Genomic DNA, 54,376 nt, shown 5'->3' with positions numbered 1-54,376 from the left:
ACGCCCGGTGTCGGACGGTGACGTTCGGTGTCGCCGGACCGCGGTGTCTGAGGGCGGTTCGGAGGTCGAGCCGAACGGTTTCACCGCGGACCGCGCCGGGCGCGATGACGACGTCAGCGAGGTTGACCGTTCCGGCACGGTCCGGCGAGGCCCGCGGGTCGCTGACGGCAGCCGGCGTCGCGGCGACACCGATCGCACTCACCACGACGACCGCGGCGGCGGCCACAAGGAGCGTCCGTCGCGTATCCATACGACCACACGTTCGTCAGTGGATAGTTGTAGTCTTTGGGTCTTCTCGGCGACCTGTCCGTTATCTCTTGTTTCCAGTGGTCATAACAGTCGGTAGCGCCCACCGGACTCGGTGAGTTCTCCGCGCTGTGTGAGCGCCGTGACGAGCGTCCGGGCGGTGTCTGCCGGCACGCCGTGTGCTGTTGCGTACGCGACGATGTTCTCGTGTGTTGGGTCGTCGGTCACAGCAACCGCCTCACGGACGATCTCCTCGCGGGACTGACCCGACCCGGCACCGTTTTTCATTGAGCGAGCGGCCGCCTCGTCGATGGCATCGGCGTCCAGGCCGGCCCCTTCGAGATACGTTCGGTCGTCGATGCCGGCGTCTTCGACGGCACGCTCAAGATCTGACACGTGGTCGACCGCAGCGAACGCCTCACTGTCGCCCCGCTTTTTCGCGAGGAGCGCCGACCGGGCCTCGCGCGCCGCGTCGCGGTCGTCCGACTCGAAGAGTCGCTTGAGCTTCGCCGTTTGGTGGGTCTTTCCGCACCGCGAGCACTTCGCCGTCTCACTCGACCGGAGATTCCGAACGAGCCACAGGTTGCTACACGCGTTACACCCGACGACCGCGTACATACCCTGGCGTTCGGCGGGATCGGATTTGAACCCTCGCCTCACGTCGACCCGCCGGCATCCTTACCGGCCGCCGAGTCATCACGGTCAGTCGAAGCGCCCTCGTCGCCCCCGTCGTCGCTGTTACCGCCGTCACCGTCGATGCCACTGCCGTGAGCGGCCTCCGGCAGCGAGATGAGGTTCTCGCGACCGAGCCGCAGCTTCTCGACGCGTTCGTCATCTGCCATCGCCGACAGCAGCTGTGACACCTTCGCGTCCGACCAACCGGTCTCGTCAACGATGGCGGCCTGCCGCATCCGTCCTCCGTTGATCTCCAGGAGTCGTTCGACCCGTTCCTCATCGGAGAGCAGTGAGAGGTCTATCTCCTCGGCTGACGACTCCGCGCCCGCCTCAGACGCCCCGTCTGCAGGAGTTGATTCGTCTGGTGTCGACACGTCCGTCGTTGCGTCGGCGTCACCCGCTTCGACCCGCTCGGTGTCGTTCGGCTCGTTCTCACCCCTGCCCAACCGCCGATAGCCGAGCAACCCCCCAGCAATCACGACCGCCGAGACGACGAGCGCTCCGGCGAGTAGTGCCCACGGAGTGGTTCCGCCCGCGGTTGGCGTGTAGACCACCGCCACCTGGTCTGTGGTATCGAACGCCCGCGGGCCGTCGATGACCACGGCGTTGTCCCGCAGGGTCACGCTCGCTCCGGGCGTATCTGACACCGTGTACCCGTCCGGAGTCGATACCTCGAGCGCCTGGTTCGCCTGCAGCGTTCGAAGCCACGTCTCGCCGTCAGCCGTCGAGAGCGCGTCTCCGAGCACGAGGCTCTCACCGTCGCGCTCAAGAAACGCCGTCCACACGAACGTCAGCCTGAGTTCGCCGGCCGCGACCACCGCCTCGCGGTCCGTCGCCGGGTCGTCGAGGACGACCCACGTCCGGTCGACGTCAACGATCTGCATCTCGCGGTCGACGGTCCGGTTTGCGGCGCGCGCATACGACTCGAAGAGTCCGGGTGTTGGTCCCACCGCTCCGTCGACGAACCGCTCGCCGACCGTCTCGAACGCGCGTGTTTGGTTCGAATCCGTGAACGCGTACCTGACGGTGACCGTCCACCGGGCGTCCTGGTTCGACTGAAGTGCGATCTGGATGCGGGTCTCTCTCGCGGCCACGCCGGTGTCGCTCAGCTGTGGCGGGGCGGATCCGGCGATAGACGCATGATCGGCTGTCGACACCGATGTGCGTTGTAGAGGGGAGCTGGCTCCGACGGCGGCCGTCACACCAGTGACGAGCACGACGACGAGGATCACCGCCAGGAGTGTGCGCGAAGCGGGGGTGCGCATGTGACCCGAGTGAACTCCCGGACCGGGCAAAACCCTTTCCATACCCGGCTTTCGGTCGTTCCAGACCGTCGCCGCGGTGAGATGGGCTTTTTATCATCCGGCGGCGAAGTCTACGCCGATGAGAGCCCTCTCGGTCCTCGCTGTCGTGCTCCTCCTCTGTGTCACGCCGGTCTCTAGCGGTGTGACGCCCGCGGTCGCGGCCGACGCTCCCGCCGCGCCGAACGCGTTTGGAACGGTGATACCGGCTTCGACGCCACAGACCGGATCTGGTCCTGGTGTGACCGACGCCACTACCTTCCGTGTGCTATCACTACCCGCATCGGCGACGGTTCGGACTGACCGGCACGCACAGCGGCCGGATATCGGCGCGTCACTCGGGCTTGCCGTTACCAATGCCGACGGCGCGCTCCGCACTGAGACAGCCGTCGAACGCGTGACCTCGGCGGAGACCGCTACAGCGCGCGAGCGCCGGATTCTCGCGGCGATCGACGCCGTCTCACGCGCTGAAGCAGCACTCGACGAACGGCAGGCGGCGGCCATCGACGCCCACGCGGCCGGCACACTGTCGACCCGGGCGCTGCTCGATGAGCTGCTCACCGCTGCGACTCTCGCGCGGGAGTACGACCGGCGGCTTGAGCGTCTAGACACACTCGCGCGCGAGACCGAGGGGTTTAGCGCGCCGGCCCAGCTCGACGAGCTCCAGCTTCGACTCGAGGTGTACCGGGGCCCGGTGCGTGCGGTCGCGCTCGCGACAGCTCGTGGTGACCGGCCGACGGCGACGATACGTGTCGAGTCGACGCCAGATGGACTCGTGCTCGCAACCATCGACGACGACCAGTACCTTCGTGAGTCGCTTCGACGGGACCGTCTCGACCGCAGCGGCGAGACACTCTCGAGTGAGACGGCTATCGCCCTCGCGACCGAGCGGTACCCCGAGACGACAGCCCTTCGCCAACCCGACGCGTTTGGCGCGGGTGCCGTCCAGCGCGTCACGGTTCCGCACGACCGCGGAACGCTACGGGCGTTCGTGAGCGGTGGTACAACGGCTGTGTACGCCGAGCATCAGCGGATCGACCTCGCGGCGTTTCGGGGTGACACAACCGTTTCGACGACCGCTGACGGATTTGCCGTCGACGTCCATCGGAGCTACCCCGGTGGACCGGTTGCGATCACCGTTCGCGACGAGTCGACTGGCGAGCCGCTAGAGGGCATCACTGTCACCCGGAGCGTCGGCGACGACGACAGCCGACCGCTCGGTGAGACGAACGCTGACGGAGTCGTCCGCACGCTCTCACCGGGCGTGCCGTACCGCATCACGGTGGTCGACGAGCCGCGCGTCGCGGTGGTCGATCAGGTCCAGCCACTCCCGACGCCGCGACTCGTCGCCGACGATGACACATCCAGCAGCTCGACAGCAGCAGTCATCGGTGTGTCCCACCCGCTTGACGCCGCCCACTCAATTGGCACCCGCGTCGAACGCAGAGCCGAGATGGCGACGGTCGGCGACGACCGCTGACCGCCACGGACCACACACGGCCGACAGCATATATACTGTGACGACGCAGCCACCCCGTGTCACGACCACATGCGCCGCGACTGCGCTCACGACGGTCCCCACCCCGTGACGACCCGTGCGTGCGGTCGGCGCGGCAAGACCGCCCGGGGCAGCTCGGACACACATTGCCTTCGAGGACTCCGATGACGTCGCCGACCGAACCCGGTACCGCGTCAGCTCCAGAACCCCCGCCGCGCGCGGTGGCTCCGATTGCGGTCGTCCTCCTCGTCGCCGTGACGGTACTCCTCGGCGTGGGTGTTGGGACAGCAGCACTGGAGACCACAGCCCTCTCGTCTCCGGCGCCGACCGCGACCATCGGCCTCGACGCGACCGTCGACCGCATCGTGTTGACTCACCGCGGCGGCGATCCGATAGACGTCCGTGACCTCCGGATCGCCGTCACGGTGAACGGTGAACCCTTGATGAACCAGCCGCCGGTGCCCTTCTTTTCTGCGGCCGGCTTCCGTCCCGGACCGACCGGGCCGTTCAACGCCGCGACGCCCGACGAGTGGACGGTCGGCACGAGCGCCTCGTTTCGTATCGCGGGGACGAACGATCCAACGCCAACACTCGGTGACCGGATAACCGTGAGACTCGTCGTAGACGACCAGCCGATAGCGACTCTCGACGGACGAGTGGAGGCTGGGTGAGATGCGCCTGTCGGCCGTCGGATGCACAGAGCACACACCGGGCGCAGTCTGTCACGCTTCGGGAACACGCGCGACCGTCGTGATCGCCCGCGGACTGCGTGGGGTCGCCTGCTGGATATGATGCTCGAACGCATCGTAGCCGGCTGCCTCGAACATCCGGTCTCCCTCCGCTTCGTCGTAAAACAACATGATCGCGTCGGCGACCCGCTGGAGCACGGGGTTGTGCGGATAATCAGGCCCGACGACGAGCACCTGCCCGCCCGGCTTTGCGACCCGGCGAAGCTCCGCGAGCCCGTCTACCGGATTCGGCCAGTATTCGATCGAGCCGGACGACCAGACGACGTCGAACGTGTTGGCTGCGAACGGAAGCCGCTCGGCGTCGCCGCGGTAGAACCGCACGCGGTCGTGTTTGCCGAACTTCTCAAACGCCTTTTGCATCTGATGGATGCTTTGGTCGAGCCCGTGGACGGTCTCGACGTGCTCCAGCAACCCCTCCGTCCCGAACCCAGTCCCGCATCCGACGTCGAGCACGCGATCGTCCGGGTCGATTTCGAGCCACGAGAGCGCCTCGGTCCGCATCTCCGGGGTCCAGTTGACCCGATTGACCTGGTCGTACACCTTCGAGAGGTACTTGTAGAACAGCCGGGCGTTCGACTTGTCCTCGAGGATCCCCATTTGCTGTAGTTTGTGCGTCCTCCCGCATAACGACACGGATCCGGTTCCGACCGGCTTATGCGTCGGGACCGACTGTTCTCCAGACATGCATCCGACGACGACCGGTCGGTACCGCGTTCACGACCGCCGCGAGAACCCGATGGATGTCGATGCGTCTACGGCGGTGTTCGTGCTCGTCGAGCTACCGCCAGAGCCCGTCGATCCGACTGACGCGAACGCTGGCGACACATACGATCCGGTGTACGTGGTGGCAACAGGGTACGAGGACGCCCTCGCCGACCGCGTCGCGTCGCTCGAGGCGGGGGCAGTCGTCGACGCGACGCTCACGTGGGACGACGGCACCGCGCGCTTCCGTGAACTGTCGGTTCGGCGTGAAACGCGGTTCTGGTTCGCTGACGACGTCGAGGGGATGTTCGAGGCGGCCGTCGAGACGTGGCAACGGATCCGCGCGGACGGCGAGGCCGTCGGATCGATCACCACCCGATCCACGGATGACGAGCCGAACGGGGCGCTCTACGTGTTCGCTGATGGCCCTGGAACAGACACGTTCGAGGAGGTCCGAACCGGTCGACTCCCGATCGAACCGCTCGTCGCTCGGGTCAACCGGACACGCGACGATGACGTGCCGCGATCGGTGTTCGTGCTCCGGCCGGTCGCGTACGACTTCGTCGCGGTGTACGTCGTCTTTGATCGCGACGGAGTCCTCGCACAGACGGTTCGTGACACCTACGACCTCGGCGACGGACTCGCCGACCGGCTCACGGACACAACCAGTGTGAAAACCGACGGGACCGACAACGAGAGCAACGACGGGACCGACGACGCCTTGGATCTCACTGACCGAGTTTAACACCGGGCGTACTCGCGGCGGTCGGCCGCATCCGCGACGTTAGCTCACAGCCAGTCGGCGTCCGGGTCAACGCGGCCATCAGGCGTCTTCTCACCAAAGATGGCGGCGATGTCGTCGGCGGCACTCTCGTTGAGGTCCGTTCGGGCGTCCTCACTGTACCAGGCCGCGTGCGGGGTGATCACTGTGTCGGATCTGCCGACAAGCGGGTCGTCTTCTGGCGGTTCTGCCGCCAACACGTCGAGTCCTGCGGCCTTGATACCGTCCGTCTCGAGCGCTTCGAGCAGCGCGTCTGCGTCGACGACGGGGCCCCGGCCGACGTTAACGACGACTGACTCCGGGCCCAGCCGGTCGAGGGCGTCGGCGTCGACCATCCCTCGCGTTGACTCCGTGAGCGGCGCGTACACCGCGACGTGGTCTGCGCGGTCAAAAAGCGCGTCGAGGTCGACCTTTTCAACGCCGTGGTCGGCCATCGCATCCGCGTCGACGAACGGGTCGTACGCCACGAACTCCGGGCCAAACCCGGCGAGCTGTTCAGTGGCTCGTTGGGCAATGGGACCGAACGAGAGCAATCCGATCGTCGACGCGCTCACCCGGCGAACGGGTCGTCCCTCCTCCCACGTCCACCCGCCGTCGGCGACGCTGTCGTCGTACGTCTTGATCGAACGGAGACAGGTCAAGAGTAGGGAGACGGAGTGGGTGGCCACCTCGTCTGTGCAGTAGTCAGGAACGCGCGTCACCGTCACGCCCGCGTCGGCCGCGGCGGCGACATCGATGTTGTCGACGCCGACCGCAGCGCGGACGACCACGTCCAAGTCGTCGCCTAGTACCTCGATCGCCTCGTCTGTTACCGGCGTGTCGATGTCGGTCACGATCGCGTCGTAGCCTGCACCGGCCTCGATCAGCCGGTCGGTCGAGCCAAGCTCGGCGATGTCGACGGTGACCGAATCGTCTACGGCGTCGGGAAGCCGTGTGCGGTATACGGCCGGGTCGATCATCGCGAACGCAGAGAGGAGTATTCGCTTCATACACGAACTGTTCGGCCGACCGCACTTGATACCCGTTGTTTTCGCCTTGTTTGTGGAGAATATTACTGTCGATCGTGACCGACTCTCCGCATCGGCGGGCAGCGGGAGGATCGCTTTCTGCGGTGGCGGCCGTCAGTTGGGGCTTGCTCGCGGCTGCGTCGTTTCGATGACTCTTTGCGGACGGCAGCTGTATAGCTACGTGTGAGCGACGATACGACGACCAAGCCGCCGATGCTCGTGCTCCTCGAGTCGCTGGCGTTCTATCGAAACGTCCGGATCGGCGTGATTACGGGGCTCCTGCTTGCGGGATCACTGTATCTCGTGCGAACCTTCGAGCTGCTCGGTCCCCTTGCTGAAGTGCGCGAGTACCCGGTGTTCGGTCCTGAAGTGTGGTTCCTCTCACTCGCGTTCGTGCTCGCGGCGGCGGCAGCACTTTCTGTGGCGGTGGGGCTCACGCTCTTCGAGGCGGTGCGCGGTGCACGAGACGTCGGTCGCGAGAATCGGCGTTAGTCGGCCGTACAGGAGGCGTCGCGTTCCTCGCTCGTGAACTCCTGTGCGGGTTCTGTGAGCTTGTACAGATTTTGTCTGGCGTCAGCAAAGTAGACGTCCTCGTCGACGATATCGATCCCTTCCAGCCGCTCGAGGGCGTACCGAACCGTGCGCGCCGACAGCATCGACTCCTGGACGATACCCTTCTGTGTCAACGGACCGTTGTATTCGAGTACTTTGAAAACGAGTTTGGCGCTTGGCGGAAGGTCGTTGAGCCCCTCCGTGTGGGTTCCAGCCATTGCTACCACTCGAAACCACACACAGGCATAAATGTTGATGCAGATATGGCGATCTGTGCCCGCGATAGCCCCCATTTCACCGGAATTTTGCACATATTTCAGCAATATTTGCTGGTATATGGCCGGCAGACTGACCGGTCAGTCAGCCGTGACGCTCGCGCGCGACGCGTGACCGAGTAGCACGTTTCCTGCGGTCGCCGCGGCACCGATATCCTACGAGCGCGTCCTCGCTGGTTGTCGGTCTCGCGTTCGAATTGGTGTGTGAACCGAACGTATCCCCCACAGACGGAACGAACGGCTTTTCACGGGTGCTCGCAGATCCGTTCGTATGAGCGAGGATTCGGGGATATCTGGGCACGCCCGGAGCGTGGTCGTCACCACGATCTGTGCGCTCGCGGGCATCGCGGCCGGTGTGGTTTCGGCGGTCTACGTCGGGACCGATCCCGTCGACGCCGCGAGCACCACCGGTGTGTTGGTGTTGGGAGCGTTCGTGCTCGCACAGTACCCGATCTACCGCGTCGTCGGCGTCGACATCGCCGACTTCGGCATCAAAGACAACCTCTACGTGGCGTTCATGACGTTCACGCTATGGTTCATCAGCTACACCGTACTCCTCACCTCGGCGGTGACGCTCTGAGATGGCCGACGACAGCATCGCCGTCGTCGACCTCGACCGGTGTCAGCCGGACCGGTGTAACTACGAGTGTGCGAACTACTGTCCGCCGAACCGAACGGGCAAAGAGTGTATCACCGAGCGAGGGCCCGACGCCGACGAAGGTGACCCAGACCAGATACGGATCTCCGAAGAGCTGTGTCTCGGTGAGACGTGCGGTATCTGCGTCGAAAAGTGCCCGTTTGATGCGATCGAGATCATCAACCTCCCCGCTGAACTCGAGGATGACCCGGTCCACCGATACGGCGAGAATGCGTTCGCGCTGTACGGGCTCCCGACGCCGGAGCCCGGGAGTGTCACCGGCATCCTCGGACCAAACGGGATCGGCAAATCGACCGCAGTCCACGCGCTCGCAGGTGAGCGCATCCCGAACCTCGGCGACCACGAGACGCCTCCAGACTGGGAGCGCGTTCTCGACCGCTTCCGTGGGACCGGACTCCAGGAGTACCTGAGCGCGCTCGAGTCAGATACGGTGACCGTCTCGCGGAAGCCGCAGTACGTCGACCAGATACCCGCACAGTTCGACGGTAACACCCGCGACCTCCTCGAACGAACCGACGAGCGAGGCGCCCTCGACGGGCTCATCGATCGGCTGAACATCCGACCAGTGATGGATCAGGATATCGACTCGATCTCTGGTGGCGAGCTCCAGCGCGTCGCGATCGCCGCCTGCTTGGCGCGTGACGCCGACTTCTACTTCCTCGACGAGATCACGCCGTACCTCGACATCGGACAGCGAATGGTCGCCGCCCGTCTGATTCAAGAACTCGCTGCAGACGACACGGACCGGTCCATGCTCGTCGTCGAACACGACCTCGCGATCTTGGACCTGCTCGCCGACACCCTCCACGTCGCGTACGGCGAGCCCGGAGCGTACGGCGTCATCACTGACCCAAAGTCCGTACGAAACGGGATCAACGAGTACCTCGGTGGGTACCTCGACAACGAGAATATGCGTATCCGCCCGAGCGCGATCACCTTCGAGGAACACGCCCCCCGCGTCTCGTCGAAGGGAACGACGCTGGTTACGTATCCGGACCTCCGGAAATCGTACGGTGCAGGTGAGTTCGAACTACAGGTCGAAGGCGGCACGATCTACGAGTCGGAAGTGCTTGGCATCGTCGGGCCGAACGGAATTGGGAAATCAACGCTCGCGAGGCTGTTTGCAGGCTCGTTGACCCCGGACGACGGCTCGCTCGGATTCGATCTCGACATCGCGTACAAGCCGCAGTACGTCGAGGTCGATCAGCCGATTCGGGTCGACGCGTTCCTCTCGTCTATCACCGACGCGTTCGGCACCTCGTACTGGAACACCGAGGTCGCCGACCCGCTCCAGCTCGATCGGATCATGGAGCAGAACCTCGTCGACCTCTCGGGGGGGGAGCGCCAGCGGGTCGCGATCGCGGCGTGCCTCTCTGAGGACGCCGACCTGTACCTGCTCGACGAACCTTCTGCACACCTCGACGTCGAACAGCGGGTACGCGCCACGACCGCGATTCGCCGGTACGCCGAGAATCACGACGCCACCGTGTTGGTCATCGACCACGACATCTACATGATAGACCTGCTCGCGGACCGACTCATGGTGTTTGACGGCGAGCCGGCCGAGGCGGGTCACGCCTCGAAGCCCCAAGAAATGCGGACTGGGATGAACGACTTTCTCGCAGATCTCGGAATCACGTTCCGGCGCGACGAGCGTACGGGTCGCCCGCGGATCAACAAGCCGGACTCACAGAAGGATCGACAACAGAAGCGAGACGGCGAGTACTACTACGCTCCTTAGACGACTGCTGGCTCAGTCGTCGGCGCCGACGACTAGCACGGGCACCGAGCCGTTGCGCTGGAGTCGTGCTGGAAGTGGGTTCGGGTGGATAAGTCGGTCGAGACCGGTCCGCCGTGCCGATCCGACGACGATACAGTCGATGTCGTGTGCCTCGGCGAATCCGAGCACCTCTTCGTGGGCGGTACCGTATCGGAACCACTTGTCGACGTCGATGCCCCGCGCTGTGCCTCGTGCTGCGGCCGCCTCGACGGCTTGCTCGCCCTCGCGTTCTTTCCGCTCTACAACCATGTCCCACGCCTCCGTCGTGTCGACGACGTACAACGCGTCGACGCTGGCTCCGTGGGTGGCTGCGAGGTCGACGCCGGCCGCGACGGCGGCGTCGCCGGTCGTGTCGCCGTCGGCAACGACCAACACCCGCTCGAAGAGTCCAGGAGGCTCGCTGTCGGCTGCGGCCACGTCGGCGTTCCCACTCGGGGTGGGGATCGCTGCGTCGGTTCCGCCTCGGTTCGTGTCGGAGTCGATGTCTGCGGACATGGTCTTGCGGTCGACGACCCGCCGTTTGACGACTCGCCGTCTCTACTGCTACGTTCGGCTGATTATGACTTAAGGATTTTCGACAGGATAGACGATTATCATTATCTATGCGGTGAACCCGATCGATATAGCGCGTTGTGCCGGCAATAATCAATCATTTGTTTCGTGTATTTCCGTCAAACACTGTATTTCTCTCACGACCGTGCTCTGACGATTCGCTGTACCGAAGCGATTAAGCACGGAACGCGCGAACCGCGCGTCATGAAACAGCTCATCGTCCGCGGCGACCCGGGTATCCGTAAGGACGCGGTCATAGAGCACGACGGCGAGCAGCTGATCTGTTTCGGGATCAATACACAGGGGGGGTGGCACGGTCCGGACGAGCCCCAGCTGTGGTGTACTGTCGGAACGCCCGACGAGCGCGAAGCCTACGAAAAACGCGAGTACGTTCCCCACTGGCTCGACGTCGAAACGGTCGATGCTGCAGCGCTGGACGTAATCAAAGCCACCGGCGACCTGTCTGTCTGACGCGCCGACAGCGCCGACGTCGCTACTCGTGTTCTCTACGACCGCCTCGTTCGACTCCGCCAGTCTCGCTCACATCGTGTTGCGCGCCGATTGTCGACCTGCGTTCGGTCACACCGACGCCGGTGGATCGGCGAGCCACGCTTCGATCGCGTCTGCCATCGCGCCGCGACGGTGAATCATTCCGGCCTCGGGGTCGACGACCGTGCTCTCGGCCCCACCGGTGCGCCCACCGTCTAGTACGACCGCCGACGCCTCCCGCACCGAGTCGTCGAGCGCGGACAGCTCCCGCACGCTCCCGGTTCCGGACACGTTCGCACTGGTCGCCGTCAGCGGGCCCGTCTCCTCGAGTAACGCGAGCGCGATCGGATGATCCGGCACTCGGATCCCGACACGGTCGCGACCACCCGTCAGCGCGTCCGGGATGCCCGCGTCGCGCTTGACGACCACCGTCACGGGGCCAGGAAGAAACGCGCGCATGAATGTAGTCGCAAGCGCTGTCGGCCGAGTGTGTGCCAGCGCGGCGTCGACGCTCGCTACGCCGAGCGAGAGCGGGTTGTCGCGGTCGCGCCCTTTCGTCTCAAACACCCGCTCCACCGCGCTCGCCGAGAGCGCGTCGGCTCCGAGCCCATACACCGTCTCCGTCGGGTACACGACGAGATCGCCGTCTGCAACCGCCATGCCGGCCCGTCGGATCTGTGCGAGCGTCTCGTCGTCGACCACCGCGAAGTCACCGGTAGCGTGGTCGTCTCTTGACCCGTCCATGATAGCTGTACCGTGGTCGGCTGAAAAAAGCGTAGCGAGTCGCACCGAAATCGCTGGCGTCAGGCAACGAGCGTATCGATCGCGTCCTCGACCGCGTCGTACTCCGGAAACGCCGGGTGCTCGTCTGCGACCCACGCGTACTGGACGGTCCGCTCCGCATCGAGGAGGAAGACGGCCGGACGACACTCCGTCACACCGGCCATGCCGTCGATGTCGTGTGTGACACCGTAGTCGGCGGCGACAGCCGCACGTGGGTCACTGAAAACCCGAACGCCAGCACCGCGGTCGGCCACCAGTCCCGCGTGCTCGTACGGCGAGGAGATCGAGATCCCGACGACCTCGACCGCGTCTGTCCAGTTGCGGTCGTCGATCTCGTTGTACACGTAGGTGGTCTGAAACGCGCCGTCCATCGGGTGAAACACGAGCAGCGTGGGTCCGTCGACGACCGACCCGAGCGAGCGATCCTCCCAAAATTCTGGTCCGACGAGTGGTCGTGTGAAGTCGGGTGCCGTCTCACCGGCCGCGACGTGGTCCGCCTCCGGGAGGGAGACGACGTCGAATCCGAGGTCCATCTCAGCTCCCCCCGTCGGCCGCGGCCGACCCGTACGTTTGCTCGAGATACTCGACGATGTTGCCGCTCTCAGACATGGTGACGCCGGTCTCGCGGTCGACGATCGCCGGCACGCTCCGGGCACCAGAGACGCGCTTTACAACGTTTCGCGCCGAGTGCATTGGCTCGACGTACCGCGATTGGTAGGTGAGGTCGTACGCGTCAAGCAGCCTGACGACCCGTTCGCAGAACGGACACGCCTGGAGGCGATAGAGGGTGATCTGTGGCTCACGCATGTCGACACCACGTGGCGCCAGCGGCCTAACCGTGTCGGCTGCGGCACGACTGTCGATGGCGACGGCACGGTGTCCCGTTCGCACAGTTTCTCCGATCCGCTCTCACCGCCACGGTATCGCCTGTCGCGAGTCGCCGCACGCCGCCGCTGCTCGGCAATCGCCGAAGGTAACGCTTTACATCCATCCCGACAGAACGTAAGCGAGCATGGGCTTACCTCCGAGTACGTTTTTGACCCCCGCGCTTGCGGCTCCCGGGCAGACGACGGTCGCCCTCCTCGGCGTCGTGGCTATCCTGGTGTTGGTGGGGTTGTCGGCGTTCTTTTCCTCGTCTGAGATCGCGATGTTCTCGCTCCCGCAACACCGGATCGAAAGCCTCGTCGAAGACGGCATTCCGGGCGCGGAGACGGTGAGCGCCCTCAAATCAGACCCACACCGACTGCTCATCACCATCCTCGTCGGGAACAACATCGTCAACATCGCGATGTCGTCGCTCTCGACGGGACTGCTCGTCTATTTGGGATTCGGTCAGGGCCAGGCGGTCGCGGCTGCGACGTTCGGAATCACGGCCCTCGTGCTCTTGTTCGGCGAGAGCGCCCCGAAGTCGTACGCGGTCGAGAACACCGAGTCGTGGGCGCTGCGCATCGCGCGACCGCTGAAGCTCTCGGAGTACGTCCTCCTCCCGCTCGTCGTTCTCTTCGATCACCTCACCCGTCTCGTCAACCGGATCACCGGCGGGCGCTCGGCGATCGAGTCGTCGTACGTCACCCGCGATGAGATCCAGAACATCATCGAGACGGGCGAGCGCGAGGGGGTCATCGAAGAAGAAGAACGGGAGATGCTCGATCGCATCTTCCGGTTCAACAACACCATCGCAAAGGAGGTGATGACGCCGCGGCTCGACGTCACCGCCGTCTCGAAGGGGTCGACCGTCGAAGAAGCGATCCAACGCTGCGTCCACGCCGACCACGAGCGGATCCCCGTCTACGACGGCAACCTAGACAATATCGTTGGGATCATCTCTGTCCGTGATCTGGTTCGTGAACTGAACTACTCGGAGGGTGAGCCCTCACTCGACCACGTAGTCAAGCCGACGCTTCACGTGCCGGAGTCGAAGAACGCGGACGAACTGTTAGAAGAGATGCAGGACAACCGTCTCCAGATGGTGATCGTCATCGACGAATTCGGCACGACAGAGGGGATCATCACCCTCGAGGACATGGTCGAAGAGATCGTTGGCGACATCCTCGAGGGCGACGAGCCGGAGCCGATCGAGTTCCTCGACGAGAACGTCGCGTACGTCCAAGGGGAGGTGAACATCGATGAGGTGAACGAGATGCTCGGCATCGACCTGCCCGAGGGCGAAGAGTTCGAAACGCTCGCCGGCTTCGTATTCAACCGCGCGGGCAGGCTCGTCGAAGAAGGAGAACAGATCGAGTTCGACGGCGTCAGGATCCGGATCGAGCAGGTCGACAACACCCGGATCATGAAAGCCCGGGTAACGGTTCTCCGCGAGGCTGCGGCTTCTTCGGACGCCCCACCAGAACCCGCCGACGAACCCGAGTGAGCCGGTCGAAGCGGTCAGCACGCGGTGTCAGAGTCGGGGGGTCGTCTCACACCGCGTACGCGCGGGCGGCTCCGACGAGCGCCTTACGGTAATCACTCGTCGTCGGATCTGGTCCAAGCGAGAGGAACCGCCGTTTGAACGCGTCGACATCGACACCGGCAGCATCGCTTTCTGCGGCACGGGCCAGGTCGTAGAGCCGGTGATCCGGTGAGGCGAGGTCGTGACGCTCAACGAGAGCCAGCGCGAACGCCGCGTTCACTGCGGTGATCTCAGGGTCGGCGCCACCGGTCACCGGAAGCGAGCCCGTCGGGGATGGGTCCGGGCGGTCCGCGATCGCTGCTGCCAGCGTTGACTCGAGAAACCCGAGGAGCTTGTCGGCAGGCGCGACCGAGAGCGTGATGTCGTCGGCGTAGATGTCTTTCATGTGGTTCGCGATCTGGTAGCAGTGGGCGAGCTTGTGTCGCTCGACGCGCTCACCGGCGAGTCCGAGGTACAGCGCCTCCTCGGTCGACTGCACGTGAGAGGGGTGTCCCTCTTCATAGCGCGCCATGTGCGAGAGCTCGTGGATCGCAAGCTCGCGTGCCATCGCGCTTGTTGCCGCCCGCCGAGAGACGTTCAAGACGTGATAGTCGGCGTAGTGGCCCGCCCAGGTTCGCTCGTCGGGGTCCTCACGAACCTTGACGTAGACGGGGTCCGCAAGCGAGCACTCGGTTTCGAACAGGTCGGCGGCGCCGAGAAACGGGTCCGGGGGGACGTCACCCTGTACGCGGAGATCCATGCGTACGTCTATCACGCGGTGCGGCGGTAAGTCTCTTGCGTCGCCTCACATCGCCTCAGTTTCCCGGTGCTGTCCGGCGCACACGAGCACCGAAAGGACACCCTTTTCGCCGAGCCCCCGGTCGATTCGACAACGATGACACGCGAGACGTGGGCGACGCGGGCTGGATTCATCTTCGCGGCCGTCGGCAGCGCGGTCGGGCTGGGCAACGTGTGGCGCTTCCCATTTGTCGCCGGGCAAGAGGGCGGTTCGGCGTTCTTGTTCGTCTACCTTGCGTTCGTCGTCGGCGTCGGACTGCCGGCGATCCTCGTCGAGTTCGTCGTGGGACGGCGCACGGGACTGAACGCTGTCGGAGCACTGCGAACGCTCGGTGAGGGTCCGTGGCGGTACGTGGGGTACTTGTTCGTCGTCACCGGATTTACCATTCTTTCGTACTACAGCGTCGTCGCCGGCTGGTTCCTTCGGTACACACTGATCGGAGTCACCGACGGCTTCGCAGTTGGTGGGCTTGAAGGGGCGAATACGCTGTTCGGCCAGGTCGCTACCGGACTCGACTCACTCCTCTTTCACGCCGTCTTCATGCTGCTCGTGGTCGGTATCGTCGCAGCTGGTGTCCGCAGCGGTATCGAGACCGCGGTGACGCTCATGGTTCCCGCCATCCTCGTGTTGTTGATCGGACTCGCCGCCTACGGGTTCACCCTCGACGCGGCTGCGGAGGCGTACGCGTACTACCTCACCCCTGACGTCGGCGTCATCCTTGAGGAGTGGCGGAGCATCCTGCCAGCCGCGGCCGGCCAGGCGTTCTTTACGCTCTCACTCGGCATGGGTGTGATGATCACCTACGCCTCGTACCTCGGTGAGCGTCGTAATCTCCTCGTCGACGCCGGCGTGATCGCTGCTCTCGACACACTCGTCGCGGTGACAGTCGGCTTCGTCGTCTTCCCGTTCCTCTTTGCGGCCGGGCTCGAGCCAGGAGCGGGCGGCCCCGGTGCGATCTTCGTGAGTCTCACGAGCGCGTTCGTCACCCTCCCAGCCGGCCGCCTCATCGGCACCGTCTTCTTCGCGATGGTCGGCATCGCCGCGCTCTCGTCTGCGATCAGCATCCTGGAGGTACTCGTCTCGTACGTTGTCGACGAGACGGCTGTCTCGCGGGTGCCCGCAGCCGTCTCGATCGGTCTCGGGGTGTTCTTACTCGGCGTGCCGGTCACAGTCGATCTGATCGTCTTGGACCTCCTTGACGGGCTCGCGAACGGGGTCCTGCTCGTGCTTGGCTCGCTGTTGCTCGCGGGCTTCGTCGGCTGGGTAATTCCCACCGACGCCCGCGAGGAGCTCACCGCTGGGACCAACGGGCTCGGCCCGCTTGGTGACACGTGGATATGGGCCGTTCGAGGCCCTGTCGCCGTGGTGATCATTGTCTCACTCCTCCTCGGTATCCTCGACTACGTCGGCTTCCTCACGAACGACTTCAGCGCGTGGCTGGCGTCGCGCTAACGGCCAGCCCAGTTGGCGGCCTGACCCGACGGCTTAAATCGCATCGGCTGCCAACTACCGTGCAGTGAGTGACCCGATTCCCACCGGCTGTGACCCCGTGGACGACCTGCTCGGTGACGGCTTCGAACGCGGTGTGGTCACACAGGTGTACGGCCCACCGGCGGCTGGCAAGACTAACCTCGCGCTTGCAGCCGCTGTCGAGGCTGCTGCGGCCGGCCAGCGGTCGCTGTTCATCGACACGGAGGGGCTCTCTGTCGATCGGTTCGAACAGCTCGCGGCGGCCGCTGTCGAGCACACCGACGAGACCGTCGAGCAGCTCGCGGCGCGGCTCGTGATCACGGAGGCGTACGACTTCGAGGACCAGCGAGAGGCCGTCCGCGATGCCGCGGAGCTCGCCGAGGAGATGAGCCTGATCGTGCTCGATTCGGCGACCGGGTTCTACCGGCTGGAGCGCGCCGACGACACCGAGGGTGGACAGTCGCTCAGGCGCGTCGCCAAACAAGTGACACACCTCCTCTCGCTGGCGCGCCGGTACGACCTCGCGGTCGTCATCACGAATCAGGTGTTTACCGACCCAGACGCGGATCGCGACCGCGCGCTCGGCGGCAACACACTCAATCACTGGACCGGCGCCATCCTCCGTGTCGACCGGTTCAGGCGCGGTAATCGGCGGGTGACACTGGAAAAACACCGGTCGAAGCCCGCGGGGGAGACCACGACGTTTCAGATCGTCGGCGACGGGCTCGCTGCGGGCCGGGCCGACGAGTAGCGCGGCAGGGTCCGTCGGTCAGGCGAGCCGACTAGAGTTCGCCAAGCTTCCGAAGCAGCTGGCCGCGGTACTCCTCGTCGGCTTCGATCCCCTTCATCTCTAATACGTTCCGCTCGAGCTTGTCGAGGGCGACGTGGAAGGCGTGGTCTGCGCCGTACCCCTCGCCGGTACCGGCGACCTGTCCCCGATCTGTCCGTAGTCGAATCTGACACTGCAACAACGGCGTCCCGCGGAGCTTCTCTTTGTGCTGGTGGAAGCGGACGTGGGCGTGGACGACCCGCATCTCGGCGTACTTGTCGGCGACGTTCTCGATGGATTCGACGATGTGCTCACGCGAGATCTGATCGAGGAGGTCGACGTTCGTGATCTGGACGTCGAGTGCCTCCTGTTCGGTGAACGTCAGCGCGCGGAGCACGTCGGTTTTGGTGATCATGCCGGCAACGCTGTCGACGTCGTCTGGCGTGACGATAAGCCCAGAGATGTCGTTCTCGAACATCCGTGAGACGGCCGCGGCTGCAGTCTCGTCGGCACTCGCTGAGACGACCGGGCTCGACATGATGTCGTAGACAGGGATGTCGAGCATCCGGTCGACGTCGCCGGCGCGGTCGCCGCTTCCCTGTCGGTCGTCATCGCGGATCACGAACTCGACGATGTCGCTCGTGGTGACGACCCCAGCGAGCGTTCCATCGTCGTCGAGGACGGGGAGCCGAGAGATGCCGTTCTCACGGAGGCGATTGATCGCGCGCCCGACGCTGTCCTTCTTGTTGATACCGATAACTTCGCTCGTGGCAATCTGGTCGACCGTGATCGCATCGAGGCTGTCGAGAACCGCCTCAAGGATCTGATCGACCGTGATGACGCCGTACAACTGCTCGCCCTCGTAGACGGGCGCGATCTTGACGTCACCCTCGACGAGGAGTCGGGCGGTCTCGCGGACGTCTTCGGTTCGGGCTACCGACGGGGCGGGAGTGACGACTGCTGTGACCTTCGTGTCGTCTTCCATTCGCGACCGAAGCAGCTGCTTTTCGCCGACTACTCCGGCGTACTCGTCGTCTTCGGTGACGACGACGCCCTTCAGGTTCTCTCGCTCGAAGAGCGACCGGATCTTCGCAAGCCGGTCGTCGGCGTCGACTTCGACGTACTCCGACGCGGCAATATCAGCGATGTTCATGTCCAAGCCGACGATTGCAGGGGCTGGGTATTGAATGTGTGTGAGTCCTCGCGCCCGACGGGACTTCGCCACGTGGATGTGGCTGTCTCTCGTGTCCGAGGCACACCGAGCGGCGTCGTGCGGGTGAACCGAGCGACGTCGGGTGACGACTACGTGCGTCGACGCGGACCCGGCCGGTGGTGCTCTCGGTCACACACCTTTTTATCGCCAGTCCCCCAGGGTGGGACGTGTACGACGCAGTCGTCTTCGACCACGACGGGGTCATCGTTGGTCGCACGCCGTTCGATACGCTCCGAGAGGCGGCTTGGAACGCCTTCGAGCAGCAGGGCGTCTCCGACCCAGACCTCGCACATGTCGACGACATCGCTGTCGGCGTCGATCCGGCGACCCTGAGCGACATCTGTGAGCGATACGACGTGGACCCGGCCGAGTTTTGGCGAGTCCGCGACCAGACCGCCGCAGAGGCGCAAATTGCCGCCTCACGCGCCGGCAAGAAGACCCCGTACGACGACGTCGACGTCCTCTCGCACCTTGACGCCGCACTCGGTGTCGTCTCGTCGAACCAGCAGGCGACCGTCGACGACCTGCTCGGACACTTCGGGCTCGCGGAGCGCTTCGAGGTCGTCTACGGTCGCGAGCCGTCGATCGCCAGTCTCTCACGCAAGAAGCCGTCGCCGTACTACCTCGAGCGAGCGCTCGCCGACCTCGACGCCTCGACGGCGCTATTCGTCGGTGACAACGAGTCAGACGTCCAAGCGGCCGACAACGCCGGGATCGACTCGGCGTTCGTCCGCCGGCCACACCGACGGGAGACCGAGCTCTCGACACAGCCCACCTACGAAATCGCCGATCTCCACGACCTGGTTAGCCTCTGTGGGCGCACGCTTGTCGGGTCGCAGTAGCCGCGTCGTGCCGGTCCACTCAACTCCTCGTTCGATCCACATCAGTGAATACCGTAGGGCTGTTTCTGTGCCACCTCGACACGATCCCGGACAGCTTTTACCAGACGGGGCGGACCCACGTGTATGACCGAGGTTATCGACGGTGAGGCGGTCGCGGCCGACGTCCGAGAAGGTGTCGCCGACTGTGTCGACACGCTCGCCGACGCGGGCGTGACGCCCGGACTCGCCACCGTGTTGATGAGCGACGACCCAGCGAGTGAGACCTACGTCTCGATGAAACAACGCGACTGCGAGGAGGTTGGCATTGAGGGCATCCACGTGGACGTCGACGCCGACGCCCCCGCCGCGACGCTGTTCGAGACCATCGACGAACTCAACGACCGCGACGACGTTCACGGAATTCTCGTCCAGCTCCCGGTGCCAGCACACGTCGACCGGCGCGAGGTGCTTCGCCGGATCGACCCAGAAAAGGACGTCGACGGCTTTCACCCCGAGAACGTCGGTCGGCTCGTCGCCGGCGACGCCCGGTACAAGCCCTGTACGCCCCACGGCGTTCAGAAACTACTCGCGGCGTACGACGTCGAGACGGACGGCGCCGACGCCGTGATTATCGGCCGCTCCGACATCGTCGGCAAACCGATGGCGAACCTCCTGGTACAGAAGGGACCGGGCGGGAACGCGACCACGACGGTGTGTCACTCACACACTGCCGATCTTGAGGCGAAGCTCGCCGACGCCGACATCGTGATCGCCGCCGCGGGCATCCCCGAGTTCGTCGACGGCTCGATGATCAAGTCCGGTGCGACCGTGATCGACGTGGGGATAAATCGCGTCGACGCCGACACCGACCGCGGCTACGAACTCGTCGGCGACGTCGCATACGGCTCTGTGGCCGACGTCGCGGGTGCTATCACGCCCGTCCCCGGCGGCGTCGGGCCGATGACTCGCGCAATGTTGTTATACAACACGGTGAAGGCGGCGGGTCGACGACACGGCGTCGGCGTCGACCTGCCCTGAGTCGTCTCCTCACCGACCGCGTCGTTCGATCCGTCCCTCCACCTGTGGGCTGACCCCGTGCTCGCGCGCGAAAGCGGCGAGGACCTCGTACTGGATGTCTCCCTCGCCGACCCGGTGACGCGGTTCGAGCGTCGGAAACTCGTGGTCGGAGTGAAGCAGATACTCAGAGGTGGCGACGGTATACTCAGCCGTCGGATCGATCGGCTCGCCCCCGACGCGTGCCGAGAGAAGCGCTTCGTCGGCTACATCCCAGACCACGCACGCGTTCGAGACGTGCCCGTGCCACCAGTCATCCTCGCCGAAGTCGACGTCAGGCGCGGCCATTTCACGGAGAATCTGTCGAAGCTCGCGGCCCGTGACTGCCGTCTCAACGACCGGCTCTTCGAACGGGATGAGACTGATCAGATCCGCTTTCGTCACCGCGCCAACCCACGGGTCGCCCTGTCTGAGTCCGCCCGCGTTTGAGAGCCCGATGTCGGCGTCGTGTGCCCACCGAAACGCGTCGGCGACGAAGTTGCCGACACGGCACTCACCGCCGTGAACGGTGTCGCTGTCTCGCGGAATCGGCTCGGGGACTCGACCGACGACCTCGCCGAGGTCCGCGGCCGCCATCCGTTCCGTAAGTGCGGCTTCGAGCGGGCCGTGTGGGTCGGCTCCGTCCGGTTCGTGGTGCGTCGCGGTCGCACACCCGTCGGAACCGTCGAGGTCGACCTCGACGACGGCCTCGCCGTTCACACCCGGGCGGACGAGACGCGTGTCGTTGACGCGGTCGTTCCGTCGACTGTGGACGTGTCCGCCGAGGATCGCGTCGACGTCGACGGCCCGTGCCAGCGCCTCGTCGCCGCCCCCGAGGTGTGAGAGGACCACGCGGTACGCCGGTGGTGACGTCGTTCGATCCATCGCCGTGAGCGCCTCCTGCACCGCGGTAATCGGGTCGTCGAACGAGAGCGGGGCGGCCATCGGGTTGAGCGAGTCGGTCGCGGGGTCGGTGACCCCGACGAATCCGACCGTCGAGCCGTCGACCTGGTGGATTGCCCACGGTACGACGTCTTCTGCCTTGCCGAAGGGCCGACCATCCTCGTCGCGGACGTTCGCAGAGAGGAACTGGACCGGTGCGTCGGCGACGAGCTCGCGGAGCGCATCAGGGCCGTAGTCGAACTCGTGATTGCCGAACGTATCGAAGACTGTGTCGGTGGCCGCATAGAAGTCGATCGTTTGCCGGCCGGTCGCGACCAGCGACAGCACGCCCGGCGCGGTCGTGTCGCCGGCGCCGACGACCGCCGCGTCGGGACCATCGAGCGCCCGAATTCGGGCGGCGAGGCGGGCCGCCCGCGCGGGCACGTCGAAGACGTTCTCGATGTCGGCGTAGTGGAGTAGCCGGGGCATACGTCGATCGAGTGTGGGACGGGTAAAAGACGCCGCGATCGGCCCATCTCTGACAGAGATCCCGGATCGCTGCCAGTTGTGTCACGCAGAAAACACGGTTTCTGTCCGTCACATAAACGTTTATTGGGGATACACAGATGCCAACGTGTCACTATGACACATGCGAGAAACAACAGACGGCGGTTCCTGAAGGGAATGGGCGGCGCGGTGGCTGCGGTCGGACTCGCCGGCTGCTCGGGGGGCAGCAGCTCAGGACGCGACTACTTCAAGCTGGGTGCGGTGACGTCACTCTCTGGGGATCTCAGATTTGGCGGGGAAGTCACCCAACGTGGGTACGACCTCTGGGCCGACACGCTCAACGAACAACAGGGCGGGATCGAAGTCGGCGGTGAGACGTACGAGGTACAGATCGAGTACGCGGATGCACAATCGAACCCCTCTGCCGGTGCTGACGCCGCCTCACAGATGGTAAACGACGGCGCCGACGCCGTATTAGGCCCCTACTCCAGTAACGTCACCCTCGCGGTGTGTCCGATTATGGAACAGAATTCGATGCCTCACATCACTGGGAGCGCGGAGTCACCGCAGATCTGGGAGGAGGGTTTCGAGTACAGCTTCGGTACCATTCCGACGGTGAGTATCATCGGCAACGAGGCGGCCACGGCGCTGTTGAACCTCGACCCACAGCCAGAGTCGGTGTACATCACGGCGGTCAACGAACCGTTCTCTGTAGCGACCGGTGAGGCGATGCGCGCGGCGGCCGAAGCAGCCGGTATCACCGTGGAAAACTACGAAGAGTTCCCCCGCAACACCGACTACACCAATGTAGTGAGTGCGGCACAGGACGCCGACCCGGATCTTCACTTCCACGGGGGACACATCGGGAGCCACGTCAACCTCGTCAACGCGGCCGAACAGCTCGGCTACACGCCCGACGGCTTCCTGATGCACTACGGCGTCAACACGGGGTCGTTCAAAGACGGTGCCGGCACACAGGCCCCCCACACCTTCGGTGCGACCGTCTGGATCCCGAGCGTCGAGCGCTCCGGAGGAGTGCTCTTCCATTCCCCGGGCGCCTACGCCGACGCCGCGACGGCCGCGTACGATTCAGCACCGGACTACACACAGGCCGGTTCGACGGCCGCAGGGATCGTCTTCCAAGAGGCGTTCAAAGAGCTTGGCGCAACACCCCCGCTCTCACAGGACGACAAAGACGAGCTCATTAGTATCCTCGAATCGATCGACGTCAGCACCTTCTACGGGGACGTCGCCTTCGAGACGAGCGGCGACTACTACCACAACAACGTCAATACACAGACGTTGCTCGTCCAACTCGGCGGCGAGGGCGCACCGTCGATCGTCGGCCCCGAAGAATCGGCGACGACCGAGGCAACCTACCCCGCTCCAGCGTGGGCGGACCGGTAACGCCTGCGACATGGTCGATATCGGACTATTCACACAGATAGTGATCAACGGGCTCCTGCTCGGTGGAATCTACGTCACGATCGGCGTGGGATTCTCGCTGGCATTCGGGGTCCTCGAGGTGGTCGATTTCGCGGTCGGCGAGTACGTGATGGTCGGGGCGTTTGCGGGTGCAATACTCGCACCGTTGTTTGGCGCTGAGGGGATCTTCGCTATCCCGGTCGTGCTCGTCGCCTTCTTCGCGCTCGGTGCGCTCGTGCAGCCGTTTATTCACCACGTGACGACTGGTGACCGTCCACACCCGTTGCTGATGGGGCTCGTGTTCACCTTCGGGCTCGCGACGTTCCTCCGCGGCTCGGTGCTCACGATCTTTGGTCCAAACAACCGGGACGTGCCGTCCTCGCTTCTCACCGGTGGCGTGAGCGTGCCCGGTGTCGGGACGTTTCCGGTTGTCCGGACTGTGACAGCCGTCTTCGGTGTGTCGGCGCTCGTCGCGTTCATGTACTATCTCTACCGTACGAAAGGTGGGATGGCGATCCGCGCCATCGCCGAAGATCGAACGAACGCGCGGCTGATGGGAATCAATATCAATCGGTATCAGTCGATCGCCTACGGGGCGTACGCCGCGCTCACCGGAAGCGCCGGTGTGTTCATCGGCATGACGTTCACCGCCAACCCCGGGATGGGACTGCAGTACACCGCGTTCGCGTTCTTCATGGTCGTTCTCGCCGGGATGGGATACCTCCCCGGAGTGATCCTCGCGGGTGTCGTCCTCGGGCTGACACAGTCGTTCACCGCGGTGTATGTGAGCGGGAATCTGGTGTTACTCGTCTTGTTCGCAATCATCTACCTCGTCCTGCTTGTGTCTCCGGCAGGCATCTTAGGAAAGGGTGAGTGGGCCACATGACGGGCCCAGTTTCCGTTTTCGACAGGTTGCCCGGCGCTCGTCGCTACTGGTACGCCGGCGTTGGATTGCTGTTGCTCGCGTGGCCGCTGGTGTTCGGGCCCTTCTGGGCACGCATCGGTCTCGGCGCGCTGATGTGGATCGGTCTCGCTCAGTCGTGGAACATGATCGGCGGGTACGCCGGCTACCTCGATTTCGGTCACGGCGCGTACTTCGGGATCGGCGCCTTCGCAGCCGGAGTCGCGATGGCGCAGTTCGGGTACCCGTTCCTCGTCGGCTTCGCGCTCGCAGCCGTCGTCGCAACCGCTGTAGCCGCAGTCGTCGCGATCCCGACACTCCGGCTCACCGGTGCGTACTTCGCGATCGCGACGTGGGCGTTTGCTGAGGCGATCAAACAGACGGCCCTCGTCACCGGGATCACGGGCGGAACGTTTGGACTGAGCCTGCCGCGATCGCCTGACTCGTTCGTCGGTATCGCGGCACCGTTCCCTATCTCGGAGGCATTCTTCTACTACGCGATGCTCACGCTGTGTGTGGGTACGATGGCGCTCACCTACGTCCTCTTCGAACGCCGTGAGTTCGGTTTCCGGGTGAAAGCACTTCGTGACGATCAGGATGCAGCCGAGTCACTCGGCATTGACACGACCCGCGTAAAGCGACAGGTGTACGTGCTCTCGTGTGTGGTGGCGGCGCTCTTCGGCGCGGTCCATGCGTGGTACATCGTCTACATCCACCCGAACGACGTGCTCGCGCCGATAATCACCGATCGGATGGTCATCATGGCGCTTTTGGGTGGCCTCGGGACGCTCACCGGACCCATTGCCGGAGGGCTCTTAGTCTTCCTGTTGGAACGACTCTCGTCGGTGTTCCTCGGCTCGACGACGTTTTATCTCCCGCTCATCGGGACGCTGATCATGCTGACGGTGTTGTTCGCGCCGAGTGGCGTCATCGGCATCCTGCGCGGTGAGGTCGACGCCACCGACGTCCGCGAGAACGTTCGTGCGCTCAGAGAGAGGTTCGATCTCCGATGACCGACGCAATCCTCGAAACCACCGCACTCACGAAGCAATTCGGTGCACTGACCGCTAACGATGCGATCTCGCTGTCGGTCGAACGCGGTGAGATTCGCGGTATCATCGGCCCGAACGGGTCAGGTAAGACGACGTTTTTCAACACCGTCTCGGGGTTTTATGATCCTGACGGCGGGAGCGTCGTCTTTGACGACGAAGACGTCACTGCCTGGGAGCCACACCGGCTCGCCAGACGCGGACTCGGGCGGACGTTTCAGATCGTCTCTCCGTTCAAAAATATGACCGTTAGACAAAACATGCTCGCGGTCCAGACGGAGGGGGGTCGCTCGCGCGAAGAAAAGCAAGCCCGTGCCGAAGAGATCCTCGCATTTCTCGAGATCGATCACATCGCCGACAACCAGGCCCGCGGGATGTCCGGCGGCCAACAGAAACTGCTCGAACTCGGTCGGGTGTTGATGCTCGATCCGGCACTCGTGATGCTTGATGAACCCGCGGCAGGCGTCAATCCTGCACTCGAATCGCGGATCATGGACCACATCCACGAGCTGAACGACCGCGGGACCACATTCGTCGTCATCGAACACGACATGCACGTAATGCGAACACTCGCAGATACGGTGTCCGTCTTCGACGCCGGCACACATATCGCCGAAGGCGACTTCGAGACGGTCTCGGCTGATCCCGCGGTTCGTGAGGCATACCTCGGCGGAACGACCGCCGAAGACGACGAGGTGCCAATATGAGCCGCGAGGACGTTCCGACGCTCTCGGCAACCGCCGTCGAAGCGGGGTACGACCGCCATCAGGTGCTCCATGGCATCTCTTTCGAGAGTCGCGACGGCGTGACGTGCATCTTCGGGCCGAACGGGTCCGGGAAGTCGACGTTCATGAAGACGTTAAACGGCGTCGTCTCGGTGTGGGACGGCAACATCACATACGGTGACGTCGACCTTACCGAGGTGCCACCGGAGTCGATAGTCACTCACGGCATTGCAACGCTCCCGCAGGGTGGCGGTATCTTCGGGAGCCTCACCGTTGAAGAGAACCTGCAGATCGGCGCGTTCACCGTCGACGACGACGCGATCACTGCTGAGCGTCGCGAAACTGTCCTCGAGGTATTCCCGGCGCTCGAGGCAAAACTCGGCCAGCAGGCCCGTGACCTCTCTGGTGGACAACAGATGATGGTGAGCCTCGGCCGCGCGATGATGACCGGCGCAGACACGTTCCTGCTCGATGAGCCTTCGGCGGGGCTCGCACCGAAGCTCGTCGACGACGCGTTCGGGCTGATAGAACGGCTCGTCGATACGGGTGCTCAGGTCGTCTTGATAGAACAGAACGTGCGCGCCGCACTCAGGCTCGCCGACTACGTCTACATCCTCGCCGAGGGTGAGGTGCAGTTCCACGGTCCGCCGTCCGAACTCTCCGAAGAAGAAGCGCTGATGGAGCTGTACCTCGGCTTGTGATCCACGAGACGGCTATGGAGTAGTCGCACAGACGATCGGCCGGTGATCGGGTCCGTGCGTGCCGCCATGCGGCCGGTTTGGCTCGCTCACTGTGCGGCCGTCACACACCCGTGGGGCGGTTTGAAAGCGCTTTTATGCTGCCCAGCAGTACCACGGTGTACACCCTCTGTGGGGTCGATGATGTGCTGTTCCGACAGGGACCGGCCACGGGACGGACACGCGAGCTCACACGGAGGACACAGGTGACACACGCATGCCAGTTTACGTAGACTACGACACCCCAGCCGACCTCGCCGAGCGATCGCTCGAGGCGTTCGAGGTCGCCCGAGACACCGGAACCGTCAAGAAAGGAACCAACGAGACCACGAAGGCCATCGAGCGCGGCAACGCCAAGCTCGTCCTCGTCGCCGAGGACGTCTCGCCCGAAGAGATCGTGATGCACCTCCCCGAACTCGCCGAGGAGAAGGGCATCCCGGTCGTCTTCGTCGACACCCAAGACGAGGTCGGCCACGCCGCGGGCCTCGAGGTCGGCTCCGCCGCCGCCGCGGTCGTTGACGCCGGTGACGCCGTCGACGACGTCGACGACATCGGCGAGAAGGTCGCGGAGCTCCGATAACCACCCATGAGCGCAGAAGAGGGTGCCAGCGACTCGACCACCGCCGAGGTGATCGAGGTCGTCGGCAAGACCGGGATGCACGGCGAGGCCATGCAGGTCAAGTGCCGCATTCAGGAGGGATCGAACCAGGGACGGATCATCACGCGAAACGTCTTAGGTCCGGTGCGGCTGGGCGACGTGCTCCAGCTGCGTGAGACCCAGCGCGACGCCGACGCCATCGGCGGGAGATAATATGGTCGAGACACGCACCTGCGACTACACCGGTGAAGAGATCGAGCCCGGAACGGGCACGATGTACGTGAAGACGAACGGCCAGATCCTCCACTTTGTCGACTCGAAGGCGGAGAAGAACTACTTCCTCGGTCGTGAGGCACGCGACCTTGAGTGGACCGAGGAGGGGCGTGCCGAAGGAGGCGAGCAGTGAGCCACCACGACGAGCGCACGTTCGTCATGGTCAAACCGGACGGCGTCCAGCGTGGCCTCATCGGTGAGGTCGTCTCGCGGTTCGAAGCGCGCGGACTGAAGCTCGTCGCCGGCAAGCTCACACAGATCGACGAGGAGCTGGCACACGAACACTACGGTGAACACGCTGACAAGCCGTTTTTCCACGGCCTCGTCGAGTTCATCACCAGCGGTCCCGTCTTCGCGATGGTGTGGGAAGGCGCGGACGCGACCCGCCAGGTTCGGTCGATGGTCGGTGAGACCGACCCCGCCGAGTCCGCACCCGGGACGATCCGTGGTGACTTCGGGCTTGACCTCGGCCACAACGTGATCCACGCCTCAGACCACGAAGACGAGGGCGCAAACGAGCGCGAGATCGACCTCTTTTTCCAGGGGGACGAGCTCGTCGACTACGATCTCGACACCGCGACGTGGGTGTACGAGGACGAGTCGCACTGACGGCTCAACGCTTTTAATTGTCGGGCGACGGCTGCCTAGCGGCGCCGCATTTTACACACCACATTTCCGGTGAAACCCCGCGCTCACTCGAGCCCTAGTTACGGAAAGCCAAGAAGAACGCCTCGCGCCTCACCGCGGGGAGGATGTCAAGATGAGAGGACGGACACGCGGCCCGTCTCATCGACCATCACCACTTCGTCGGTGCCGTCCCCATCGGTGTCGGCAAACAGCGGCCCGGCGTAAACAACCGGTGTGCCGTCTGTTCCGTCGAGGCCGCCGCGAAGCACCGGCTCGCCGTTTCGGTTGAGCCCGAGCAGCGCGCCCTGGCGGTTCACGGCGACGACCTCGGGCGTCCCGTCGTTCGTGACGTCGCCGACTCCCGGTGCGTTCACACGGGTTTCTCCACCGTACTGTTGTTTCCACACCACCTCTCCATCGAGGAGATCAACGGCCCAGACGCTGCCGACGCCTCCGACGAGCACGCGCCCGGCGTCGAGCCCGCCGACGGCGACCGGGCGGTCTTGGAGCCCAACCTCATAGCGCGTCGACCCGTCGGCGACGTCGATCGCCTCGAGGTTACCGTTCGCTCCGCCGAGTGCGATCACGGGGCCGCGACGGGTCGATGCGGCGGTCCAGCTCACCAGCGTTACCGCAGGCGTTCGCTCCCACAGTGGCGTCCCCGCCGCATCGAACAGGGTGACTGCTCCGGTATCGCCTCCAGCCGTCGAGACCGCAATACCTCCCGCGATACCCGTTTCGCGGCCGTCGGGGTCCGGGTTGGGCCCGACGATCAGCGGTCGGCGCTCGACGCTGCCGTCGACGGTCGCCTCAAACTGTCGGCTGCCGTCGGCGCCGACTACAACAATCCGACCGTCGGTCGTCGCGGCGGCGACGACGTTCGTGTCGTCACCAGTTGGGTCACCGATCGCCGGCGTGACACCGCTCGATCCGCCTAAATCGACCGTGAATCGCTCGCTGCCATCGGCGGCGTTGCGAACGACGAGTCGGCCGTCTTCGGTGGTCGTCGCGACGACTGGATTGCCGTCGAGTTGACCGGTTGTGACGCCGCCGCTGGGCGCTCGGGCGGCGCCGCTCGCCTCGGGAGTCGCCTGGGCCGTGACCGCTCTCGTCCACTGCGTCCCGACGCCCGGCGCTACGGCGCGGATACCGTGGGTGCCGTTCACCATCGCTGGCTGCACGAGCAGCGTTGAGCCGTCGACGTCGACGCTTGCCGTCCCGGTGCCGTCGTCCCCAGAGACGGCGTCTGACTCCCAGACGACCGATGCCTCTGCGGTCGCGCCGTCGACTCCGACGAACGCGAAGACGGCGACGCCGACACCGGTGGCGCCGCCGGCGAACAGTACGAGCGCCGCGAGCAACACGCGCCGATCCATGCCAGTAGGTGTGTTGGGAGGGTGATACCCCTGTCGGATGTGGTCTCTGTGGTCGGTCGAGGCCGGTGGCTCAGAGCGCGAGACCGATCGCCTGGATGATGAAGCCGAGCGCGAAGACGGCGATCAGCGCGATGGTCGCGATGACGACGATCGGCGAGAGCTGTTCTGGCTGCTGTTCGAACGAGAGTGTGTCCATGCGCGAGCTACGGCAAGTCGACGGTTGAACGCTTCGCTCTCGGGTAGCAAGCTTGATGTGTGTCTCGGCGAACCCCCAGATGAATGAGTGTGACCGACGCAGGCACCCTCGTCGTCGTCTGCGGGCTTCCCGGCGTGGGAAAGAGCACCGTCGCCAGACAGGTTGCCGAGCAAATCGACGCCACGGTAGTGCGGAGTGACGCGGTTCGAAAGTCGCTGTACGCAGATCCGACGTACTCGGCCGAGGAGACGGCGTCGGTGTACGACGCGCTCTTGTCGCGCGCCGAGAACCGGCTCGACCGTGGGGAATCAGTCGTACTCGACGCCACGTTCGCTGACGCTCGGTTTCGGACGGCTGCGGTCGAGTTGGGCGCTGAGGCTGCGGCGGAGAGCACCCTCGTGTGCGTCGAGTGCGACCAGGCGGTCGCAGAGCGCCGAATCCGGGAGCGCGACGGCATAAGCGACGCAGACGTCGACGTCTACCGACAGTTTGCCGAGGCGTTCGATCCAGTTGAGTTAGACGCCGTCGTCGTCGATAATTCTGGTGACGAGCGCGAGACGGCTACACAGGTCGACGCGCACTTTGCTTGAGCCGGTGTGACCGGTCCCAACGAGTGCCCTGCCGGTTCCTCGGCTGCTCGTCGTCTCCAATCACTTATACCTGCGTGTCCTGTATCGTTCGGTGTGAGCGAAAACTCAGGGCGTCGGAACCTCCGAATGCCCTCCGATGACGAAGTGTTCGCCGTGGTGACAGAGCACCTGGGTGGGAACCACGTCCGCCTCCGCTGTGTCGACGGCGAAGAGCGACTGGGTCGGATTCCCGGTCGGATGAAGTACCGTACGTGGATAAACGAGGGAGACATCGTCATCGCGGAGCCGTGGGACTGGCAAGACGAGAAAGCGAACGTCGAGTGGCGGTACACCGACGACCAAGCTGACCAGCTCCGCCGCGAAGGCCACATCCAATAGCGACCTGTCGCGAATCACCGCGTCGACGCTTCAGTGAGTGGTACCGCGCTCCTTTTGAGCGATGCGGACGTACCGCCTCTCAATCGTGGCGTTCACCGACAAAATATACGTGAAGAACCACCGCCAGCTCGCCGCACAGCTGGAGACGAGTCTCCCGAAGGGGGCGTTTGCCGGGGCGACGCTCGACCTGCTGTTCACCGGCGACGAGCTCGCTGGGCTCGACGCCGCCACGCGTGACCGGGTGTTGGACTTCGCCGAGGATTTCCTCGACTGTGACTGTCAGTCGAGCCCGTACTGCGGCTGTCCAGAAGAGAAGTTCATCCGCTACGTACTCGAGTTGCGAGCGGAGGGTCTCGGCCCGCAAGCCATTGTCGACGTGATGACCGACGAGTACATGGTGTACGCCTACACCGGCGACGTGCGGTCGTTCCTCGACGACGCCGTTCGCCAGTTAGAGGCCGTCGAGACGCTCGCAGACGTCGAGGATCGCACGGAGATGGCGGAACGAGCACGCCGGGCACGCCGTGAGTTGACCGGGTGAGCGCGGTCGGGTGACCGCGTGTCCGGTGTCGGATGCGTGGTTCGATTGCCGGGTACTTCGCGTGTCGTAGCCCCGTGACCTGGCGTGTTCGAACGGTCTAAGTATGCGCGTACCGTGCTCCCGACAATGAGTCTTCGACCCTCGTGGCTGACGTTCCGTCGGTACGCGGCGGCGACGACGGGGATGACGCTGTCGCTTTTCGCACTCGGCGTGTACACCGCGGCGACGGGCTCTGGCCTCGCGTGTCAGGCCCAGTGGCCGCTGTGTTCTGACCAGCTCATCCCGACGCTCGCGATCAACCCCGACTTCATCGAGTGGTTCCATCGCGTTTGGGCGATGGTCACCGGCTTCCTGATCCTCGGTGTCGGCGCCTGGAGCTGGTTCGGGTCGTTCGACCGTCGAACGCGACTGGCCGCAACGCTCGCAGTTGCAATCCTCCCGATACAGATCACCGTCGGTGCCATCACCGTCACGGTCGGCGGGCTCGTCCCCGGTGGATACACGGTCTCGACGCACGCCGCACACCTGACCGTCGCGCTCTGTATCTTCACGCTCCTCGGACTCGCGACCATGTGGGGCGGTCGACGTGGCGGCTCCGCCCGGTTGCTCCGTGTGGCGTTCGGCGTCGCGCTCGCTGGTATCCTCGTGAGCACGCTCTTTTCGCGGGCAGTCCCGATTCTCACCTACGCACCAGGCGCACAGGCGGCGTTTTATCTCGCTGGCTTGAGCGCACACCTCGGGTTCGTCGCCGCGCTCGTCTCCACCACCGAGGCGATGAACGGGACTGGGGCTGGGATCCACGCGTCGACGGCGCAGGCGGTTCGGCGGCTCACCGCTGGTGCGACCGGTGCATTCGTTGTGACGCTATTGCTCGGACGTGACTGGGTGTTGTACACCGCGACGTGGCAGTGGGTGAATCTCATCGCGCTCGGCGCCGCCTTCGTGCTCGCTGCGACCGCGGCGTGGCTCGTCTGGGGGGCCGACACGGCTCGGCGTCACTCGACGGCCACACAAAGCGACTGAGTCTCATCGCAACCCTCGCCGCGACCGGTCGCTGCTTGATAAGTCTTAAACCGTAATCGCCCTTCCTGTGGGTATGCCTACCGATAGACGCGTGAATCGGCGACAGTACCTAACGACGCTTGGCGCGGGCGGCGCCGTCGCACTTGCCGGCTGTTCTGGCGGAAGCGAGGGTGGGTCCGACGGTAGCGAGAGTAGCTCCGAGAGCGGCGACGAGAGCGGGTCGGGCGAGGAGGAGACGATGACGGCCGAAGAGGACTCCGCAGAGAGCCAGGAGACGGTCACGATCGGCTCGGATATCCCGTACGCTCCGTTCGAGTACCGCAACGAGGCGGGTGAGCTCGTCGGCTTTGATGTCGACATTGCGGAGGCAGTCTTTGCGGGTGAACTCGGCCTCGAGTACGAGTTCCAGGAAACAGCCTTCGACGGCATCATCGCCTCGTTGAACAACGCCAACTTTCGGATCATCATGAGCGCGATGACGATCAACGAGACGCGGGCGGAAGAGGTCGACTTCTCTGACCCGTACTTCACCGCCTACCAGACGGTGTTAGTCCTTGACGACGGCGAGATAACCGAGCGTGCGGACCTACGCGGTGTCGACGTTGGCGTTCAGCGTGGCACGACAGGAGAGGCGGCAGCCGAGGACCTCCAAGCCGAGTTCGACGGCGAACTCGGCATCGAGAGCTACGATCAGATCACGGGTGCGTTCGACGCACTGCTCAACAACCAGGTGTCGGCCGTCATCAACGACAACACGGTGAGCGCGGAGTTCGCCGCCGAAAACGACGGTGTGGTGTTCCTCGAGGGCGACGGCGTCGCCGCCGACCGCGAAAACGCCCCCGACTACCTCACGCTCACGATCGAAGAGTACGGGATCGCCTTCCGGCAGGACGACGACGGGTTCCGCGAGGAGGTCAATGGGGCGCTCGCGGCGATCCGTGAAGACGGCACGTACGACGAAATATACGGCGAGTACTTCGAGGGCTAAGCACCCACACCAGCCGTCGTACCACCCATGGCGACACAGACCGACACCGACACGCAATCCGGCGGCGTCCTGATGCGCGATCGGCTCGTCAGGCGCGTCGGCGAGCTTGCAGCCGGCAGCTTCGTCCTCGCGATTGGCGGCCTGCTCGTCTGGATCGTCACCACACAGGTGAACTTCCGATTGCTCGCCTCACCGCTTATCGCCGGGCGATTCTTCGAGGCGTTCCTCCTCGTTGTACGAATCGTGGTGATATCCAGTGTCCTCTCGGTGACAGCCGGTATGTTCGTCGGGTTGGGCCGCATCTCGACGTCACCAATTACCGGCCGAATCGCGACGGGATACATCGAGTTCTTCCGTGGCACCCCACTGTTGTTCCAGCTGTTCGTGATCTACTTCGGCGTCCCGCGACTGTGGGCGACCGGCGAGTTTCCGTTTCAAGACTGGGCGGTGCCGGCAGCGATCATCGGGTTGACCCTGAACCACGCCGCGTACGTCGGTGAGGCGATCCGCGGTGGCATCGACGCCGTCCCGGACGGACAGATGGAGGCCGCACGCTCGCTCGGAATGTCTCGAGTGATGGCGCTGCGGGCGGTCGTGTTGCCACAGGCGTGGCGTAACGCCTTAGCCGCCATCGGCAACGACCAGATCATCCTCGTAAAGGACACCTCACTGCTCACGGTCATCGCGGTACCAGAGATCATGAGTGTCTTCCGGAACATCAACAGCAATCAGCTCGACCCGTGGACCCCGCTGGTATGGGTCTGCGTGCTGTATCTCGCGATTACGATGTCGATGAGCCAGTTCGTCGACGGGCTTGAGCGACGATCGAACTGGGGCTCGGACGACGGCATGTTCGGCCGACTCTCGCGGTTCTCGCCGGGGGGCACTGACGACGCCGACGGGGGCCAAGAGCGATGAGTGACCCGCTCGTCACGTTCGATGGGGTCGACAAGTACTTCGGCAAGACGCAGGTGCTCCGCGACATCGACCTCGCGATCGACGAGCGGGAGGTCGTCGTCGTCATCGGGCCCTCCGGCTCGGGGAAGTCGACGCTACTTCGGTGTGTAAACCGGCTCGAGACGATACAGTCGGGCGACATTCAGATTGACGGCCAATCGGTCCTCGATGCCGACGTGAACGAGGTTCGCCAGCGCGTCGGCATGGTGTTTCAGTCGTTCAACCTCTTTCCACACAAGACGGCCGTAGAAAACGTCGCACTCGCGCCGACGCGGGTGAAAGGACTCTCTGCAGAGACGGCCGAGGAGCGAGCACACGATCTGCTCGACCGTGTCGGGCTCGCCGACCAGATCGACTCGTATCCGGAGGCGCTCTCCGGCGGCCAACAACAGCGGGTCGCGATCGCGCGGGCGCTCGCCATGGAGCCGACCGTGATGCTGTTCGATGAGGTGACGAGTGCGCTCGATCCCGAGTTGGTCGGTGAGGTCCTCGATGTTATCGAGGGGCTCGCCACAGAGGGAATGACGATGTTGCTCGTGACCCACGAGATGGGCTTTGCCCGCGAGGTCGGCGACCGCATCGTCCTCATGGCAGACGGCCGTATCGTCGAACGCACGCCGACGACGGACTTCTTCAAAGAACCTGACACCGAGCGCGGCCGACAGTTCCTCTCACGGCTGTTGTGAACGGGTGCGGCGGCCACGGTCGGTCGCTTCTCGGCTCACATCGTTGTGACGACTTCGACACCTCGTACCTCGTACTCGTCCATCGCGGCGAGCCGCGCGGAGACGTCTTCGAGGGCGAGTTCACGCGTCACGAGTGAGCCTGGGTCGACGTCGGTCGCGTTGAGGAACGTAAAAAGGTCGTCGTACGTCGTCGGTGGCATCCCCCGCGCGCCGAGAAACGACACCTCCCACCTGGTCATCCAATCGGTTGGCAGCTCGACGGACCCTTGTTCTGCGGCCGTCGTCAGCCCGACTTGGACGTGTGTCCCACGCGACCGCACCGATCGAACCGAGTTCTGACACGTCTCGGCGCGCCCGAGCGCGTCAAGTGAGACGTCCGCTCCGCCGTCGGTCAGCGATCGAATACGCTCGGGAACCGTCCGCTGGCCCGTGTCGCCGGGAACGGTCGCGGTTGCACCCAGTGTATGTGCTCTGTCAAGCGCCTCGTCGTCGATGTCGACGGCGATGACGCGGGCACCCGCGGCCGCGGCGAGTTGGGTCACAGAGAGCCCGACCCCACCACAGCCGTGGACGGCGACCCAGTCGCCGGCGTTGACGCCGGCCCGCTCGAAGAGCGCGTGGTAGGCGGTCATGTATCGACAGCCCAGTGCGGCAGCGTCGCGAGCGGGGAGCCATGACGGCCGCGTGACGAGGTTGTAGTCGGCGTCGGGAACCGCGACGCGCTCGGCGAACGCACCGGGTGCGTCCGGCTCGAAGCCGAGGGCGCGGCCGTCCGCACAGACGTTACCGTGGCCGCGACAGCAGTGACGGCACGTTCCATCGCCGAGTGAGAACGGGACGACGACGTCGTCGCCGGGCGCGAATCGCGTCACGTCATCGCCGACCGCGACGACCGTTCCGGCCGGTTCGTGGCCGAGGACCTGCCCGTGTGGAACGCGGTCGTCTGCCCACTCCCCGTGGCCCTTCCACGCGTGCCAGTCGCTCCGACAGACGCCACAAGCATCGACGCGTACCACCGCGCCGGTAGATGCCGGCTCTGGCGCCGGAAGGTCACGAATCGCCAGCGGCTCGCCGTACGATCGCAGTATCGCTGCACGCATACGGTACCGTTTCAACCGCGACGAAATAAAGCTGCCAGCGACCGGCCGCTCGTCCCCGGCGGCTCATACGAAGTCGCTCAGTCCCGACTGGCCGTCGTCGTCTGACTCGTCGTCTGGTGACGCGGACTCGTCCTCGTTCGCGTTCGACTCGGGTCTGTCTGTCGTCGTCTCGTCGTCGGTCGCCGTGGGCTCGTTTTCACCGTTCGTCGACCCGTCTTCACTCGAATCAGATTCGGTCGCCCGAATCGCGAACGCGTCCCCTACGTTTGCCTCCAGCTGCTCCTCGCGACGTTCCTGTGCGTCTTCGACGATAGACGCAACCTTGTTCGTCGACTCGCCCGAACCGGTGACGAACGCCACGCCAGCCGCGTCGAGATCGTAGGCGGCTGCCATCGCGACCGTCAGCTCTCGTGGCTTACAGTGGTGTGTCACTGTCTGGAGGAACGGCAACACCTCACGACGGGCGGTCGCCGTATCACAGCCGCTCGTTTCGGCTATTTGTTCGACGACTGCGTTGGCGGTTGCGTCGCTCGACGGCCAGAACTGGGGTCGTCCGTAGCGAGTCCAGCCGCCTTTTTCACCCTCGCGGGCAGCAGCCACGCCGGCAGTCGCGTTGTCGGTGGCGTATCGCCAGTAGCTGTAGTTCTGAGTCGATCGAACCCGCCCGAGCCAGACGTCGGCGTTCGCGAGGAAGTCGTACGCCCGCGTCGCCTCGGCTGGGTCGTACACGTCGAGGAGGTTGTCTTCGATCCACTTCGTGAGGTCGTCCGGCGTCTCGTCGACCGCATATGCAGACTGCAGCGTTTCTTCTGCCGACGACTCCTTCAGCGCGGCGTCGAGGAACGGAAAGATCCCCATCGACTTGTCGCGGTCAGCGGTCACCACGTCCTCGACGGCTATCGACGAACGGCCCTCACACGCGGCTTGGAGGTCGTTTACTGCACCGCGAAGGTCACCGCGGTTCTGTTCGGCGATGTGTTGGAGTGCGTCCGACTCGAAGTCGATCGCTTCCTTGCGGCAGACGTCACGCAGGACGGGGACGATAGAGCGGGCCGAGACGTCGCGGAACTCGATCTCCTGACACGCGTTTCTGAGCCCGCGCGACATCTCGTAGAACTCGTTGGCGATGAGGACGATGGGTTGCCCGGCGGACTTGACGAGCCGCGTGATAGCTGAGGCGCCACCACGGTCGTAGGTCCCGTGGATGTTGTCGGCCTCGTCGACGATGACGAGTTGTCTGGCGTCGGCGTCGGTCCCGTCGGTGCCAGCCCCACCCGCGCTACCGGCGAGCGTCGCGTTGTGGGCTGCACGCCCGGCAAAGCGTTCGATGACGTCGGCAGTGCGCTGGTCTGAGGCGTTCAACTCGACGGTCTCCCAGCCCATGTCGGCCGCGAGCGCGTGCGCCGAACTCGTTTTTCCGACACCTGGGCTGCCGTGGAGGATGGCGGCCTCGCGGTGGTCGTCCCACGTGCGTGCCCACTCAGCGAACGCGTCGCGGGCCTTGTCGTTGCCGCGGACCTCCGAGAGCGTGCTCGGGCGGTACCGTTCGGTCCAGTCGGCCATTACCCGAGTAACGGGCGAGCGTCGTTTATCAATTGCGGAGCGGCTCACCCACGTGTCCTCGACCCGGGTCATTGCTAGTGGTGACGACCGATCGCTCGTTGTCGCGGCTACTCACCGTTCCCGGCGATCGGCTCCGCTTGGAGTACGTCCGCAACGACCGGCGCTACGGTGACGACACTACACCCTCGTTCGACCGTGTCGGTGCCGACAATCCGATCGACGCCGGCGGCCCGAAGCCGCGTCGTCGCGTTCCCGACGAGGACGGGGTGGATGCACGCGGAGACGACGCGAGCGGCACCCCGACGCCGCAACACGCTGACGGCCTCGCTCATCGTCGACCCAGTCGCGACGATGTCGTCGACGACGACAACGTCTCGGCTGTCAACCGCGGCGTCAGACGGGGATAGCTCGATCGCGCCGGTCTCGCGGTCACGGTGCTTCTCGAAGTGGTCGGTCTCGCCGTCGCCGTAGGCGTCACAGACCCGCGCGGCGATGTCGACCGCCCCCGCGTCCGGTGCGAGAAAGAGCGGATCGGTGAGCGAACCGAGCGGCGATGCGAGCACGCGTGCGGCGTCGACGGTCTCGACCGGGACGGTATAGAAGTCAGCAACAGCCGGCTCGTGGGGCGTGACGAGGACGACACGGTCACATCCGGTCGAGATGGCTCGTGCCATCGCCCGTGCGGAGATCGGTTGCCCCTCGCGAAACGACGCGTCCTGTCTGGCGTAGCCCATGTACGGGATAACCGTCGTCACGTGTTCGGCGCCCGCTTCACGCACCGCGTCTTGGAGCTGGAGGAGTTCGACCCACGCCGCATCTGAGTCGGTTGTTGCGATGACCGTTGCCCGCCGTCCGTCGAACGATGGGACTGCAGCGAGCCGCTCACCGTCGGGGAACCGGTCGTACGTCGCGGTCGCAAGCGGTCGGCTCGTCTCGTCGGCGAGGGCGGCCGCGAGCTGCTGGGAGCTCGACCCGGGTACGATCATGCGCGGTGATTCCGGTGACGGGAATAAACCAGTTTCTGTACTCGTCCGCCCGAACGTCCGCGCGCTGGCGGCCGTGACCATCGGCACCGCTTTGCACGCGCGATGCGGGTGAGCGGATATTTACGCGCGCGGCGGATACGATGGCGTATGACCGATGCTGGAGACCGGATCGGGCTCGTCTGTCCGTCGTGCTCGCCGGAGGCGGAGACCGTCCACGAGGTGATACGTCCCGGCGGACACGCGACCGTCCGGTGTACCGAGTGTGATCACACGCACAAAACCGAGATCGTCGAACCGGAGACGACCGACCTTACGATCGTCGTCTCACAGGACGCCGAGTCGTTTACCACGGAGATGGCCGTCCCGACGGCAGGCACGGTTGCGACGGGTGAGGAGTTCGTCGTCGATACGCCCGAGGCGCTCATGGAGGTGCGCATAACGGGTATCGAACTCGGCCCCGAACGACGGGTCGAGGAGGCACCGACCGACGACATCGAGACGCTGTGGACCCGCGCCGTCGACAACGTCTCCGTCGACGTCACCCTCCACCCGAAGGACGGCGACGCCGATCAAACCCGATCGCTCCGGCTGACCGTTCCCGGCGACACCGAATTCGAGGTCGGCGAGACCGTCGAGTTCGGCGACGAGGAGTTCTCGATCGAGGGATTACAGATCCGTGATGACGCCCCAGCGTACCGACACGAGAAGCTGGATCACCCGGGTGATTTCGCGTACGCGAAAGACCTCAAGCGGCTGTACGCGCGTGATGAGACGCTGACCGCTTGGTCGGCGTGGTGACGTTCGGCACCTCGCTTGGTGTGCGTCGCATTACTCGGCTATGCCTCTGTGTGAGTCGCGTTGCTCCCGGGTTTTGCTACGAGCGTCAAAAAATCGGATCGATCGGATCGACCGCGCTTAGATGACGCGGTTCTGGAGGTAGTCGAGGTGTTTCGCGTTGTAGACGATCTTGACCTCGTCGGCGGCCGGGCTCCCGATACAGGTGAGTCGAACGTTCTTCTCGTCGACTTCCTCATCGGAGAGGATCTGCTGCATGTCCATCTCGATTTCGCCCTCCTTGACGATGGACGCGCAGTTCGCACACGCGCCGGCGCGGCACGAGAACGGCCAGTCGTAGCCCTGTGCCTCGGCCGCTTCGAGGATGTACTCGCCTTGGTTGACCTCGAGGGTCCCGTAGTCCTCTTCGCTGAGGTCGGCTGCTGCCGCCTCGTCGAAGAGGTCGTCGTCGTCCATCGACATACCGTGGTCGTCGAGCACTTCGTAGTTGAGGTATTCTACTGTGGGCATCACTGGATCGTTCGGCCCCCACATCATTAGGCTTTGCTGTTCGTCTCGTCTATCGGATCGTATTTCGGTCTAGACGTGGGGTGAGGAGGCGAAAATCCAGCGAATCCGGTCGCCACGCAAACGGGCTATCAACTCTGATACTTTGTGGTGAACACTCAAGAACAGATGGCTCGAAGCGCTGTGTGATGAGCGAGGCGGTCGTGGCCGACTTCATCGGTCGAGCGGTGACGCCGAAGACTGACAGCGAGGAGCCAGTCTCGGGCCGCGTCCTTTTGAGCCGGCGTCGGCTCGTGATCGCTACCGGTGACGACCGAACGACGATTCCGCTCACCTCGGTGTTCGACGTCGCTATCGGCACCGTCCCCAGCGACCTCCAGACGTTTTTCAGCGACAGCGTGACGGTCGCGTACGAACGTGGTGACGCTCGCGCCACCGCCCTCGTCGAGGGAGAACCCGACGACATCGACCGATTCGTCACCCTCCTCTTCGCGACGCTTCTGGCTGACGTGACTGTCACGGTCAGACATCCCGCAGCGATCGGCGGCCGCGTCGTTGATGGCGAAGATCGTCCAGCGACGATATCGATCGCGGCCGGGTCGATCACGCTTGCCGGCCGCGACCGAGCGACGACGGTGGACCTCTCGTCGGTCGTCGACTACGACCGGACGACTTGGACCATCGACGGCACGCGCCGCCCGGCGATCGTGTTCCGGCACGCTCCAGAACGCCAAACCGTCACCTCGATTGTCACCGTCCCGAAGTCCCGGTCGATGACCATCCTCGGTCGGTACCTTAGACGCGAGTACGTAGCCGTCCTTGAGGATCTTGACGACGTCTGTCTCTCGCCGGAGGCACTCGAGATCCTCGTCTCGATCCATGCGGCCGGCGGAGCGGCACCACTGTCTGCTATCGTCACCGACGACGCCAGCCGGACAACAATGCTCCTCGATGACCTCCGCGAGGATGGTCTCGTCGTCGACGGCGAGACCGGACCGACACTCACTCGACTGGGAACCATGGCCGTCACCAGCCGGCTCGAACAGGTCAACACGTAGCAGACAGCGACGCCAGACATTGAAGCGCCCCCGGGGCGTCAAACGGACATGGACCAGATCTACGCCCCCTGGCGCATCGAGTGGGTCGAACGCGACGCGGACCCCATCGATGGCTGCCCGTTCTGTGCGCTCCCCGAGCGCGCGGACGCCCGTGAGGCTCGCGTCGTCGCCCGCAGCGAGCACAACTACGTGCTGTTGAACAACGCGCCGTACAACCCCGGGCACGCGATGGTGATTCCCGACGCACACGTCGACGACTGGCCCGCACTCGACGACGCGACGATGCGCGACCACGCGCGACTGAAGGCGGCGACGATCACGGCGACCCGACACGAGATCGAACCAGAAGGGTTCAACACCGGGCTCAACCTGGGCGACGGCGCCGGTGGCTCGATCGACCACCTCCACACCCACGTCGTCCCGCGGTGGCGCGGTGACACGAACTTCATGCCGGTGGTCGGCGACACAGCCGTCATCGTCGAGGCCGTCGACCGCACGTACACGCACCTCCACGAAGGGTTTGCGGCCGGGTCACACGTCGTCGACGTGGGCGACGTTGACGCCGGAGATCCGGTCCGCCTCGCGTTCGAGTAGCCGGTGAACTCTCACGGGGGTATCCAGTACGGCCGGTTCCGATGCCAGTCACCCCGTGACTGCGCGCAGGGCTATTGGTCGCCGAGCTTCTCCTCGCCGACGGAGTCGTGGCCTTCGATGACCGCCGTCCCGCCCATGTACGGGCGGAGCGGCTCGGGGACGGTGACGGTTCCATCGGGGTTCTGGTAGTACTCGAGGATCGCAACGACGATCCGCGGCACCGCGAGTCCCGACCCGTTCAGCGTGTGGAGGTACTCGGCCGCCTCGTGGTGTTCCTCGCGGTACCGGATCCCGGCCCGTCGTGCCTGAAAGTCTCCGAAGTTCGACACCGACGACACCTCCAGCCACCGGCCGCCGACGTCAGGGCCGTCGTCCATGTCGTCGGCGGGTGCCCACACCTCGAGGTCGTACTTTTTCGCCTGGGTGAACCCGAGGTCACCCGTACACATCTCGAGGACACGGTAGGGAAGTCCAAGCCGTTGGAGCACCGCCTCAGCTTCCGAAACGAGCCCCTCGAAGCGCTCCTCGCTCGCGTCGGGACGCACGAAATTCACCATCTCCACCTTGTTGAACTGGTGAACACGAACGATCCCACGAGTCTCTGTGCCGTGTTCACCCGCCTCCTTTCTGAAGTTCGGGGTGTACGCCTGGTACTTCAGCGGGAGGTCCTCACCAAGGAGGATCTCGTCGCGATGGAGGTTCGTGACCGGAACCTCGGCGGTCGGTAACAGCCAGAGGTCGTCGTTGTCGTACGGCTCCGTGTTGTCGCCGCCGATGCGGTAGGCGTCCTCGGTAAACTTGGGAAACTGGCCGGTGCCACGCATTGACGCCGAGTTGACCGGGATCGGCGGGAACACGTCCTCGTATCCCTGCTCACGGTGGACGTCGAGCATGAACTGGATCAGCGCGTGCTCGAGCCGGGCGCCGTCACCCTTCGCGACGTAGAAGCCGCCGCCGGCGACCTTCACACCGCGGTCGAAATCGAGTATCTCGAGCGCCTCGCCGAGGTCGTAGTGGGGCACGACCGACGCCGGCAGCTCACGGCGGTCCTCGAATCCCTCGCGGCGTACTTCCTGGTTTTCCGACTCGTCGGCGCCGACCGGAACCGAGTCGTCTGGGATCTGCGGGAGTCGCAATAAGGCCGACTCCAGCGTCGACTCGAGTTCCTCGGCGCGTGCTTCGATCGCCTGTAGCTCGGATTTGAGCTCGCTAGAGCGCTCTATCGCCTCCTGTGCGGCCGCCTCCTCGTCGGCCTGTTTGAGCTCGCCGATCTTCGAGGAGACCTCGTTGCGCTCGTGACGGAGGTCGTCGCCCCGTTGTTTGAGCTCGCGCCACTCCGCGTCGACGTCGAGAATTCGGTCGAGGTCCACGTCGACGCCCTTGTTCGTGAGCGCCTCGCGGACGGTCTCGGGATTCTCCCGGACGAACTGTCGGGACAGCATCTATCGGCCGTTCCGGCGGCCGGGTCAAAACCGTATCGGAGCGTCCCGGCACACCGGGATCGGTACGGTTTATACCCGACGCGCCGCGACCTCCCGCCGATGCTCATCACTGGCGCGACGTTGGCCGACGGGCGGGTCCGTGACGTCCGTGTTGTTGACGGACGAATCGCCGCCGTCGAGACGGGCCTGGACCCGGTCGGAGACGAACGGGTCGTCGACGCCGAGGGGGCCCACCTCCTTCCGGGCGCGATCGACGTCCACGTCCACTTTCGCGAACCCGGCGGCTCACACAAAGAGACGTGGGCGACCGGGTCAAAGAGCGCGGCCGCTGGCGGGGTGACGACCGTCGTCGACCAGCCGAACACCGACCCCCCAACCATCGACGCAGAGGCGGTCGCCGCGAAAGAACAGCTCGCAACCAACTCACTCGTCGACTACGGAATCAACGGCGGCGTCACCCCGGAGTGGGATCCCGACGGACTGCTCGACGCGCCGATCCTCGCGCTCGGGGAGGTTTTTCTCGCCGATTCCACCGGCGAGATGGGGATTGACGCCGACCTGTTCGCGGCCGCGACGGCGGCGGCCACCGAGCGCGACGTGCCCGTGACGGTTCACGCCGAAGACGCGACACGGTTCGACGCGTCGGCACTTGACGGCGACCTCGGCGGCGTCGGCACGGCGGCACACGCTGACGCGTGGTCTGCGTACCGGACGGCCGAGGCGGAGGCGACGGCCGTCGAACACGCGCTCTCGGTCGCCGAGACCACCGGATCGCGACTACACGTCGCACACACGTCGACGCCGGCCGGCGTGGACGCGGTAACCGAGGTGGTGGACCGCGGCATCGAGGCTACCTGTGAGGTGACACCTCACCACCTGTTTTTGTCCCGAGCGGATGCCGACCGTCTCGGCACGTTCGGGCGGATGAATCCGCCGCTTCGTACCGAATCACAGCGCGCCGCGCTCTTCGACCGACTCCGTGGGGGCGACGTGGCGGTCGTCGCAACCGACCACGCTCCACACACGGTTGCCGAGAAGACGGCTACGCTCACCGATGCGCCGAGCGGCGTGCCCGGCGTCGAGACGATGCTCCCGCTGTTGTTGGCGTCGGTCCGCGACGAGGCGCTGTCCCTCGAGCGGGTTCGTGACGTCACTGCGACGAATCCGGCGTCGATCTTCGGACTTGAGCAGAAGGGTCGTATCGTCGAAGGGGCGGACGCCGACCTCGTGCTCGTCGACCTCTCGACGTCGCGAGAGATCGAAGCCGGGGCACTACACGCGAAGTGTGGCTGGACCCCGTTCGAGGGGCGTGCGGGCGTGTTCCCCGAGCTGACGCTCGTTCGTGGCTCCGTGGCCTACGAACGCGACCCCGTCACCGGCGCGGAGTCGTTTGGCGACCCCATTGGCTGTAACGTCCGCGATCGTTGAGTCGGCCGTCTGACCGGGTTCACCGTCTCGATCGTCTCTACCGGCGGAACGCCTATGTCCATCCTCCTCGTACAATACGAACACATAATCATGTGTCGTGTTTACGTGTATCGATACGAGCGAAACGCGACTGGTGACCAGTGCATACCAGAGCCATCCAACGGATGAGTGACCCGAATTTGGCCGACACACCGCCTGTGTCCCCGGCGCTCGCCGACCGCGACGCCCTCCCGATCGACGAGGCGATGGCACTCGTCGACCGCCTCGTCGAGAACGTCGAGTCGGTGATCATCGGCAAGTCGGGTGCGGTCGAACACGTTCTCGTCACGCTGTTCGCCCGCGGACACCTGCTCGTCGAAGACGTCCCCGGTGTCGGGAAGACGACGCTCGCGAAGGCGGTCGCCCGCTCCGTGGACGCCTCCTTCAAGCGGGTCCAGTTCACTCCGGACCTGCTGCCCGCAGACGTCACCGGCGTCAACGTGTTCGACCAGCAGACCGACGAGTTCGACTTCCGACCTGGTCCGGTGTTCGCGAACGTCGTGTTGGGCGACGAAATCAACCGCGCGCCGCCGAAGACGCAGTCGGCACTGCTCGAGGCGATGGAAGAGCGGCAGGTGACGACCGACGGCGACACGCGAACGCTGCCCGACCCCTTTTGTGTAATCGCGACGCAGAACGACGTCGAGCCCGGCCAAACCTACGAGCTCCCGGTTGCTGAGGTCGACCGGTTCACGAAGAAGATCCGACTGGGGTACCCCGACGTCGACGCCGAGGCGACGATCCTCGACCGAACTGTCGGCGATCATCCGGTCGACGCGGTCGAGCCGGTAGCGACACTGGAGGACGTCAGACGACTCACGGCGACCGCAGCCGCCGTCACGGTCCGGGAGCCGGTTCGGCGGTACGTAGCCAGACTCGCCGAGCACACCCGGGCCAACGCGGCGCTCGGGGTGAGCCCGCGCGGCAGCCTCGCGCTCGTCCGGACCGCGCAGGTGCGCGCCGTCCTCGACGGCCGCGACTACGTGATCCCCGACGACGTACAGACCGAGGCGCTGACGGTGCTCGCACATCGGGTTCGGACGGAACGCGGCTCGGCGGACGGGAGCGACGTCGTCGAGGACGCGCTCGACCGCGTTCCGGTGGGGTGAGCTCGTGTTCGGCGTCTCGCTCACGCGACGGGGACGGCTCGTCACCGGTATCTGTCTTGTCGCCTCGGCTGCGGCGGTCACCGCCGGCGGTCGGTCGCTCAACGCCGTCGTGGTTCCGGGGCTCGTCGCGTTAGCGGCCGGTTTCGTTCAGCTTCGGGAGATAGACGCGCCTGGCATTCGTCGAACCGGACTCACAAACGGCTTCGTCGGCGAGGAGCGCACCGTCGCGACTGAGTTCACGGGTGACCCACCAGGCACTGACGTCGGCCGGCCGTTCCTCGCGTCCGTGCGGGACCGACTCACGGACGGGCTGGTCGCGCTCAACGGCGGCACCGGTGGCGATCTGCGTGACGGTGACGCGGTCGATGCGGACGCTGATACCGAGGTGACCGGTGAGGCCATCGCACGGACGACCGTCGGCGAATCTCCCGCTCGGTATCGCATCCGCTACGACGAGCGCGGGGTCCACCGGGTCGGTCCGGCTCAGATCACGGCAACCGACGTGTTTGGCCTCTACTGCCGGCGGTTCCTCCTCACTGGTCGCGACACGGTCACCGTGTACCCGTCTGTGCGGACGATCCCCGGGTGGTTTCGGCGGCGGCTGTCAGGCGGCGAGGGCCTCGACGCGAGCCGGCAGCGCGAGGCGTTCGACAGGCTCCGCGAGTACGCCCGCGGTGACGCGCTCCGTGACGTCCATTGGCCGACGACAGCGAAGCGGAACGAACTCGTCGTGAAGGCGTTCGCCGCCGAGACGGATCGGCGTCGCGTCTCGATTGCCGGTGAGACACGGCTCGCGGCCGACGACGACGCAGCAGACGCGCTCGCGAGTGCTATCGCAAGCCTCGGGGTGGCGCTTCTCGACGACGGTGTCGGGGTCGACGTCAGACTCCCTCACGACGACGTCACCGCCGACCCCGGACCGCGTGGGAAACGAGTGCTACTCGAGGCCGCAGCTCGAGTTGACCCAGGATCGCTTGAGGGACGACCCGCCCCAGACGTTCGACTCGTCGCCGCAGACGGCGACGTGGAGATCCAGACACCAGCGCACACGCTCGCGTTTTCCGCGCTCGCCGACGGTGCTCTCGACCCCAAAGCGGACAGCGATGTGCGAGCGGCACAGACGGGGTCGACCGGTGTGGCCTCAACTGCGCGCGGATCGACTGCCCAGGAGTCGTGGCCGACGACGACCGGCAGCGGGGGGACGCCGCGGTGAGCAACCGCTCGAGCACGTCGGCCGCGGCGACCACGGCCGCCTCGGTACCCACGGGCATCGGGCCTGGAGGCGTCTTCCCTGCGGGTCTCGCGTCGCCCGCATCGGTTGGCGTCGGAGTCGCTCTTCTGGCAGTGGTTCGAGTGTTCACCTCGATCACCGACGTCGTCGGAGGGACTAGCCGACTCCTCACGGTCGTCGTGGTCGCCGGCGGTCTCGGCGTCGGGCTCGCGCGGTTCATTTCGCCACGAATTGCTATCCGCCTGACGGCGGTCCTCGCCGGCACCGGCCTCCTTGGCTACTACGTGGCGATCCCCGGTAGTCAGGTGACGCTGGCGTCGATTCCCGCGATCGCGTTCGACGTTGTTTCGCTCGTTACCGGTCTCTCGGTGCTCCGGCTCGTCCTCGTCGATGTGTGGGTCCTCGTGTTCGCGCCAGCACCGACGTTTCTCGCCGCGTATCTCACCGGACGTGGTCGCCACGTTGCGGGGGCTGCCGTTGCCGGGGGGACGCTCGGCTTCTTCGTACTCACCGGTGATGCAGGCACCGTCGTGACGCTCACCGGCGTGCTCGGCGTGGCGGTCACTGCGGGGACGTCGACGCTGACGGCGGCCTGTGGAGTTCGGAGCCACGGACGGACGCTTGCGACGATACTCGCAGTCATGCTACTCGCGAGCGCGACCGTCACGCTCGTCCCTACCGGTGCGGCCCAGCCGTGGGCGGTCGAGCGTGGGACACCGGCCATAGAGTCGACGCTAGTCGAAGACGACGAGCTCGACATCGTCGGCACGACCCGGCTCTCTCCGACGGTTCGGTTCACGATAGCGAGTCCCGTGGAACGGAACTGGCACACCGGCTCGTACGACACCTACACCGGCGACGGCTGGGTACGGTCGGGAGAGACGGTTCCGCTTAACGGCTCGCTTGCTGGCCCACCAGGAGCGTCGACGCGCGTCGAGTCGTCGGTCACGATAGAGACCGAGCGGGAGACGATCCCGGCGCCGTGGCAGGCGGTGTCTGTCGACGGACCGCTTGCACAGACAGCCCAGGTCGACGCGCGCGGGACAGTCCGCCCTGGCGTCTCGCTTCGTCCCGGTGAGACGGTGACGGTCCAGAGCCGGGTGGTCGACGCTCCACCCGCATCCCTGCGCGAGGCCGGTACTGACTACCCGGCGTCGATCGAAGAACGCTACACGCAACTCCCCGAGAGCACACCCGACCGGGTCGGGGCACGCACGGAAGCGATCCTCGAGGAGGCGGACGCAGAGACATCGTACGACCAAGCGGTCGCGCTGGAGGCGTACTTCGCTAGGGAGTACGCCTACTCGCTGTCGGTGGACCGACCGACCGGGGACGTTGCCGGCGCGTTCCTCTTCGAGATGAATGCGGGCTACTGTACGTACTTCGCGACGACGATGGCCGTGATGTTGCGCTCACAGGGCGTGCCGGCACGGCTGGCGACGGGTTACGACAGCGGCCAGCCGGTAAGTGACACCGAGTACGTCGTTCGCGGACAGGACGCTCACGCATGGGTGATGGTGTATTTCCCCGAACACGGCTGGGTCGAGTTCGACCCGACGCCGGCGGCCGGACGCGACCAGGCTGAGCGCGTGCGCCTCGCCGAAGCGCGGGCAGACGGCGCCGGCGACGTCGACACCGACCGCACCGAAGGCGGTATCGTCACGACTCGTGAAGAGGAGCCAGCTGACCGTCCGGCAGCAGACGGTGCGACCGCGCCGAACGAGACCGATGTGAGCGCGTTGAACGGGTCGGTCGGCCCGACAGTCGGGACGAACGGGACGGGCGGCCCGGCACCCGGCGAGCAGAACCCGTTCCCGTCGGCGTTTGGGTCGGGGGCGGTACCGACTGACGGGACAGCCGGGCCGGCGGGCGGACCGTCGCTTCCCGCTCCGAGAACAGTCGGCTACTGGATGGTTGTTGTCGTCGCAGTGGCGGCGAGCGCGCGCCGTGTCGGCGTTACCGACCGAGCGTACCACGCGGTACGGCTTCGGGCGCCCAATCGGTCGCGAACGCCACGAGCCGACGCGCACCAGGCCTTCGATGACCTCGAGCGGCTTCTCGCTCGCCGGTACCGGGCGCGCCGACCAGGAGAGACGCCGCGATCCTATCTCGAGGCGCTTCGAGACTACGGCGTCGACAACCGGGTCCATGCGGTGCGAGAGGCGTACGAGCGGGCCGCGTACGCGGAGACGGTGAGCCGTCTCGAGGCAGCCGACGCGAAGCGAACCGTACGACGACTCGCCCTCGAGTCGACGCCGCTTCTCGGTCGTCTCTGGTCGCAGGGGTGAGCACGTCACTGCCGTTGTCGTCTCAGTCGTTCGAGCCAGCCCCGATCAGACGGTCGAAATCGACCGTCTCGGGGGGTCCCGACACTATTTAATACGGTCACCCTGTACTCTCGCACTGTAATGTCGGAAGTCTGCTCGACGTGCGGGCTGCCTGAGGAACTCTGCGTCTGTGAAGACGTCGCAAAAGAGTCCCAGCAGATCAGCATCCGCATCGACGAGCGCAGGTACGGAAAAGAGGTAACGGTCATCGAAGGGTTCGATCCGAAAGACGTGGACATGAGTTCACTCTCATCGGACCTGAAGTCGAAGTTCGCCTGTGGTGGCACCGTCGAGGACGGCTCGATAGAGCTCCAGGGGAACCACTCGGGTCGCGTGGAGGACTTCCTCCGCGAGAAGGGATTCAACGTCGCGTGACCGTTACCTGAACCCGCCGTCGAGCGGTCTTCTACAGTCTCGTGCCGCGAGCGGCCGCACCATCGCGTCGACGAGCCGTCGTCGCGTTCACACGAGCAGTGCCGCCCGCCCGGCGACGAAAGCAATCGTCGCGAGGAACGTCCCGTACTTGAAGTGGGCACGGCCAGCCGCGGGGTCTGTGAAGCTCTCGTACCACGCGTAGATCATCACCGCGTCGGCGATCGCAACGATGACCAGGTAAGCAGCACCGAAGGTGCCGAGGAGGTACGGCAGTGGGCTGACCGCGACCGCCACGCCGAGTGCCCCGACACCCACCCACAGCGCTCGGCGCTTGCCGATCGCGATCGGGAGCGTAGCAAGCCCCTCCTCGCGGTCACCGGCGGTGTCTTCGACGTCTTTGATTATTTCGCGGGTGAGTGTCGAGAGTGCGGCGAGGATGGCGAGGACGAGCGGGGCGTCGAGACGGCCGACAGCGGCGCCGCCGAAGAGGAACGTTGACCCGACAAGCGCCGAGACGAGAACGTTGCCGAGGCCCGGCGTTCCCTTAAATACCGTCGTGTACGTGAGCAGCGCAACGAGGTTGACCGCGGCCAGTCCGAGAGCCGCCGGCGGCAGCGGCACCGCGAGTCCGACCGCGCTCGCAAAAAGCGCCGCCGAGAGCCAGCGGGCACCACGAGGTGAGATCGCTCCGCGCGGAATCGGTCGGTCCGGACGGTTGATCGCGTCGATCTCGCGGTCAAAGTAGTCGTTCACCGCGTTTCCGGCGGCGACGGCGGCCACGGTCGTCGCGACCGCGAGTCCGGCGGCCACGAACGCGTCTCCCACACCGGCGACAAACGCACCGGTCGCGGTCAACACGCCGGCGGCGACGCAGTTTGCCGGACGGGTGAGTTCGAGTGCCCCGCAGAGTGTGTCACCCACGCTGATTCGGTCAACTAACGGGCGAGTCATAAACTGCGCGGGATCAAGGCCGCACCGTCACACGCCTGACGGCGGCCCGTCGTACGAACGTTTATGAAGTGAGCCGCGGTACGGGCGGCCATGGCCAAAGGCCTGGATGTCGGGACGATGAACATCATCTCGGGGCGCCAAGAGGGCTCCGAGACCGTGTTCGTACAGCAACGCAACTCGTTCGTCGAGATCGAGTATAGTGACATGGCAGAACAGATGCTTGCGCGCAGCGACGTGCTCCACATTCGGAAAGACGACAAGGTGTACGTCGTCGGTGACGACGCGCTCAACTTTGCGAACATCTTCAACAAGGAGACACGGCGGCCGATGCAGCGCGGGATCCTCTCGAGTGATGAGTCCTCGGCAATCCCGATGATCAAACTCATCACAGAGCAGGTCGTCGGCCAGCCGAGCCGGCCGAACGAGCGGCTGTTCTACTCGAGTCCAGCAGACCCGATCGACTCCCCGCTCACGACGCTGTATCACGAAAAGACGCTGGAGTCGATGCTCGGGGACATCGGCTACGACCCCGAGCCGATCAACGAGGGGATGGCGGTCATTTACTCTGAACTCGCCGACAACAACTTCACCGGCCTCGGGGTCAGCTTCGGCGCCGGGATGACGAACGTCTGTCTTGCGTACTACGCCGTCCCCGTCATGAAGTTCTCAATTGCCCGCGGTGGTGACTGGATCGACGAGCAGACCGCCCAGGCGACGGGAACGCCGGTCGATAAGGTGACGAGCATCAAAGAGGACGACTTCGAGCTCGACTTCCGTACTGACGTCGGCGGCGTCGAGGGCGCGCTCGCGATTTACTACGAGAACATGCTCGATTACGTGATCGAGAACCTCACTCGTGAGGTCGACGAAGAGGACATCGAAGAAGGCCTCGACGTCCCCGTCGTCGTCACCGGTGGCACGTCCAGTCCGAACGGGTTCGAAGAGCTCTTTGCAGACCACCTCGCGGACGCGAACATCCCGTTCTCGATAAGCGGGGTTCACTCGCCAGAGGAACCGCTGTACAGCGTCGCCAGTGGCGCGCTGGTTGCCGCTCGATCAGAGGAGGGCATGGAGGACGACACGGGCGCAGCCGAGCCAGAGCCCACGCCCGAATCCGAGGACTGAGCCGCGCCGCTGCCGACGATGCACGCACCGTCCTGACCCATCGCGGTCGATTTTTGTCGATACACCACTGGGAGACGCTTAGTCTGCCGGCGACTCACCAGTCGAGGGATCCGCCGTAAGCCCTGCTTTGCGTTCTCGCTCGCGGAGGTAACACTTCGGGTCGGGAGCGAACGGGTCGTCGTGTTCAGCGAGCGCCCGGAGTCGCGAGCCTCCTCGGCAGATGTCCTGATACGCACACCGACGACACTGTCCCTTGAGGTGGCTTTTACGCTCTCGTAACGCGGAGAGCAACGGATTCGACTCGTCTTCCCATATCGCCCCGAACGGTCGATCACGGACGTTGCCGAGAGCATATCCCTGCCAGAACTGTGTGAGATGGACGTTTCCGACGGGGTCGACGTCGGCGACACGCTCGCCGGTCGGGTCGCCCCCGTTGCGCTCGAGGTACTGCCGGACCGCGGCCGCTTGGTCTGTGCCGATCTCTTGGGCGGCGTACTCAACGAGGTAGCCTGCATCGGCGTAGTTCCCGACCAACAGCGTCTCGATGGCCTCGCCTCGGTCGTGATACGCACGGGTCATGTCACACAGCTGTGTGACCGCCTCACGGGTCGCCTCGGGCGAGAGGTCAGCGTCCGCGATGTCTGCGCCGCGGCCGCCGTAATCAAGGTGGTAAAAACAGAAGCGGTCGACGCCGACATCCACGAGGAGTTCGACGACTCCCCGGAGGTCCTCAACGTTGTGCTCGGTGATGGTGTACCGGAGCCCGGTCTTGAGGCCGACGTCGAGACACGCCTCGATCCCGCGGACCGCGGCGTCGAACGCCCCGGTCTGCCCGCGGATCCGGTCATTACGGTCGCGGAGCCCGTCGACGGAGACGCCGGCGTACTTGAGGCCGGCATCGCGCAACTCGCGGGCTCGCTCGCGGGTGAGAAGCGTTCCGTTCGTCGAGAGGACGGGTCGAATTCCTTGGTCTGTGGCGTACGCGACGAGCGTCGAGAGGTCCTCACGGACCAACGGCTCTCCGCCGGAGAACAACAGCACCGGCACTCCGTAGTCGGCCAGATCGTCGATCAGCGCTCGCCCCTCGGCCGTCGAGAGCTCACCGGGAGCACGCGTGCAGTCGGCACCGGCATAACAGTGCTCGCAGGTGAGGTTACACTGCTTGGTCGTGTTCCACACCACGACCGGTCGTCGCTGTCGGTCCTCGGTGATCTGTGGCTTCGAGGATTCATCTGCCGCGTCGTACCGGAGCCCGTCTCCCTCGGCATCAAGCCCGCACAGCAGCTTGCTCACGGAGATCATCGGCGTCCCTCGTTCGACTCTGGTGCCGGTACTGCTCGGTCCGTCTCCGAGTGCGGCTCTCTCGTGTCGCCTGCGGTGTCACCGCCGATATCCACGCCGTGGGTGCTGCTGGGGTCATCGGCACCGTGATGACCGTCTTGCTCGTCCGTATCGTCGTCAGCAGCGAGCGGCTCGTTGGTGTACCGGTGTGTCGACTCCGCCGGACAGACCCAGATGTCTCGGGCGGTCCACCCGAAGAGGGCGGCAGCCTCCTCGTGTGCCGTCTCTGGTGTCGGTGCTTTGACGGTACCCACGTGCCGGGGCGACTCCGACTCGGTCTCCCGAATGAACACCTCGAACCGCCGGCCGTCTGCCGACCGCGACCCAGTGGACGCTCTCGTCTCGACCATGTCCCATCTCTACGGACGGTGTCGCAATCTCGTTTCGAGCGTTCTCAGAATCTCGAAACGCGCACGAGACTATTACGAAAGATTATTAATAATAGGGGCGTATCAAAAATTGTGGCATCCGTAGTACACGACTGACCCGCGATCGACGCTCGAGACAACGGGCGAGATCGCCGCTGGCGACCTGCCAGAGACGAATCGCACGGACGACAACCTGCCGACGGCGGCCGAGGCGGTGGCGCGCGCGCCTGCACCGTTCGATACGACCGACACCCGGCGAATCCTGAACGGCACCGACCGGTGGAACGCGTACGCGGGATCACTCCACGGCGCCGAGTGATCCCCCGTCCGGACCCAATCCACTCTCGAACCGCCGCCCGGCCGCCGACTATCCCCCACGGCTTTTAGTATCGGCGTCGTGGGTCTCGACGGCCGATGACGATCCACCGCTCCGAGCTGCCTCGGCACCAGCGACGACGAGCCCTATGAGTACCGAGGCCACTACTACTAGCTTCGTATCGGTTGTGCGCGATCCCCCCTGCGCACACGGCAGCGCCTTTGTTTGACCGCCACACTCCTCGTCGTCACTCGATGAGCTCGCGGACGGTCGCCTCGAGCACGTCGCGTGCGACCGCCGCCTCCGAGAGGTCGATCGACTCGTCGACCGTATGTGCTTGATCGAGATCGCCGGGTCCCCAGGTGACTGCGGGCACACCCGCGTCGACACAGAAGTTTCGGGCGTCAGTCGCCGCCTCGATCCCCCACGGCGCACCCACATCGTCCGCGCCGAAGGCGGTGTCTCTCACCGCGGCCACCGAGCGTTCTCGGAGCGCTTGCGCCATCGGGTGGTCGACCGGTATCGAAGAGGCTGCGTACGTCTGGACCCGTGTCCACTGCACCGCGATGTCGTGTTGTGTTTGCACGCGATCGACCAGCGTCTCGACCTCAGCGTCGACCGATTCGAGTGTATCGCCAGGGAGCACTCGGCGGTCCAGGACCAACTCGGCACGGTCGGGGATCACTGCGAGATTCGACTC

Annotated in this window: 61 protein-coding genes (2 of these 61 cut by a window edge); 37 read left to right on the top strand and 24 right to left on the bottom strand. The window is 65.1% G+C overall.

The annotated features are described in order from the left end of the window. The 3 genes from ACWUI7_RS07655 to ACWUI7_RS07645 form a co-directional block, all read right to left on the bottom strand. Positions 1–250: the beginning of a DUF7490 domain-containing protein gene (locus tag ACWUI7_RS07655; protein WP_496641628.1), read on the bottom strand. The gene continues 758 nt to the left of window position 1, outside the view; the window shows 250 of its 1,008 coding nt (coding positions 1–250); the start codon lies at positions 248–250; the stop codon falls past the left edge of the window. A gap of 80 nt (positions 251–330) precedes the next feature. After that, on the bottom strand, positions 331–864 hold the full coding sequence (locus tag ACWUI7_RS07650) for a DUF5817 domain-containing protein (RefSeq protein ID WP_496641627.1): 534 nt from the start codon (positions 862–864) through the stop codon (positions 331–333). Between the two features lie 38 nt (positions 865–902). Beyond that, positions 903–2,186: a helix-turn-helix transcriptional regulator gene (locus ACWUI7_RS07645; RefSeq protein WP_496641626.1), complete on the bottom strand. Its 1,284-nt coding sequence runs from the start codon at positions 2,184–2,186 to the stop codon at positions 903–905. A gap of 118 nt (positions 2,187–2,304) precedes the next feature. Here ACWUI7_RS07645 and ACWUI7_RS07640 point away from each other — a divergent pair, with 118 nt between their 5' ends. Then, positions 2,305–3,702, top strand: a complete 1,398-nt coding sequence (locus ACWUI7_RS07640) for a DUF7094 domain-containing protein (RefSeq protein WP_496641625.1) — start codon at positions 2,305–2,307, stop codon at positions 3,700–3,702. A gap of 182 nt (positions 3,703–3,884) precedes the next feature. Further along, positions 3,885–4,391: a type IV pilin gene (locus ACWUI7_RS07635; RefSeq protein ID WP_496641624.1), complete on the top strand. Its 507-nt coding sequence runs from the start codon at positions 3,885–3,887 to the stop codon at positions 4,389–4,391. A 51-nt stretch (positions 4,392–4,442) separates the two neighbouring features. On the opposite strand, the gene ACWUI7_RS07630 is transcribed toward ACWUI7_RS07635, so the two are convergent. Further along, the gene (locus tag ACWUI7_RS07630) at positions 4,443–5,066 is read right to left on the bottom strand and encodes a methyltransferase domain-containing protein (RefSeq protein WP_496641622.1); all 624 of its coding nucleotides are present in this window, start codon (positions 5,064–5,066) and stop codon (positions 4,443–4,445) included. Between the two features lie 85 nt (positions 5,067–5,151). Here ACWUI7_RS07630 and ACWUI7_RS07625 point away from each other — a divergent pair, with 85 nt between their 5' ends. Then, positions 5,152–5,916 (top strand): DUF6663 family protein, encoded by a 765-nt coding sequence (locus tag ACWUI7_RS07625; RefSeq protein ID WP_496641621.1) that lies wholly within the window; start codon positions 5,152–5,154, stop codon positions 5,914–5,916. Between the two features lie 44 nt (positions 5,917–5,960). Here the strand turns inward: ACWUI7_RS07625 and ACWUI7_RS07620 are convergent, their stop codons facing one another. Further along, the gene (locus tag ACWUI7_RS07620) at positions 5,961–6,941 is read right to left on the bottom strand and encodes a C-terminal binding protein (RefSeq protein WP_496641620.1); all 981 of its coding nucleotides are present in this window, start codon (positions 6,939–6,941) and stop codon (positions 5,961–5,963) included. Between the two features lie 201 nt (positions 6,942–7,142). Between ACWUI7_RS07620 and ACWUI7_RS07615 the strand changes: the two genes are divergently transcribed. After that, a complete protein-coding gene (locus ACWUI7_RS07615; RefSeq protein WP_496641619.1) occupies positions 7,143–7,451 on the top strand; it encodes a DUF7536 family protein in 309 nt (102 codons plus the stop codon). On the opposite strand, the gene ACWUI7_RS07610 is transcribed toward ACWUI7_RS07615, so the two are convergent. Next, a complete protein-coding gene (locus tag ACWUI7_RS07610; protein WP_496641618.1) occupies positions 7,448–7,729 on the bottom strand; it encodes an ArsR family transcriptional regulator in 282 nt (93 codons plus the stop codon). The two genes, ACWUI7_RS07615 and ACWUI7_RS07610, sit on opposite strands and share 4 nt — an antisense overlap. A 328-nt stretch (positions 7,730–8,057) precedes the next feature. Here ACWUI7_RS07610 and ACWUI7_RS07605 point away from each other — a divergent pair, with 328 nt between their 5' ends. Further along, entirely contained in the window at positions 8,058–8,366 is a 309-nt protein-coding gene (locus ACWUI7_RS07605; RefSeq protein WP_496641617.1) for an EMC6-like membrane protein, read from the top strand. Between the two features lies 1 nt (position 8,367). Continuing rightward, positions 8,368–10,185 (top strand): ribosome biogenesis/translation initiation ATPase RLI, encoded by a 1,818-nt coding sequence (locus ACWUI7_RS07600; protein WP_496641616.1) that lies wholly within the window; start codon positions 8,368–8,370, stop codon positions 10,183–10,185. A 12-nt stretch (positions 10,186–10,197) separates the two neighbouring features. On the opposite strand, the gene ACWUI7_RS07595 is transcribed toward ACWUI7_RS07600, so the two are convergent. After that, complete coding sequence (locus tag ACWUI7_RS07595) at positions 10,198–10,719, bottom strand: universal stress protein (protein ID WP_496641614.1); 522 nt, start codon at positions 10,717–10,719, stop codon at positions 10,198–10,200. Between the two features lie 261 nt (positions 10,720–10,980). On the opposite strand from ACWUI7_RS07595, the gene ACWUI7_RS07590 reads away from it, so the two are divergent. Beyond that, on the top strand, positions 10,981–11,247 hold the full coding sequence (locus tag ACWUI7_RS07590; RefSeq protein ID WP_496641613.1) for an HAH_0734 family protein: 267 nt from the start codon (positions 10,981–10,983) through the stop codon (positions 11,245–11,247). A 108-nt stretch (positions 11,248–11,355) separates the two neighbouring features. Here the strand turns inward: ACWUI7_RS07590 and ACWUI7_RS07585 are convergent, their stop codons facing one another. Genes ACWUI7_RS07585 through ACWUI7_RS07575 form a run of 3 tightly spaced genes read right to left on the bottom strand, consistent with a single transcriptional unit; the run spans position 11,356 to position 12,855 of the window. After that, positions 11,356–12,009: an L-threonylcarbamoyladenylate synthase gene (locus tag ACWUI7_RS07585; RefSeq protein ID WP_496641612.1), complete on the bottom strand. Its 654-nt coding sequence runs from the start codon at positions 12,007–12,009 to the stop codon at positions 11,356–11,358. Between the two features lie 59 nt (positions 12,010–12,068). Beyond that, a complete protein-coding gene (locus tag ACWUI7_RS07580; protein WP_496641610.1) occupies positions 12,069–12,581 on the bottom strand; it encodes a redoxin domain-containing protein in 513 nt (170 codons plus the stop codon). 1 nt (position 12,582) lies between these two features. After that, the gene (locus tag ACWUI7_RS07575) at positions 12,583–12,855 is read right to left on the bottom strand and encodes a glutaredoxin family protein (RefSeq protein WP_496641609.1); all 273 of its coding nucleotides are present in this window, start codon (positions 12,853–12,855) and stop codon (positions 12,583–12,585) included. Between the two features lie 205 nt (positions 12,856–13,060). On the opposite strand from ACWUI7_RS07575, the gene ACWUI7_RS07570 reads away from it, so the two are divergent. Then, positions 13,061–14,419 carry a hemolysin family protein gene (locus ACWUI7_RS07570; protein ID WP_496641608.1) on the top strand — a complete coding sequence of 453 codons (1,359 nt, stop codon included), beginning with the start codon at positions 13,061–13,063 and terminating at the stop codon, positions 14,417–14,419. 46 nt (positions 14,420–14,465) lie between these two features. Here the strand turns inward: ACWUI7_RS07570 and ACWUI7_RS07565 are convergent, their stop codons facing one another. After that, on the bottom strand, positions 14,466–15,197 hold the full coding sequence (locus tag ACWUI7_RS07565) for a DUF5781 family protein (RefSeq protein ID WP_496641607.1): 732 nt from the start codon (positions 15,195–15,197) through the stop codon (positions 14,466–14,468). 135 nt (positions 15,198–15,332) lie between these two features. Between ACWUI7_RS07565 and ACWUI7_RS07560 the strand changes: the two genes are divergently transcribed. Next, entirely contained in the window at positions 15,333–16,688 is a 1,356-nt protein-coding gene (locus ACWUI7_RS07560; protein ID WP_496641606.1) for a sodium-dependent transporter, read from the top strand. Positions 16,689–16,752: 64 nt separating this feature from the next. Further along, positions 16,753–17,457: a DNA repair and recombination protein RadB gene (radB, locus tag ACWUI7_RS07555; protein ID WP_496641605.1), complete on the top strand. Its 705-nt coding sequence runs from the start codon at positions 16,753–16,755 to the stop codon at positions 17,455–17,457. A 31-nt stretch (positions 17,458–17,488) separates the two neighbouring features. Here radB and ACWUI7_RS07550 read toward each other — a convergent pair whose 3' ends face one another. Next, a complete protein-coding gene (locus tag ACWUI7_RS07550; RefSeq protein WP_496641604.1) occupies positions 17,489–18,628 on the bottom strand; it encodes a CBS domain-containing protein in 1,140 nt (379 codons plus the stop codon). A 227-nt stretch (positions 18,629–18,855) separates the two neighbouring features. Between ACWUI7_RS07550 and ACWUI7_RS07545 the strand changes: the two genes are divergently transcribed. Both ACWUI7_RS07545 and ACWUI7_RS07540 read left to right on the top strand, forming a co-directional pair. Next, complete coding sequence (locus tag ACWUI7_RS07545; protein ID WP_496641603.1) at positions 18,856–19,530, top strand: HAD family hydrolase; 675 nt, start codon at positions 18,856–18,858, stop codon at positions 19,528–19,530. Between the two features lie 123 nt (positions 19,531–19,653). Further along, positions 19,654–20,547 carry a tetrahydrofolate dehydrogenase/cyclohydrolase catalytic domain-containing protein gene (locus ACWUI7_RS07540; protein WP_496641602.1) on the top strand — a complete coding sequence of 298 codons (894 nt, stop codon included), beginning with the start codon at positions 19,654–19,656 and terminating at the stop codon, positions 20,545–20,547. Positions 20,548–20,556: 9 nt separating this feature from the next. Here ACWUI7_RS07540 and ACWUI7_RS07535 read toward each other — a convergent pair whose 3' ends face one another. Continuing rightward, the gene (locus ACWUI7_RS07535) at positions 20,557–21,933 is read right to left on the bottom strand and encodes a bifunctional metallophosphatase/5'-nucleotidase (protein WP_496641601.1); all 1,377 of its coding nucleotides are present in this window, start codon (positions 21,931–21,933) and stop codon (positions 20,557–20,559) included. A gap of 153 nt (positions 21,934–22,086) precedes the next feature. On the opposite strand from ACWUI7_RS07535, the gene ACWUI7_RS07530 reads away from it, so the two are divergent. The 9 genes from ACWUI7_RS07530 (at position 22,087) to ndk (ending at position 28,268) form a co-directional block, all read left to right on the top strand. After that, on the top strand, positions 22,087–23,358 hold the full coding sequence (locus tag ACWUI7_RS07530; RefSeq protein WP_496641600.1) for an amino acid ABC transporter substrate-binding protein: 1,272 nt from the start codon (positions 22,087–22,089) through the stop codon (positions 23,356–23,358). A gap of 10 nt (positions 23,359–23,368) precedes the next feature. Continuing rightward, a complete protein-coding gene (locus ACWUI7_RS07525; protein ID WP_496641599.1) occupies positions 23,369–24,262 on the top strand; it encodes a branched-chain amino acid ABC transporter permease in 894 nt (297 codons plus the stop codon). After that, positions 24,259–25,290 (top strand): branched-chain amino acid ABC transporter permease, encoded by a 1,032-nt coding sequence (locus tag ACWUI7_RS07520; RefSeq protein ID WP_496641598.1) that lies wholly within the window; start codon positions 24,259–24,261, stop codon positions 25,288–25,290. The genes ACWUI7_RS07525 and ACWUI7_RS07520 overlap by 4 nt, the downstream gene beginning before the upstream one ends. Continuing rightward, positions 25,287–26,033 carry an ABC transporter ATP-binding protein gene (locus ACWUI7_RS07515; RefSeq protein ID WP_496641597.1) on the top strand — a complete coding sequence of 249 codons (747 nt, stop codon included), beginning with the start codon at positions 25,287–25,289 and terminating at the stop codon, positions 26,031–26,033. Before ACWUI7_RS07520 ends, ACWUI7_RS07515 begins: the two co-directional genes overlap by 4 nt. Beyond that, on the top strand, positions 26,030–26,752 hold the full coding sequence (locus ACWUI7_RS07510; protein WP_496641596.1) for an ABC transporter ATP-binding protein: 723 nt from the start codon (positions 26,030–26,032) through the stop codon (positions 26,750–26,752). The genes ACWUI7_RS07515 and ACWUI7_RS07510 overlap by 4 nt, the downstream gene beginning before the upstream one ends. A 253-nt stretch (positions 26,753–27,005) precedes the next feature. Continuing rightward, positions 27,006–27,368, top strand: coding sequence for a 50S ribosomal protein L7Ae (gene rpl7ae, locus ACWUI7_RS07505; RefSeq protein WP_435160986.1), 363 nt, complete (start codon positions 27,006–27,008; stop codon positions 27,366–27,368). A 6-nt stretch (positions 27,369–27,374) separates the two neighbouring features. Then, positions 27,375–27,599 carry a 30S ribosomal protein S28e gene (locus ACWUI7_RS07500; protein ID WP_435160987.1) on the top strand — a complete coding sequence of 75 codons (225 nt, stop codon included), beginning with the start codon at positions 27,375–27,377 and terminating at the stop codon, positions 27,597–27,599. A gap of 1 nt (position 27,600) precedes the next feature. After that, positions 27,601–27,792 (top strand): 50S ribosomal protein L24e, encoded by a 192-nt coding sequence (locus ACWUI7_RS07495; RefSeq protein WP_435160988.1) that lies wholly within the window; start codon positions 27,601–27,603, stop codon positions 27,790–27,792. Beyond that, complete coding sequence (gene ndk, locus ACWUI7_RS07490) at positions 27,789–28,268, top strand: nucleoside-diphosphate kinase (protein WP_496641595.1); 480 nt, start codon at positions 27,789–27,791, stop codon at positions 28,266–28,268. Before ACWUI7_RS07495 ends, ndk begins: the two co-directional genes overlap by 4 nt. A gap of 146 nt (positions 28,269–28,414) precedes the next feature. On the opposite strand, the gene ACWUI7_RS07485 is transcribed toward ndk, so the two are convergent. Both ACWUI7_RS07485 and ACWUI7_RS07480 read right to left on the bottom strand, forming a co-directional pair. Further along, positions 28,415–29,662: a PQQ-binding-like beta-propeller repeat protein gene (locus tag ACWUI7_RS07485; RefSeq protein ID WP_496641594.1), complete on the bottom strand. Its 1,248-nt coding sequence runs from the start codon at positions 29,660–29,662 to the stop codon at positions 28,415–28,417. Positions 29,663–29,732: 70 nt separating this feature from the next. Then, positions 29,733–29,858, bottom strand: coding sequence for a hypothetical protein (locus tag ACWUI7_RS07480; protein WP_496641593.1), 126 nt, complete (start codon positions 29,856–29,858; stop codon positions 29,733–29,735). Positions 29,859–29,941: 83 nt separating this feature from the next. Between ACWUI7_RS07480 and ACWUI7_RS07475 the strand changes: the two genes are divergently transcribed. The 7 genes from ACWUI7_RS07475 to ACWUI7_RS07445 all read left to right on the top strand — a co-directional run bounded on the left by ACWUI7_RS07475 (position 29,942) and on the right by ACWUI7_RS07445 (position 35,021). Then, positions 29,942–30,448: a P-loop nucleotide/nucleoside kinase family protein gene (locus ACWUI7_RS07475; RefSeq protein ID WP_496641592.1), complete on the top strand. Its 507-nt coding sequence runs from the start codon at positions 29,942–29,944 to the stop codon at positions 30,446–30,448. A 93-nt stretch (positions 30,449–30,541) separates the two neighbouring features. Beyond that, entirely contained in the window at positions 30,542–30,826 is a 285-nt protein-coding gene (gene eif1A, locus ACWUI7_RS07470) for a translation initiation factor eIF-1A (RefSeq protein WP_496641590.1), read from the top strand. Positions 30,827–30,911: 85 nt separating this feature from the next. Beyond that, positions 30,912–31,367, top strand: a complete 456-nt coding sequence (locus ACWUI7_RS07465) for a DUF5814 domain-containing protein (protein ID WP_496641767.1) — start codon at positions 30,912–30,914, stop codon at positions 31,365–31,367. 126 nt (positions 31,368–31,493) lie between these two features. Continuing rightward, a complete protein-coding gene (locus tag ACWUI7_RS07460; RefSeq protein WP_496641589.1) occupies positions 31,494–32,390 on the top strand; it encodes a COX15/CtaA family protein in 897 nt (298 codons plus the stop codon). A 73-nt stretch (positions 32,391–32,463) separates the two neighbouring features. Beyond that, complete coding sequence (locus ACWUI7_RS07455; RefSeq protein ID WP_496641588.1) at positions 32,464–33,378, top strand: basic amino acid ABC transporter substrate-binding protein; 915 nt, start codon at positions 32,464–32,466, stop codon at positions 33,376–33,378. Between the two features lie 72 nt (positions 33,379–33,450). After that, positions 33,451–34,296, top strand: a complete 846-nt coding sequence (locus tag ACWUI7_RS07450; protein ID WP_496641766.1) for an amino acid ABC transporter permease — start codon at positions 33,451–33,453, stop codon at positions 34,294–34,296. Next, positions 34,293–35,021: an amino acid ABC transporter ATP-binding protein gene (locus ACWUI7_RS07445; protein ID WP_496641587.1), complete on the top strand. Its 729-nt coding sequence runs from the start codon at positions 34,293–34,295 to the stop codon at positions 35,019–35,021. The genes ACWUI7_RS07450 and ACWUI7_RS07445 overlap by 4 nt, the downstream gene beginning before the upstream one ends. Positions 35,022–35,056: 35 nt before the next feature. On the opposite strand, the gene ACWUI7_RS07440 is transcribed toward ACWUI7_RS07445, so the two are convergent. From ACWUI7_RS07440 to prs, 3 genes are all read right to left on the bottom strand, one after another. Next, positions 35,057–36,121 carry an alcohol dehydrogenase catalytic domain-containing protein gene (locus tag ACWUI7_RS07440; RefSeq protein ID WP_496641586.1) on the bottom strand — a complete coding sequence of 355 codons (1,065 nt, stop codon included), beginning with the start codon at positions 36,119–36,121 and terminating at the stop codon, positions 35,057–35,059. Positions 36,122–36,184: 63 nt separating this feature from the next. Beyond that, positions 36,185–37,684: a replication factor C large subunit gene (locus tag ACWUI7_RS07435; RefSeq protein WP_496641585.1), complete on the bottom strand. Its 1,500-nt coding sequence runs from the start codon at positions 37,682–37,684 to the stop codon at positions 36,185–36,187. Between the two features lie 107 nt (positions 37,685–37,791). Beyond that, positions 37,792–38,670, bottom strand: a complete 879-nt coding sequence (gene prs / locus ACWUI7_RS07430; protein WP_496641584.1) for a ribose-phosphate diphosphokinase — start codon at positions 38,668–38,670, stop codon at positions 37,792–37,794. A 147-nt stretch (positions 38,671–38,817) separates the two neighbouring features. On the opposite strand from prs, the gene ACWUI7_RS07425 reads away from it, so the two are divergent. Further along, entirely contained in the window at positions 38,818–39,468 is a 651-nt protein-coding gene (locus tag ACWUI7_RS07425; RefSeq protein WP_496641583.1) for an HVO_0476 family zinc finger protein, read from the top strand. A 117-nt stretch (positions 39,469–39,585) separates the two neighbouring features. Here the strand turns inward: ACWUI7_RS07425 and fer are convergent, their stop codons facing one another. Next, positions 39,586–39,975: a ferredoxin Fer gene (gene fer / locus ACWUI7_RS07420; RefSeq protein WP_496641582.1), complete on the bottom strand. Its 390-nt coding sequence runs from the start codon at positions 39,973–39,975 to the stop codon at positions 39,586–39,588. Between the two features lie 185 nt (positions 39,976–40,160). Between fer and ACWUI7_RS07415 the strand changes: the two genes are divergently transcribed. Together ACWUI7_RS07415 and ACWUI7_RS07410 are read left to right on the top strand one after the other, a co-directional pair. Further along, positions 40,161–41,030 carry a CheF family chemotaxis protein gene (locus ACWUI7_RS07415; RefSeq protein ID WP_496641581.1) on the top strand — a complete coding sequence of 290 codons (870 nt, stop codon included), beginning with the start codon at positions 40,161–40,163 and terminating at the stop codon, positions 41,028–41,030. A 48-nt stretch (positions 41,031–41,078) separates the two neighbouring features. Further along, entirely contained in the window at positions 41,079–41,624 is a 546-nt protein-coding gene (locus ACWUI7_RS07410) for an HIT family protein (protein ID WP_496641580.1), read from the top strand. Positions 41,625–41,695: 71 nt separating this feature from the next. Here ACWUI7_RS07410 and serS read toward each other — a convergent pair whose 3' ends face one another. Further along, entirely contained in the window at positions 41,696–43,066 is a 1,371-nt protein-coding gene (serS, locus tag ACWUI7_RS07405; protein WP_496641579.1) for a serine--tRNA ligase, read from the bottom strand. Positions 43,067–43,165: 99 nt separating this feature from the next. Here serS and ACWUI7_RS07400 point away from each other — a divergent pair, with 99 nt between their 5' ends. The 5 genes from ACWUI7_RS07400 to yciH all read left to right on the top strand — a co-directional run bounded on the left by ACWUI7_RS07400 (position 43,166) and on the right by yciH (position 49,575). Next, entirely contained in the window at positions 43,166–44,494 is a 1,329-nt protein-coding gene (locus ACWUI7_RS07400; protein ID WP_496641578.1) for a dihydroorotase, read from the top strand. 164 nt (positions 44,495–44,658) lie between these two features. Beyond that, positions 44,659–45,642, top strand: a complete 984-nt coding sequence (locus ACWUI7_RS07395) for an AAA family ATPase (protein ID WP_496641577.1) — start codon at positions 44,659–44,661, stop codon at positions 45,640–45,642. A gap of 4 nt (positions 45,643–45,646) precedes the next feature. Further along, positions 45,647–46,855 carry a DUF58 domain-containing protein gene (locus ACWUI7_RS07390; RefSeq protein ID WP_496641576.1) on the top strand — a complete coding sequence of 403 codons (1,209 nt, stop codon included), beginning with the start codon at positions 45,647–45,649 and terminating at the stop codon, positions 46,853–46,855. Further along, the gene (locus tag ACWUI7_RS07385) at positions 46,816–49,161 is read left to right on the top strand and encodes a transglutaminase TgpA family protein (protein WP_496641575.1); all 2,346 of its coding nucleotides are present in this window, start codon (positions 46,816–46,818) and stop codon (positions 49,159–49,161) included. The genes ACWUI7_RS07390 and ACWUI7_RS07385 overlap by 40 nt, the downstream gene beginning before the upstream one ends. A 120-nt stretch (positions 49,162–49,281) precedes the next feature. Beyond that, positions 49,282–49,575, top strand: coding sequence for a stress response translation initiation inhibitor YciH (gene yciH / locus ACWUI7_RS07380; protein WP_496641573.1), 294 nt, complete (start codon positions 49,282–49,284; stop codon positions 49,573–49,575). Positions 49,576–49,662: 87 nt separating this feature from the next. Here the strand turns inward: yciH and ACWUI7_RS07375 are convergent, their stop codons facing one another. Next, complete coding sequence (locus ACWUI7_RS07375) at positions 49,663–50,496, bottom strand: geranylgeranylglycerol-phosphate geranylgeranyltransferase (RefSeq protein ID WP_496641572.1); 834 nt, start codon at positions 50,494–50,496, stop codon at positions 49,663–49,665. Between the two features lie 120 nt (positions 50,497–50,616). Between ACWUI7_RS07375 and ACWUI7_RS07370 the strand changes: the two genes are divergently transcribed. Next, entirely contained in the window at positions 50,617–51,651 is a 1,035-nt protein-coding gene (locus tag ACWUI7_RS07370; RefSeq protein ID WP_496641571.1) for a disk-shape morphogenesis protein volactin, read from the top strand. Positions 51,652–51,729: 78 nt separating this feature from the next. Here the strand turns inward: ACWUI7_RS07370 and ACWUI7_RS07365 are convergent, their stop codons facing one another. The 3 genes from ACWUI7_RS07365 to ACWUI7_RS07355 form a co-directional block, all read right to left on the bottom strand. Continuing rightward, positions 51,730–52,953, bottom strand: coding sequence for a TIGR04347 family pseudo-SAM/SPASM protein (locus tag ACWUI7_RS07365; RefSeq protein ID WP_496641570.1), 1,224 nt, complete (start codon positions 52,951–52,953; stop codon positions 51,730–51,732). Continuing rightward, positions 52,950–53,342, bottom strand: a complete 393-nt coding sequence (locus ACWUI7_RS07360; RefSeq protein WP_496641569.1) for an Htur_1727 family rSAM-partnered candidate RiPP — start codon at positions 53,340–53,342, stop codon at positions 52,950–52,952. The genes ACWUI7_RS07365 and ACWUI7_RS07360 overlap by 4 nt, the downstream gene beginning before the upstream one ends. A gap of 581 nt (positions 53,343–53,923) precedes the next feature. Next, positions 53,924–54,376: the 3' end of a M20 family metallopeptidase gene (locus ACWUI7_RS07355; protein ID WP_496641567.1), read on the bottom strand. It continues 744 nt past the right edge of the window; 453 of the gene's 1,197 nt are visible here — the last part of the coding sequence; its start codon lies beyond the right edge, outside the window; the stop codon is at positions 53,924–53,926.

This window comes from Halorubrum orientale, from assembly GCF_059623105.1.
This window is presented reverse-complemented; position numbering and strand designations above follow the sequence as displayed.

Coding starts and splice junctions, on each gene's coding strand:
- ACWUI7_RS07650 (WP_496641627.1), bottom strand. CDS start 864: ATGTACGCGGTCGTCGGGTGTAACGCGTGTAGCAACCTGTGGCTCGTT.
- ACWUI7_RS07645 (WP_496641626.1), bottom strand. CDS start 2,186: ATGCGCACCCCCGCTTCGCGCACACTCCTGGCGGTGATCCTCGTCGTC.
- ACWUI7_RS07640 (WP_496641625.1), top strand. CDS start 2,305: ATGAGAGCCCTCTCGGTCCTCGCTGTCGTGCTCCTCCTCTGTGTCACG.
- ACWUI7_RS07635 (WP_496641624.1), top strand. CDS start 3,885: ATGACGTCGCCGACCGAACCCGGTACCGCGTCAGCTCCAGAACCCCCG.
- ACWUI7_RS07630 (WP_496641622.1), bottom strand. CDS start 5,066: ATGGGGATCCTCGAGGACAAGTCGAACGCCCGGCTGTTCTACAAGTAC.
- ACWUI7_RS07625 (WP_496641621.1), top strand. CDS start 5,152: ATGCATCCGACGACGACCGGTCGGTACCGCGTTCACGACCGCCGCGAG.
- ACWUI7_RS07620 (WP_496641620.1), bottom strand. CDS start 6,941: ATGAAGCGAATACTCCTCTCTGCGTTCGCGATGATCGACCCGGCCGTA.
- ACWUI7_RS07610 (WP_496641618.1), bottom strand. CDS start 7,729: ATGGCTGGAACCCACACGGAGGGGCTCAACGACCTTCCGCCAAGCGCC.
- ACWUI7_RS07605 (WP_496641617.1), top strand. CDS start 8,058: ATGAGCGAGGATTCGGGGATATCTGGGCACGCCCGGAGCGTGGTCGTC.
- ACWUI7_RS07600 (WP_496641616.1), top strand. CDS start 8,368: ATGGCCGACGACAGCATCGCCGTCGTCGACCTCGACCGGTGTCAGCCG.
- ACWUI7_RS07595 (WP_496641614.1), bottom strand. CDS start 10,719: ATGTCCGCAGACATCGACTCCGACACGAACCGAGGCGGAACCGACGCA.
- ACWUI7_RS07590 (WP_496641613.1), top strand. CDS start 10,981: ATGAAACAGCTCATCGTCCGCGGCGACCCGGGTATCCGTAAGGACGCG.
- ACWUI7_RS07585 (WP_496641612.1), bottom strand. CDS start 12,009: ATGGACGGGTCAAGAGACGACCACGCTACCGGTGACTTCGCGGTGGTC.
- ACWUI7_RS07580 (WP_496641610.1), bottom strand. CDS start 12,581: ATGGACCTCGGATTCGACGTCGTCTCCCTCCCGGAGGCGGACCACGTC.
- ACWUI7_RS07575 (WP_496641609.1), bottom strand. CDS start 12,855: ATGCGTGAGCCACAGATCACCCTCTATCGCCTCCAGGCGTGTCCGTTC.
- ACWUI7_RS07570 (WP_496641608.1), top strand. CDS start 13,061: ATGGGCTTACCTCCGAGTACGTTTTTGACCCCCGCGCTTGCGGCTCCC.
- ACWUI7_RS07565 (WP_496641607.1), bottom strand. CDS start 15,197: ATGGATCTCCGCGTACAGGGTGACGTCCCCCCGGACCCGTTTCTCGGC.
- ACWUI7_RS07560 (WP_496641606.1), top strand. CDS start 15,333: ATGACACGCGAGACGTGGGCGACGCGGGCTGGATTCATCTTCGCGGCC.
- ACWUI7_RS07550 (WP_496641604.1), bottom strand. CDS start 18,628: ATGAACATCGCTGATATTGCCGCGTCGGAGTACGTCGAAGTCGACGCC.
- ACWUI7_RS07540 (WP_496641602.1), top strand. CDS start 19,654: ATGACCGAGGTTATCGACGGTGAGGCGGTCGCGGCCGACGTCCGAGAA.
- ACWUI7_RS07535 (WP_496641601.1), bottom strand. CDS start 21,933: ATGCCCCGGCTACTCCACTACGCCGACATCGAGAACGTCTTCGACGTG.
- ACWUI7_RS07530 (WP_496641600.1), top strand. CDS start 22,087: ATGACACATGCGAGAAACAACAGACGGCGGTTCCTGAAGGGAATGGGC.
- ACWUI7_RS07525 (WP_496641599.1), top strand. CDS start 23,369: ATGGTCGATATCGGACTATTCACACAGATAGTGATCAACGGGCTCCTG.
- ACWUI7_RS07520 (WP_496641598.1), top strand. CDS start 24,259: ATGACGGGCCCAGTTTCCGTTTTCGACAGGTTGCCCGGCGCTCGTCGC.
- ACWUI7_RS07515 (WP_496641597.1), top strand. CDS start 25,287: ATGACCGACGCAATCCTCGAAACCACCGCACTCACGAAGCAATTCGGT.
- ACWUI7_RS07510 (WP_496641596.1), top strand. CDS start 26,030: ATGAGCCGCGAGGACGTTCCGACGCTCTCGGCAACCGCCGTCGAAGCG.
- rpl7ae (WP_435160986.1), top strand. CDS start 27,006: ATGCCAGTTTACGTAGACTACGACACCCCAGCCGACCTCGCCGAGCGA.
- ACWUI7_RS07500 (WP_435160987.1), top strand. CDS start 27,375: ATGAGCGCAGAAGAGGGTGCCAGCGACTCGACCACCGCCGAGGTGATC.
- ACWUI7_RS07495 (WP_435160988.1), top strand. CDS start 27,601: ATGGTCGAGACACGCACCTGCGACTACACCGGTGAAGAGATCGAGCCC.
- ACWUI7_RS07485 (WP_496641594.1), bottom strand. CDS start 29,662: ATGGATCGGCGCGTGTTGCTCGCGGCGCTCGTACTGTTCGCCGGCGGC.
- ACWUI7_RS07480 (WP_496641593.1), bottom strand. CDS start 29,858: ATGGACACACTCTCGTTCGAACAGCAGCCAGAACAGCTCTCGCCGATC.
- ACWUI7_RS07475 (WP_496641592.1), top strand. CDS start 29,942: ATGAGTGTGACCGACGCAGGCACCCTCGTCGTCGTCTGCGGGCTTCCC.
- ACWUI7_RS07460 (WP_496641589.1), top strand. CDS start 31,494: ATGAGTCTTCGACCCTCGTGGCTGACGTTCCGTCGGTACGCGGCGGCG.
- ACWUI7_RS07455 (WP_496641588.1), top strand. CDS start 32,464: ATGCCTACCGATAGACGCGTGAATCGGCGACAGTACCTAACGACGCTT.
- ACWUI7_RS07450 (WP_496641766.1), top strand. CDS start 33,451: ATGCGCGATCGGCTCGTCAGGCGCGTCGGCGAGCTTGCAGCCGGCAGC.
- ACWUI7_RS07445 (WP_496641587.1), top strand. CDS start 34,293: ATGAGTGACCCGCTCGTCACGTTCGATGGGGTCGACAAGTACTTCGGC.
- ACWUI7_RS07440 (WP_496641586.1), bottom strand. CDS start 36,121: ATGCGTGCAGCGATACTGCGATCGTACGGCGAGCCGCTGGCGATTCGT.
- ACWUI7_RS07435 (WP_496641585.1), bottom strand. CDS start 37,684: ATGGCCGACTGGACCGAACGGTACCGCCCGAGCACGCTCTCGGAGGTC.
- prs (WP_496641584.1), bottom strand. CDS start 38,670: ATGATCGTACCCGGGTCGAGCTCCCAGCAGCTCGCGGCCGCCCTCGCC.
- ACWUI7_RS07425 (WP_496641583.1), top strand. CDS start 38,818: ATGACCGATGCTGGAGACCGGATCGGGCTCGTCTGTCCGTCGTGCTCG.
- fer (WP_496641582.1), bottom strand. CDS start 39,975: ATGCCCACAGTAGAATACCTCAACTACGAAGTGCTCGACGACCACGGT.
- ACWUI7_RS07415 (WP_496641581.1), top strand. CDS start 40,161: ATGAGCGAGGCGGTCGTGGCCGACTTCATCGGTCGAGCGGTGACGCCG.
- ACWUI7_RS07410 (WP_496641580.1), top strand. CDS start 41,079: ATGGACCAGATCTACGCCCCCTGGCGCATCGAGTGGGTCGAACGCGAC.
- serS (WP_496641579.1), bottom strand. CDS start 43,066: ATGCTGTCCCGACAGTTCGTCCGGGAGAATCCCGAGACCGTCCGCGAG.
- ACWUI7_RS07400 (WP_496641578.1), top strand. CDS start 43,166: ATGCTCATCACTGGCGCGACGTTGGCCGACGGGCGGGTCCGTGACGTC.
- ACWUI7_RS07395 (WP_496641577.1), top strand. CDS start 44,659: ATGAGTGACCCGAATTTGGCCGACACACCGCCTGTGTCCCCGGCGCTC.
- yciH (WP_496641573.1), top strand. CDS start 49,282: ATGTCGGAAGTCTGCTCGACGTGCGGGCTGCCTGAGGAACTCTGCGTC.
- ACWUI7_RS07370 (WP_496641571.1), top strand. CDS start 50,617: ATGGCCAAAGGCCTGGATGTCGGGACGATGAACATCATCTCGGGGCGC.
- ACWUI7_RS07365 (WP_496641570.1), bottom strand. CDS start 52,953: ATGATCTCCGTGAGCAAGCTGCTGTGCGGGCTTGATGCCGAGGGAGAC.
- ACWUI7_RS07360 (WP_496641569.1), bottom strand. CDS start 53,342: ATGGTCGAGACGAGAGCGTCCACTGGGTCGCGGTCGGCAGACGGCCGG.